Source organism: Oryzihumus sp. (genome assembly GCF_054325275.1).
Genome location: NZ_JBTCWL010000033.1, coordinates 1 through 40,446, shown reverse-complemented (window position 1 = coordinate 40,446; position 40,446 = coordinate 1). Strand labels below are relative to the sequence as shown.

Genomic DNA, 40,446 nt, shown 5'->3' with positions numbered 1-40,446 from the left:
CCGCCGCTCCACCAGCCGGTGCGCCGGCGCCCGCCGGCCGGGCCTGTGGCGCACGGGCCGAACCGCAGATGGCCGCCACCCCGGGGGGGGTGGCGGCCTTCTGCCCGGGTGGGGTCACCCGCGGTGGTGACTAGCCGGCATACGGCTTGGCCTCGAGGATCTTGACCTCGATCTTCTTGCCGTTGGGGGCCTCGTAGCTCACGGTGTCGCCGATCCTGGCGCCGTTGATGGCCGCCCCGACCGGGGACTTCTCGCTGAAGACCTCGAGCTCGTCGCCCTCGATCTCGCGGCTGCCGAGCAGGAAGGTCTCCCGGTCGCCGAACATCTCGACGGTGACGACCATGCCCGGCACGACGGTGCCGTCGTTCTTCGGGGCCTCGCCGACGGTGGCGGTCTCGAGCAGCTGTGTGAGCTGGCGGATGCGGGCCTCCATCTTGCCCTGCTCCTCCTTGGCGGCGTGGTAGCCGCCGTTCTCACGGAGGTCACCCTCCTCGCGGGCCGCCTCGATCTTCTTGGCGATCTCGGTGCGGCCCTCGCCGGAGAGCTGCTCGAGCTCTGCCTTGAGACGGTCGTACGCCTCCTGGGTGAGGAAGCTCCCCGTGGTGGTCGCAGTGTCGCTCACGTCTGACTCCTTGGTTGGACCCGACGGGCCGGGGCGGGGTGCGCCGGGGTGCCGGGTGACTAAGCAATCGGGCCCGGACCCGACCGGTGTGGTCGCAGGTCCAGACCCAAGTGTGAAGCGACCAGCCTAGCAAGCGAAGGGGTGGTCACGGCCAATCCGTGCTGGTGGGACGCGGCACGCGGGGCTACGGCGCCCCGTCCACGGAGCAGGTCTGGACGACGCCGGTCACCGCGCGCGAGGTGGTGCGGACCGTGGTCTCCCGGTGCACCGAGTCCGGACCCGGTGCGGGGATGTGCACGGCGACGCTGCCGACCGTGCCGAAGTGGGAGTCCAGCGCCTGGACCTGGCAGGTCACGGCCTTGCCGGTGGGGCGGTGCACGTCGTAGCTCACGTCCACCCGGCTGTCGTCGACCACGTGGTAGCCGATGTCGGTCCACGACACCTGGCCGACGGTGCTCGCCAGGCCCAGCCAGACAGCGATGGCGATGCCCACGGCGCACCCGATGGTGCCGATGACCCACCAGCGCGTGGTTCCGGGGGCGGGGCGGGGCAGCGGCACGGGGGACCCTTCCGACGCAGGCGCGGTCGGCGCCGGGTGACATGATGAGCCCGATCATTCTCCGACATGGCTCCACGAGGTGTGCACGGTGGTTGAAGGACTGCGACTCATGGCGGTGCACGCGCACCCCGACGACGAGTCGAGCAAGGGCGCGGCCACGATGGCCAAGTACGTCGCCGACGGCGTCGAGGTGCTGGTGGTCTCCTGCACGGGCGGGGAGCGCGGCGACGTGCTCAACCCTGCCCTCAAGGACGACCCCGAGATCCTGCGCGACCTGCCCGACGTGCGGCGCCGCGAGATGGCCAAGGCCCAGGAGATCCTGGGGGTGCAGCACACCTGGCTGGGCTTCGTCGACTCCGGCCTGCCCGAGGGCGACCCGCTGCCGCCGCTGCCGGAGGGGTGCTTCGCGCTCGAGCCGGTCGAGGTGACCACCGAGGCCCTGGTGCGGGTCGTGCGCGAGTTCCGCCCGCACGTCATGACGACGTACGACGAGAACGGCGGCTACCCCCACCCCGACCACGTCATGACCCACGTGGTCGGCATGTCGGCGTTCCGCGCGGCGGGTGACCCCACGGCATACCCGCACGCCGGCGAGGCCTGGCAGCCGCTCAAGATCTACTACAACCAGACCCTGTCCAAGGGCCGCATCCTGGCCTTCCACGACGCGATGGAGCAGGCCGGGTTGGAGTCCCCCTACGGCGAGTGGATCGCGCGCTGGGAGGACCGCGGCGAGCGCACCATCACCACGCGCATCCCCTGCGCGGAGCACTTCCCGACCCGTGACCGGGCGCTGCTGGCCCACGCCACGCAGATCGACCCCGAGGGGTCGTGGTTCATGGTGCCGCTGGAGATGCAGCAGGAGATCTGGCCGACCGAGGACTTCGAGGCGGCCCTGTCCTACGTGCCGGTCGAGCCCATCGAGGACTGCCTCTTCGCCGGGCTGGGCTCGCTGGCCGAGGCCGATGCGCTGGCCCGCAAGGGCGGCCTCGAGGTGCACTACGACGGCACCACCAAGGACGCATCGTGAACACCACCGTGAGCACCAACGTCACGGCCGGACTCGGAGGCTTCCTGGCCTTCTTCCTGCTCGCGGTCGCCCTGTGGCTGCTGATGCGCAACATGAATGCCCGGCTGCGGCGTATGAGCTTCCGTGAGGAGGCCGAGGCCCGGGCCGCGCAGGCTGGCCCGACCGGCGGCGCCCCGGCGCCGCGTGGTGACACCGACGAGGACGAGGGTCCCGGCAGCGGTCGGGACGACGACGCCGAGGGCGGCTCGGGCCGGGACCAAGAGCCCGGTGCCCCGGGAGGGCCGGGCGTAGCCTGAACCGGCCCCGCGACCGGCCGGCCGCGGGCTCCGCGGACCGTGGGAGGTGACCGCGATGAGCGGTCGGGTCGTGCACTTCGAGATCCCGTTCGATGACGCCGAGCGCGCCTATGCGTTCTACCGCGAGGCGTTCGGCTGGCAGGTCCAGCCGGTTCCGGACATGAACTACACGATGGTCAGCACCGGCCCCACGGGGGAGCAGGGGCCGACCGAGCCGGGCTACATCGACGGCGGGCTGATGGGCCGCGGCGGGAACTTCACGCACCCCGTGGTGGTCATCGACGTCGACGACATCGACAAGGCCCTGGAGACCATCGGCTCGCTCGGCGGCTCGACGCTCGTCACGCGGATGCAGGTCGGCGACATGGGCTGGACCGCCTACTTCCGCGACCCCGAGGGCAACACCGTCGGCCTGTGGCAGACCGCCCGGGCCTGAGTGCGCACCGGTCCGCGGACGCGCCTGCCGGCTCAGGCAGGCGGGCCGGCGGAGTAGACGGCCAGCGAGGCTGCGACGTAGTGCACCACGAAGGCCGCCACGGTGAACACGTGGAACACCTCGTGGAAGCCGAACCAGCGCGGGGAGGGGTTCGGCCGCTTCGTGCCGTAGACCACGGCGCCGAGGGTGTAGAGCAGGCCGCCCACGGCGATCAGCGTCATCACGGCCACCCCGCCGCGCTGGAGCAGCGGGCCGAAGTAGAACACCGCGACCCATCCCAGGGCGACGTAGACCGGGGTGTAGAGCCAGCGGGGCGCGCCCACCCACAGCACCCGGAAGAGCACGCCGGCGATGGCGCCGGTCCAGACGATGAGCAGCAGCGTGCGGGACTGCTCCGGCGGCAGCAGGAGCAGGGCGAAGGGCGTGTAGGTGCCGGCGATGATCAGGAAGATGTTGGAGTGGTCCAGGCGCTTGAGCACGCCCTGGACCCGCGGCGACCAGGTGCCGCGGTGGTAGACCGCGGAGGTCCCGAACAGCATCGCGGCGGTGAGGCCGAAGACCGCGGCACCCAGCCGGGCGGTGCCCGTCGGGGCCAGGCAGACCAGCACGATCCCCGCCGCGAGGGCCACGGGGAAGGTGCCGGCGTGGATCCACCCGCGCAGGTGCGGCTTGAGGGCAGCGACCGCGGACTCGACGGGTCCGGGGCTGGTCTCGCTGGAGGGGGATGGGCTGCTGCTGACCGGGCGGGAGCTCATGCCCGCCACCGTAACCTACGGTCACGTAAGTTACTAGCACGTAGGTTGTGATGCAGGTCGCCGAGCACTGTCGGCCCGGGTGCCCGGGCGGAGTACGGTGGTCGCGCACCAGACCGAGGAGGACGGACGTGGGTCTGCGGAACCTGTTGTACGGCGCGTACGAGCGCCGCCTCATTGCTCGCCTCCCCCAGGATCGGCTCCCGCGCCACGTGGGCGTCATGCTCGACGGCAACCGCCGCTGGGCCAAGGCCAACGGCGCCGACACCGCTCAGGGCCACCAGGCCGGTGCCGACAACATCTCCCCGCTGCTCGGCTGGTGCGAGGAGGTCGGGGTCGAGGTCGTCACCCTCTGGCTGCTGTCCACCGACAACCTCAACCGTCCCGCCGCCGAACTCACCCCGCTGCTGCGGATCATCGAGACCGCCGTCGCCGGGCTGGCCGCCTCCGGCCGCTGGCGGCTCAACCCCGTCGGCGCGCTCGACCTGCTGCCGGCCGAGACGGCACACCGGCTCAAGGAGGCCGCGGACGCCACCCGTGACGTCGACGGCCTGCTGGTCAACGTCGCGGTCGGCTACGGCGGCCGGCGCGAGATCGCCGACGCCGTCCGCTCGATGCTGCAGGAGCACGCGGCCCGGGGCACCTCGATCGAAGAGCTCGCCGAGGCCCTCGACGTCGAGCACATCGCCGAGCACCTCTACACCAAGGGTCAGCCCGACCCCGACCTGGTGATCCGCACCTCCGGCGAGCAGCGGCTGGGGGGCTTCCTGCTGTGGCAGAGCGCCCACAGCGAGTTCTACTTCTGCGAGGCCTACTGGCCCGACTTCCGCCACGTCGACTTCCTGCGGGCGCTGCGCGCCTACGCCGAGCGGGAGCGCCGCTTCGGATCCTGACCGGAGCCGACCCGGCACCCAGGCCGCCGTGTCCGCTATGTCCGGAACGCCCGGGCAACGGTCGATGACGGTCCGGTGACACCTCACGACGCGCCGTCGAAAAGACGTCACACGCGCCCCGGCCGTCGTACCGTCAGAACTGACGCAAGGCACCCGCCGCGCGTTCGGGAGGTCCACCCATGGAGCGAATCCGGCTCCGGACGGAGGGCCGGACCCGGCCCATCCGTCACCGGTGGGCCCGGTCCCGGTCTCAGGTCCGAGAGTGAGGCGCAGCGGCAACGCTGTGCCGAGGGAGTCGGAATTGGCCACGACCCGTCGTTCGTCGACCAGCCCCAGCGCCGCAGCGTCCGCGAGCCCCGCACCCGGGGCGCAGCGCTCGTCGCGCACCCGGCCCACCCAGGCCGTCCCGCACGACCCCGCCCACCGCACGTTCGTCCTGGACACCTCCGTCCTGCTGTCCGACCCCAGGGCCATGCTCCGGTTCGCCGAGCACGAGGTCGTCCTTCCCGTGGTCGTGGTCACCGAGCTCGAGGGCAAGCGCCACCACCCCGAGCTGGGCTACTTCGCCCGCCAGGCCCTGCGCCTGCTGGACGACCTGCGCGTCCGTGAGGGCCGTCTCGACGCACCGGTGGTCGTCGGGGAGCACGGCGGCACCCTGCGGGTGGAGCTCAACCACACCGACCCCGAGTCGCTGCCGGCCGGGTTCCGCCTCGGCGACAACGACACCAGGATCCTCGCGGTGGCCCGCAACCTGGCCAACGAGGGCTGCGCCGTCACCGTGGTGAGCAAGGACCTGCCGATGCGGGTCAAGGCCTCGGCGGTCGGTCTCGATGCCGAGGAGTACCGCGCCGAGCTCGCCGTCGACAGCGGCTGGACCGGCATGACCGAGCTCGACGTCACGGTCGAGCAGATGGACGCCCTCTACGACGCCGGGCGGGTCGAGCACGACGCGGCCCGCGACCTGCCCTGCCACACCGGTCTGGTGCTCCTGTCCCCGCGGGGCAGCGGGCTGGGCCGGGTGGGTGCCGACAAGTCGGTGCGGCTGGTGCGCGGCGACCGCGACGCGTTCGGCCTGCACGGCCGCAGCGCCGAGCAGCGGGTCGCCCTGGACCTGCTGCTCGACCCCGACGTGGGCATCGTCAGCCTCGGCGGCCGCGCCGGCACCGGCAAGAGCGCCCTGGCGCTGTGCGCCGGCCTGGAGGCGGTGATGGAGCGGCGCCAGCACCGCAAGGTCGTGGTCTTCCGCCCCCTGTATGCCGTGGGCGGCCAGGAGCTGGGCTACCTGCCGGGCAGCGAGTCGGAGAAGATGGGCCCCTGGGCCCAGGCCGTGTTCGACACCCTCGGTGCGCTGGTCTCCCACGAGGTGGTCGAGGAGGTCCTCGACCGCGGGATGCTCGAGGTGCTCCCGCTGACCCACATCCGCGGCCGCTCCCTGCACGACGCGTTCGTCATCGTCGACGAGGCGCAGAGCCTGGAGCGCAACGTCCTGCTCACCGTGCTGTCCCGCATCGGCCAGAACTCCAAGGTGGTGCTGACCCACGACGTGGCCCAGCGCGACAACCTCCGGGTCGGCCGGCACGACGGGGTCGCGGCCGTGATCGAGGCGCTCAAGGGTCACCCTCTGTTCGCACACGTCACGCTCACCCGCAGCGAGCGAAGCCCGATCGCGGCCCTGGTGACGGACCTGCTCGAGGGCCTGGAGGTCTGAACCGGCGTCCTGAACAGGGACTTCAGTCCCGAACCCCTGACGGCGGGCGTGTGTCGGCTCACATGCCCGCCGTCACTGTGTGTGACGGCCTCCCGCCCAGGGCTTGTCCACAGGCCTGACGGAATATCCCCATTGCCCGATTTGTGGGCTACGCTGCGTGCTCAACCGGGACCGGCCGCGGGCCGCCGAATTTGGTGGGCCATGGCCGGACTGTCACCGTTGACGGAGTCAGATCTCGGTCAGGTAACGCCGGCGTCCCAATGGCGGGACGCCTTCTGATGCCGTAGCCCCCTGCGGCATCACGTGCGTTACAGCCATCTGCGTGCGCGGGCCGCCCACGAGGCGCGCCCACTCTCTTCTGGAGGCGTCATGACCACGTCCTACGCGGGCCGGCACCGAGGTAACACTCCGTGCCGCCGCACCAGCACGCAGGGCACGGTCTTCGGAAGGCCACTTGTGTTCAACCAAGCTCTTCGGCGTCCGCTGGTCTCCTCCGGCGCCGCGCTTGCCACCATCGCCGCCACCGCGGCGGGCTACGCGTCGGCCAACGACCATGCGACCACCCGTACGTCGTTCACCGTCAGCCCCGAGGCGGTCGCCCAGGCGACCGAGCTCTCGGACACCCAGATCGACAACAACGCCTACCTCGCGTCGGCCAAGCAGGCTGCCAACACGCAGCGCGCGGCGATCGAGGGCAAGGCCGCTGCGGCCGCACGTGCCCGCGCCGAGGCCGCTGCCCAGGCCCGCGCCGAGGCCGCGGCCCGCGCGGCGCGTGAGAAGCAGCGCCAGGCGCTGCTCGCGCAGGCCAATGCCGACCCGCGCGCCCTGGCCAAGCTCATGCTCGGCCAGTTCGGCTGGGGCCAGGACCAGTTCGGCTGCCTGGACTCGCTGTGGACCAAGGAGTCCAACTGGAACGTCCACGCCGTCAACGCCGGCTCCGGCGCCTACGGCATCGCCCAGGCGCTGCCGGGCTCCAAGATGGCCTCGGTCGGCTCCGACTGGCAGACCAACGCGGCCACGCAGATCAAGTGGGGCCTGCAGTACATCCAGAGCCGCTACGGCTCCCCGTGCTCCGCGTGGGGCCACTCCCAGGCCATGAACTGGTACTGAGCCGCACCACGTCACCGGACCCCGGACGGCAGCGCCGTCCGGGGTCCGTCGTGTCCGCGGCCGGTATGCCGGGTGGCTGGGAGGCCACGCGGCGGCCCGGCGGTGCCTGTTCGCCTCAGGCGGGTGGGCGGGTCATCGCCAGCACGTCGAGGGCGGCGTCGAGCTGGTCCTCGGTGAGCTCGCCGTTGGCGACGTGGCCGCGGTCGAGGACGACGTCACGAATCGAGCGTCGCTCGGCAAGGGCCTGCTTGGCCACGGCCGCAGCCGCCTCGTAGCCGATGTAGCGGTTGAGCGGGGTGACGATCGCGGGCGAGCCCTGGGCCAGGTCCAGGCAGCGCTGCTCGTCGGCGGTGATGCCGTCGACGCAGCGGTCGGCCAGCAGCCGGGCGGCGTGGGCCAGGAAGGTGAGCGACTCCAGCAGGTTGCGCCCGATGACCGGGAGCATCACGTTGAGCTCGAAGGCGCCGCTGGCGCCGGCGGTGGTGATGGTCAGGTCGTTGCCGATGACCTGGGCGCAGACCATGAGGGTGGCCTCGGGGACGACCGGGTTGACCTTGCCGGGCATGATGCTCGACCCCGGCTGCAGGTCGGGCAGGTGGATCTCGCCCAGGCCGGCCCGCGGGCCGGAGCCCATCCAGCGCAGGTCGTTGCAGATCTTGGTCAGGCTCACCGCGACCACCTTCACGGCGCCGCTGAGGGCCACCACGGCGTCCTGGGTGGACTGGGCCTCGAAGTGGTTCTCCGCCTCGCGCAGCGGCACCCCGGTCTGGGCGGCGAGGCGCTCGATGACCGCGGCCGCGAAGCCCGGCGCGGCGTTGAGCCCGGTGCCGGCCGCGGTGCCGCCCAGTGGCAGCTCGGCCACGCCCTCGGCCGCAGCCTGCACCCGGGCGATGCCGAGCTCGACCTGGCGCCGGTAGCCGGAGAACTCCTGGCCCAGCGTGACCGGCACGGCATCCATGAGGTGGGTGCGGCCGGCCTTGACCACCGAGGCGAACTCGGCCTCCTTGCGCCCGAGCGATTCCGCCAGGTGCGTCAGGGCGGGCACCAGCTCGCGGGCCACCGCCACCGCGGCGGCGACCCGGATCGCGGTCGGGAAGGTGTCGTTGCTGGACTGCCCGGCGTTGACGTGGTCGTTGGGGTGCACGGCCAGGCCGCTGCTGAGGTGCGCCAGCCGGGCCACGACCTCGTTGACGTTCATGTTGGTCGAGGTGCCCGAGCCGGTCTGGAACACGTCGATGGGGAAGTGGTCGTCGTGGCGGCCGTCGGCGACCTCCGCCGCGGCGTCGGCGATGGCACCGGCCAGCTGCTGGTCGAGGGCGCCGAGCTCGGCGTTGACCTCGGCCGCCGCCGCCTTCACCCGGGCCAGGGCGTGCACGATCTCCGCCGGCATCCGCAGCCCCGAGATCGGGAAGTTCTCGACCGCCCGGGCGGTCTGGGCGCCCCACAGCGCCTCGGCCGGCACCCGGACCTCGCCCATCGAGTCGTGCTCCACGCGATCGGTCATGGGGCCATCATCACCCCGGCGGTTGCGGTCCGCAGCGCCGTCGTCAGAGCTTGCGCAGGCGGACCCGCCGGACGCTGTGGTCCTCGCCCTTGGCGAGGACCAGCGTGGCCCGACCCCGGGTGGGCCGGACGTTCTCGGCCAGGTTGGGGGCGTTGATGGTGTCCCAGATCCGCTCGGCGGTGGCGCGGGCCTGCCCGTCGGACAGCTCGGCATACCGGTGGAAGTAGGAGTCGGGGTCGGCGAAGGCGGTGCCGCGCAGGCGGAAGAACCGGTCGACGTACCACCGCTTGATGTCCTCGGGGCGGGCGTCGACGTAGACCGAGAAGTCGAAGAAGTCGCTGACCGCCAGGCCGGTGCGGCCGTCCGCCAGCACCCGCGGCGGCTGGAGCACGTTGAGGCCCTCGACGATGAGCACGTCGGGGCGGCGCACCACGGTCCGGGCGCCGGGGACGATGTCGTAGGTCAGGTGGGAGTAGACCGGGGCGGAGACCTCCTCCACGCCCGCCTTGACCTCGGCCACGAACCGGAGCAGCGCCCGGCGGTCGTAGGACTCGGGGAAGCCCTTGCGCTGCAGCAGTCCCCGGCGCTCGAGCTCGGCGTTGGGATAGAGGAAGCCGTCGGTGGTGATGAGCTCGACCCGCGGGGTGCCCGGCCAGCGGCCGAGGAGCTCGCGCAGGATCCGGGCGGTGGTGGACTTGCCCACCGCGACCGAACCGGCGACGCCGATCAGGAACGGCGTGCGCTCGGGCTGCTCGCCCAGGAAGTCGGTGGTGATCCGGTGCAGGCCGGAGGTGGCGCCGACGTAGAAGTTGAGCAGCCGCGAGATCGGCAGGTAGACCTGCTCGATCTCCTCGAGGTCGAGCCGGTCCCCGAGCCCGCGCAGCCGGGTGACGTCGGCCTCGGTCAGGCTCAGCGGGTGCTGGTTGCGCAGCCGGGCCCACGCCGCGCGGTCGAGCTCGACGTAGGGCGAGGGCAGGCCGTGGCCGTGGGGTTGGGGCACGGCGCTCATTCTGGCCGAGTGGTCCGGCGTGCGCTGCCGGGGTAGGGGTCCGGCTAGGCTGACCGCCATGTGCGGAATCGTTGGATACGTCGGCCCGAACGTCGACGGCAAGGCGCTGGACGTCGTCCTCGAGGGGCTGGCCCGGCTGGAGTACCGCGGCTACGACTCGGCGGGCGTGGCCCTGGTCACCGGTGACCACGTCTCGACCGAGAAGCGGGCAGGCAAGCTGGTCAACCTCACCGAGGCGCTGGCGAGCCACCCCCTGCCGGAGTCGTCGACCGGCATCGGGCACACCCGCTGGGCCACCCATGGCGGCCCCACCGACGAGAACGCCCACCCGCACCGCGGTGGCCAGGACGGCAAGCTCGCCCTGATCCACAACGGCATCATCGAGAACTTCCACGCCCTCAAGTCCGGCCTCCTCGCCGACGGCGTGCACTTCCTGTCCGAGACCGACACCGAGGTCGTCGCGCAGCTGCTGGCCAAGGCCTACGAGCAGACCCACGACCTGACCGCCGCGATGCAGCAGGTCGTCGGCGACCTCGAGGGCGCGTTCACCCTCCTGGCCGTGCACGCCGACCAGCCCGGCGTCGTCGTCGGCGCCCGCCGCAACTCCCCGCTGGTCGTCGGCCTCGGCCAGGGCGAGAACTTCCTCGGCTCCGACGTCGCCGCGTTCATCGGCTACACCCGCAGCGCGCTCGAGCTCGAGCAGGACCAGATCGTCACGATCACCCCGGACTCGGCCACCGTCATCAACTTCGACGGCACCCCGGCGCAGGGCAAGCAGTTCGAGGTCACCTGGGACGCCGCGGCCGCCGAGAAGGGTGGTTACCCCAACTTCATGGCCAAGGAGATCAACGAGCAGCCGCACGCGGTCGCCGACACCCTCCTGGGCCGCACCGACGAGACCGGCCGGCTGGTGCTCGACGAGCTGCGCATCTCCGAGGACGACCTGCGCGCCGTCGACAAGATCGTCATCATCGCCTGCGGCACCGCCGCCTACGCGGGCATGGTCGCCAAGTACGCCATCGAGCACTGGTGCCGCATCCCGTGCGAGGTCGAGCTGGCGCACGAGTTCCGCTACCGCGACCCGGTGGTCAACGAGCGCACCCTGGTCGTGGCGATCTCGCAGTCCGGCGAGACGATGGACACCCTCATGGCCGTCAAGCACGCCCGTGAGCTCGGCGCCAAGGTGGTCGCCGTCTGCAACACCCACGGATCGACCATCCCGCGCGAGTCGGACGCGGTGCTCTACACCCACGCCGGCCCGGAGATCGCCGTCGCCTCCACCAAGGCGTTCCTGGCCCAGATCACCGCCTGCTACATCCTCGGCCTCTACCTCGCCCAGCTGCGCGGTGGCACCTACGCCGACGAGGCGCAGGCGGTCATGAAGGACCTGCACGAGGTCCCCGCCAAGATCCAGCAGGTCCTCGACGGCCTCGACCGGGTCCGCGAGATCGCCCGCTTCATGGCCGACACCCGCTCGGTGCTCTTCCTGGGTCGCCACGTCGGCTACCCGGTGGCCCTCGAGGGCGCGCTCAAGCTCAAGGAGCTGGCCTACATCCACGCCGAGGGCTTCGCCGCCGGCGAGCTCAAGCACGGCCCGATCGCCCTGATCGAGCCCGGCCAGCCGGTGTTCGTCATCGTGCCCTCGCAGAGCAGCGAGCACGGCCTGCACGGCAAGGACGTCAGCAACATCCAGGAGATCCGCGCCCGCGGCGCCCGCACCCTCGTCATCGCCGAGGACGGCGACGAGGACGTCGTGCCGTTCGCCGACGTGGTGATCCGGGTCCCGCAGACCCCGCCGCTGCTCGCGCCGCTGGTCACCACGGTCCCGCTGCAGGTCTTCGCCTGCGAGCTGGCCACGGCCAAGGGCCTGGACGTCGACCAGCCGCGCAACCTGGCCAAGTCCGTCACGGTCGAATGATTATCGGGGTCGGCATCGACGTCGTCGACGTCGAGCGCTTCGGGCAGACCCTGGAGCGCACGCCCGGCCTGAGGGACCGGCTGTTCACCGAGTCCGAGCGTGGGCTCGGGCTGAACTCCCTCGCCGCGCGGTTCGCCGCCAAGGAGGCCCTCGCCAAGGCGCTCGGCGCGCCCGCGGGCATGCACTGGAGCGACGTCACGGTGATGCGCGGCGACGACGGCCGCCCGCACCTGCAGATCATCGGCAGCGTGCAGGCCCGGGCCGACGCCCTGGGCGTGCACAGCCTGCACGTGTCGCTGTCGCACGACGCCGGCATCGCCTCGGCCGTGGTCATCGCCGAGGGCTGACCCGTGATCGACGCCTACGCCGTGGAGGACGTCCGGGCCGCCGAGGAGGCGGCCATGGCCGCGCTGCCGGAGGGCGAGCTGATGCGGCGGGCCGCGGCCGGGCTGGCCGAGGTCGTGGCCGTCCGGGTCGCCCGCGACGGCCACGTCGTGGCGGTCGTCGGCGGCGGCAACAACGGTGGGGACGCCCTGTATGCCGCGGCGCGCCTGGCCGAGCGCGGGTTCGCCGTCGGGGCGGTCACCGTGAGCGGGCACCCGCACGAGCGCGGCCTGGAGGCGGCTCTGGCGGCCGGGGTCGAGGTCGTGGAGTCGACCGGCGAGTCCGCGACACCCGAGGCCGCTCGCCTGCTCGCCGCTGCCGACGTGGTCGTCGACGGCGTGCTCGGGATCGGCGGTCGCCCGGGCCTGCCCCCGGCTGCCCGCGCCGTGTTCGACCTCGTCCCCGACGAGGCGTGGCTGGTGGCTGTCGACCTGCCCAGCGGCGCCGACCCCTCCGGCCAGGACAGCAACGCCGACCGGGTGTTCGCTGACGAGACGGTGACCTTCGGCGTGGCCAAGCCGGTCCACCTGCTGCCGGCCACCGAGTCCGCCGTGGGACGCCTGACCGTGGTCGGCATCGGCCTGGAGGTCGACGCCGTCCCCGCGGTCCAGCGGCTCACCCACGACGACGCCGCCCGGATGTGGCCGGTGCCCGGGCCCGGCGACGACAAGTACTCCCGCGGGGTCCTCGGCGTGGTCGCGGGCGGGGAGCACTACACCGGGGCGGCACTGCTGTCGGTGACCTCGGCGGTCTGCGCCGGCGTCGGCATGGTGCGCTACGTCGGCCCGCCCACCCCCACCGCGCTGGTGCGGGCCCAGGTGCCCGAGGCGGTCATGGGCCCCGGCCGGGTGCAGGCGTGGGTGGTCGGTCCCGGCCTGGACGCCGAGGACGGGTCCGAGGCCGGGCGGGCGCAGGTCGCCGCGGCCCGGGACGCCCTGGCCTCCGGCGAGCCCTGCGTCGTCGACGCCGGGGCACTCGACCTCATCGACGGCGTGCGGTCGACACCCACCCTGCTCACCCCCCACGCCGGCGAGCTCGCCCGGGCAGTGAGCCGCCTCACCGGCCGCGAGGTCACCCGGGCCCAGGTGGCCGGGGCGCCCGTGTCCCACGCCCGCGAGCTGGCCGACCAGACCGGCTGCACCGTCCTGCTCAAGGGCTCGACCACCCTGGTCGTGCCGCCCGGGAGCAGCCGGTTGCCGATCCGGTCGCAGGCCGACGCGCCGGCGTGGCTGGCCACCGCCGGCTCCGGCGACGTGCTCGCCGGGCTGGCGGGCACTCTGCTCGCCGCCGGGCTCAGTCCCCTTGACGCCGGCAGCCTCGCGGCCCTCGTGCACGGCCTGGCCGGGCACGCGGCCAACCCCGGTGGTCCGGTGCGCGCGCTCGCGCTGGCACACGGCATACCGGGGGTCGTGGCGGGGTTGCTGGAGCGGCCCCCAGGCCGCGCCTGAGACACTGGGCGTGATGACAGCACCGGACGCCGCCCCCTCCACCACGCTGAGCGGTGGCGCTCCTGCGCGCGCCACCGTCGACCTCGACGCCATCGCCGGCAACGTCAGGACGCTGCGCGAGCACGCCGGGGATGCCGGCGTCATGGCCGTGGTCAAGGCCGACGGCTACGGCCACGGCCTGCTGCCCAGCGCCCGGGCCGCCCTCGCCGGCGGCGCCAGCTGGTTGGGCGTGGCCCAGCTGCCCGAGGCCATGGCCCTGCGCGAGGCCGGGATCGACGCCCGCGTGCTGTCGTGGCTGCACGTGCCCGGCACCGACTTCGCCGCCGCGATCGACGCCGACGTGGACCTGTCGGTCTCGGCCTCCTGGGCCCTGGAGGAGGTCGCCGCCGCCGCGCGCACGCTCGGACGGACCGCCCGGATCCACCTCAAGGTCGACACCGGCCTGGGGCGCAACGGCGCCTACGGGGCCGACTGGCCGGTGCTGCTGGACGCCGCCCGCGCGCTCGAGGCTGAGGGTGCGGTGCGCGTCGTCGGGGTGTGGTCGCACTTCGTCTACGCCGACGCCCCCGACCACCCCACCGTGCGGCTGCAGCAGGAGCGCTTCGCCGAGGCCGTGCGCGAGGCGGAGAAAGCCGGCTGCGATCTCGAGGTCCGCCACCTCGCCAACTCCGCGGCGACGCTGACCAACCCCTCGGCCGCCTTCGACCTGGTCCGGCCCGGCATCGCCGTCTACGGGCTCTCGCCGGTGCCACAGCTGGGCGACCCGGCCTCGTTCGGGCTGACCCCGGCGATGACGCTGACCGCCAATATCGCGGTGGTCAAGCGGGTCCCCGCAGGGCAGGGCGTCAGCTACGGGCACCAGTACGTCACCCAGCGGGACACCACCCTGGCGCTGGTGCCGGTGGGCTACGCCGACGGCATCCCGCGCAACGCCACCAACGTGGGGCCGGTGAGTGTCGCCGGGACACGGCACACCGTCTCTGGCAGGGTCTGCATGGACCAGTTCGTCGTGGACGTCGGCGCCGAGGCCGAGGTCCACCCGGGCGACGTGGCCGAGATCTTCGGCCGGGGCGACGCCGGCGGGCCGACCGCCGAGGACTGGGCACAGGCCACGGGCACGATCTCCTATGAGATCGTCACGAGAATCGGGTCGCGGGTGCCCCGCGTCCACGTCGGAGGTGCACGGTGAGTCCCGCACGGAACAAGACCCTGACCGGCCTGGGGGTCGGCCTCGTCGCGGCCGGTGCCGCGGCGGCCGTGGGGGTCGCCGCCGACCGGCTCGTGCGGGCGCGCAACACCGCGATCGCGCTGGACAGCTCCGAGACCTACGAGCGGGTCCCGGACGAGGAGCTGGTCGTCGTCGCCGACGACGGGGTGCCGCTGCACGTCGAGGTGGACCATCCGACGGCACCTGCGAGCGGCACGGGGCCGGTGCCCACGGTCGTGCTCTCGCACGGCTACACCCTGAGCCTGCGCTGCTGGGTCTTCCAGCGGCGCGCCCTCACCGCGGCCGGCTACCGGGTCGTGGTCTGGGACCAGCGCGGCCACGGTCGCTCCGGCACCGGCTCGCCCGAGCACTACGACGTCGACCAGCTCGGCCAGGACCTGGCCCGGGTGATCGCCGAGGCCGCCCCCGAGGGCCCGCTGGTCCTCGTGGGCCACTCCATGGGCGGCATGACGATCATGTCCCTGGCCGTGGAGCACCACGACCTGATCCGCGAGCGGGTCATCGGCGTCGCGTTCGTGGCCACCAGCCCCGGCGGCCTGTCCGACGTGGACTGGGGCATGGGCAACCTCATGGGCAACCTGGTGCGCCGGCTCGGGCCGCGCGCCGTCGGCCAGCTCGCCGACCGGCAGGGCGTGCTCGCCTCGGCCCGCAAGGCCGGCCGCGGCATCGAGGACTTCCTCGTCGACCGCTACTCCTTCGCCTCCCCGGTCCCGCTGGGCATCGTCCGGCTGACCGGCGACATGATCCTCGGCACCCGACTGGACGTCGTCTCGCACTTCATGCCCGGCTTCGACCGGCACGACAAGCGGGAGGCGCTGGCGCAGTTCATCGGCGTGGAGACGCTGGTGCTCAACGGTGCCGGGGACCTGCTGACCCCGCCGGACCACAGCGAGGAGATCGTCCGGCTGGTGCCGGGCGCCGAGCACGTCGTCGTCAACGACGCCGGCCACATCCTCATGCTCGAGCACCCCGACGTCGTCAGCGAGCAGCTGCTGGCGCTCATCGAGCGCGCCCGCCGGGCCGGTGCCGAGCAGACCGACGTCCGCCGCAAGCCCCGTGTCCGCCGCACCGTCACCGACCTGGCCCAGCAGCGCCGGGTCAGCCGGGTGCAGAGCCGCCGTCGCCGCCGTGCGGGCTGAGCTCACCCTCGACACGGTCGAGGACACGCAGGCGTGGGGCGCCCGGCTGGGCCGGTGCCTGCGCGCCGGCGACCTGCTGCTGCTCACCGGCGACCTCGGTGCCGGCAAGACCACGCTCACCCAGGGCATTGCCGAGGGCCTGGGCGTGCGCGGGCCGATCACCTCGCCGACCTTCGTCATCGCGCGGGTCCACCCCTCCCTGGTCGGCGGGCCGGCCCTGGTCCACGTCGACGCCTACCGCTTGGGCGGGTTCGCCGAGCTCGACGACCTCGACCTCGACGCCGACCTGGCCGACTCGGTCACCATCGTGGAGTGGGGCCACGGGCTGGCTGAGGGCCTGGCGGAGGACTACCTCGAGGTCACGCTCACCGGGGCCGACCGACGCCGCGTCACCGTCGAGGGCCACGGCCCGCGCTGGACCGGCCCGGCGGCCGGGGAGCTGGGCACCCTGCTGGCTGGTTAGCCTGACCCCGTGCTGCTGCTCGCGATCGACACCTCCACCACGGCCATCACCGTCGCCCTGCACGACGGCGAGCGGGTGCTGGCCGAGACGGCGACCCTGGACGCCCGCCGGCACGGCGAGCACCTCGCCCCCGGCATCGAGGCCGCCCTGCGCGAGGCCGGCGCCTCCGTCGCCGACGTCACTGCGGTCATCGCCGGCACCGGCCCGGGGCCGTTCACCGGGCTGCGCGTCGGGCTGGTGACGGCGCGCACCCTGGCCTTCGCCCGTGGCATACCGGTCCACGGGGTGTGCAGCCTGGACGCGATCGCCCACCAGGCCTGGGCCGAGCGCCCCGCCGAGGTGGGGCAGTCCTTCCTCGTGGCCACGGACGCGCGGCGCAAGGAGGTCTACTGGGCCGACTACGCCGTCACGGGCGACGGGCCGCGACGCGTGGAGGGGCCGGCGGTCGACAAGCCCTCGGACCTCGTCGACCGGGTCGCCGGTCGCGCCGTGGCCGGCCGCGGGCCGCTGCTCTACCCCGACCTGCTCGGGCCCGGTGTGCCCCCGCTGGACGTCAGTGCCGGGCACCTCGCGGCTGTGGCCGCCGCCCGGCTGACCGCGGGGGAGGGGCTCGGTCCGCCGGAGCCGCTCTACCTGCGCCGTCCCGACGCCGCGCCGTCGGTGACCCGCAAGTCGGTGCTGTGATGGAGGTGCCGTGACGCAGCTGCGCCCCCTGCGCTGGCAGGACATCCCCGAGCTGGTCACCCTCGAGCAGCAGCTGTTCGCCCACGACGCGTGGAGCGAGCCGACGTGGTGGGCCGAGCTGGCGCAGCGGCCGCGCCGCTCCTACGTCGTCGCCCAGTCCGGTGACAACCTTGCCGGGTATGCCGGGCTGGACCGTGGCGGCGACGTCGCCGACGTCATGACGATCGCCGTGGCCCCCGCCCACCAGGGCACCGGGCTGGGGCGGGTGCTGCTCGACCGGCTCCTCGCGGACGCCCGCGAGTCCGGCGCCGAGCACCTCATGCTGGAGGTCCGGGCCGACAACGAGGCGGCCCAGAGGCTGTATGCCCGCAGCGGGTTCGAGCTGCTGACCGTGCGTCGCAAGTACTACCAGCCCGGTGACGTGGACGCCCACGTCATGCGGCTGCACCTGAAGGGAGACACCCCGTGACCGACCAGCCGCTGGTGCTCGGCATCGAGACCTCCTGCGACGAGACCGGGGTCGGGATCGTCCGGGGCGAGACGCTGCTCGTCGACGCGGTCGCCAGCAGCGTCGACGAGCACGCCCGCTTCGGCGGCGTCGTGCCCGAGGTCGCCAGCCGGGCCCACCTCGAGGCGATGGTGCCCACGATCGAGCGCGCGACCCGCGAGGCGGGCATCCGGCTCGAGGACGTCGACGCCGTCGCGGTCACCTCCGGTCCAGGGCTGGCGGGGGCCCTCCTGGTCGGCGTCGCCTCCGCCAAGGCGCTCGCGGTCGCGCTGGGCAAGCCGCTCTACGGGGTCAACCACCTCGCCGCCCACGTCGCCGTCGACATCGTCGAGCACGGCCCGCTGCCCGAGCCGACCATGGCGATGCTCGTCTCCGGCGGCCACTCCAGCCTGCTGCTGGTCCCCGATGTCACCCACGACATCCGCTCCCTCGGCAGCACCATCGACGACGCCGCCGGTGAGGCGTTCGACAAGGTCGCCCGCGTCCTGGGACTGCCGTTCCCGGGCGGCCCCTACGTGGACCGGGCGGCGCGCGAGGGCGACGCGGCCTACATCGACTTCCCGCGCGGGCTGACCTCGCGGCGGGACATGGAGCGGCACCGGTTCGACTTCTCCTTCTCCGGGCTGAAGACCGCCGTGGCCCGCTGGGTCGAGGCGCGCGAGCGCGACGGGCAGCCGGTGCCGGTGGCCGACGTCGCGGCGAGCTTCCAGGAGGCGGTGACCGACGTGCTGACCCGCAAGGCGGTCCTGGCCTGCCGCGAGAACGGTGTCGAGGACCTGCTCATCGGTGGCGGCGTGGCGGCCAACAGCCGGCTGCGGGCCATGGCCCAGGAACGCTGCGACGCGGCGGGCATCCGGCTGCGCGTGCCCCGCCCCGGGCTGTGCACCGACAACGGCGCCATGGTCGCCTCGCTCGGTGCGCAGATGGTCGCCCGCGGTCGCACCCCCTCGCTGCTGGACCTACCCGCCGACTCCTCCATGCCGGTGGCGCTGGTCCAGGCCTGAGGCCATGACCCGTCTGCTGGTCGTCGCCGGGGTGGCGCTGGCCCTGTGGGCGCTCAGCTGCGCGGTGATGGTGCTGCTGGCGCACCGGCTGCCACCGGGGCTGCTGCGAAATGTCGCCGAGTTCCTGCCGGCCTGCGTGACCGCGGCCCACCGGCTGCGCGGCGACCCCGCGGTGCCCCGCCGGGCCCGGATTGCGCTGCTCGTCGCCGTCGTGTGGGTGGTCTCGCCGATCGATCTGCTCCCGGAGTTCCTGCCGGTGATCGGACCGCTGGACGACGTCGTGGCCGTCGTCCTGCTGCTGCGGTACGCCGCGCGCAGCGTCCCGCGCGAGACCCTCCTGGCCGCGTGGCCGGCCAGCCCGCGCCTGCTCGAGCGGGTGCTAGACGGCCGCCGACGGGCACCCGGGCCGGGTCCCGGCCTGCCCGGCTAGGGTCGCGGCATGCCCGCGTCCCATCGCCTGCCCGTGGTCCTCGACGTCGACACCGGGGTCGACGACGCCTGCGCCGTCCTGCTCGCGGCGATGCACCCGGACCTCGACCTGCGGGCCGTCAGCTGCGTAGGCGGCAACGCCGGGGTCGACGACGTGGTGAGCAACACGCTGACCGTGCTGGACGCGGCCGGCCGTCCCGACGTGCCGGTGGCGCGCGGCGCCGAGCGCCCGCTGCTGGAGCCGGCCCGGGACGCCCGGCACGTGCACGGCCAGGACGGGATGGGCGACCTCGACTGGCCGCGCTCGACCCGCGAGCCGGACGGGCGGCACGCGGTCGAGCTGCTCTGCGACGTGCTGCTGGAGGCCTCCACCAAGCCCGTGGAGCAGAAGATCACGCTGGTGCCCATGGCCCCGCTGACCAACATCGCGCTGCTGCTGCGCATGTGGCCGCAGGCTGCCGCCGGCCTGCGCGAGATCGTCTTCATGGGCGGGGCGGCCCAGGTGGGCAACGCGACCGCCTCGGCGGAGTTCAACGTCTGGCACGACCCGGAAGCGGCGGCCGTGGTCCTCGAGGCCGCGGCGGAGCTCGGGGTGCCGGTGACGATGTACGGCCTGGACGTCTTCTACGACGTGCGGGTCACCGCCGGGGAGGCGGCGACCCTGCGCAGTGCCGACCCGGGCGGCCCGGGTGACCTCGCCGGGCGCCTGATCGCCTTCCAGTGCGAGCGGTTCGGCACACCCGACGCGACGATCGGCGACGCCGGTGCGGTCTGTGCGGTCCTCGACCGGGCCGGCCTGCGCACCGAGCGGCTGCCGGTGCGGGTCGAGCTGGCCGGCACCTGGTCGCGCGGGCGCACCATCGTCGACCGGCGTGACTGGTCCGGCGACCTGGCCCACGACCCGCACGGTCAGGCCCCCACCAGCGTCGACGTCGCCCTGCACGTCGAGGCCGAGCGCTACGCCCGGCTGTGGCTGGACACCGTCGGCGGTCGCCGCTGATGGGGCGGGTCTTCGTCCTCGGCTCGCTCAACGTCGACCTGGTCACCCGGGTCGAGCGGCACCCGCGGCCGGGGGAGACCGTGCTGGGGGAAGGGCTGGCACGGTTCGCCGGTGGCAAGGGCGCCAACCAGGCGGTGGCTGCCCGCGCTGCCGGTGCCGAGGTGGTCATGCTCGGTGCGGTCGGCGCGGACGACGGGGGAGCGGCCTACCGGCGCCGGCTGGGCGCCCTGGGCATCGACGCCGGGCCGGTGTCGGTCGAGGCCGGCGCGGTGACCGGGCACGCGATCATCACCGTCGACGCGGCGGGGGAGAACGTCATCGTCGTCGTGCCGGGTGCCAACGCGGCGGTGTCGGCCACCCACCTGTCGGCCCTGGATCGGGCTGGCCCCGGTGACGTCCTGCTCGCCTCCCTGGAGGTGCCCGTGGCCGCCGTCGCCGCGGCGGTGCGCCGCGCCACCGGCGTCGGGGCGCGGGTGGTCCTCAACCTCGCCCCGTATGCCGCCCTCCCGCTCGACGTCGTCGCCCTCGCCGACCCGGTGGTGGTCAACGAGCACGAGGCGCTGGCGCTCGCCGACGCCGGGCAGGTCCCGGGGTCGCTGCTCGTGACGTTCGGGGCCAACGGCGCGGCCTGGGACGGCATACCGGCCCCCGCGGTGGGGGTCCCGGAGGGTGAGGTGCTCGACACGACCGGGGCGGGTGACGCGTTCTGCGGGGCGCTCGCGGCGGCGCTGGCGCGCGGGCTCGGCCGCGACGAGGCGCTCTCGGCGGCGATGAAGGCGGGAGCCGAGGCGGTCCGCCGCCACGGTGCCCAGCCCGACCCCGCTTTCTGACCCTCGGCGGAAGGAAGGGGGCTGGGCGTGGGTCAGGCGGGGCGGACGGCGAGGACGACCTGCTGGCCGGCGACCCGGGTCAGGACCACGGTCAGCTCGGCGGAACCGGTCAGTCGCAGCTGGCGGCGCAGCGCGTCGGCGTCGGTGCTGACCCCGCGCTTCTTGATCGTCAGGTTGCCCACGTCGCGCTCGCGCAGCCAGGCCCGCAGCGGCTTGACGTGGAACGGCATCGCCTCGGTCACCACGAACCGGCGGGCCCACGGCAGGTCGACCGCCCGGTCGGCGCTGACGTAGCCCAGCCCGGCGTCCACCTCCACGCCGTCGACGGCCGCTGTCAGGGCCGAGACCAGGCCGGCCCGGATCACCGCGCGGTCCGGCTCGTAGAGGAACTGGCCGAGCCCGGTGAGCCCCTCGGCGGTCGGCGTCGGCCCGGGGGCGTCGGCCTGGCTCACCGTCGACGCGCTCCCGTCGGGCCCGAGCAGCAAGGCGCTGCGTCCGGCCCGCTCGACCAGCGGACCCCACCACACGGCGCACTCGAGCACCTCGCCGCCGAAGGAGGTCCACTGCGCCTCGGCGCCGGGCGGCAGGGCGGCATGCGGGAACGCCGGGCTGAGCTTGGCTCCGGTCGCCGGCAGGGTCCGGGCCACCTCTTGCACGGTGTCCCACGAGGGGGAGATGGCCTGCAGGTTGAACACGCGCCGGGTGCGCCCGCGCGCGTCGGACACGCCGGGCAGGCGCCGGGCCGGGTCCAGCCAGGCCCCGGCGTGCCGGGCGGCGTCACCGGTGGGCAGCTCGGTGTCCTCGACCGTGCCCACGAGGGTGCGCGCGGACGGCCAGTGCCGCAGGTTGACCCCGGCGATGGCGGCGGCGACCTCGTCGGCATCGACGGCGGTCACGACCAGGTCCAGCCCGGCGAAGGCCATGGCGTCGGAGCCGATGCCGCAGCCGAGGTCCAGCACGTGCCCCACCCCGGCCTCGCGGAAGCGCGACGCGTGCCGGGCGGCCAGCTCCAGGCGGGTGGCCTGCTCCAGGCCGTCGGCGGTGAACATCATCCCGTTGGCGAACTCACCGAACTTGCTCCGCGCCCGGGCCCGCAGCCGTGACTGGGTGAGGGCGGCGGCGACCAGCTCGGGGTCGAAGCCGGCCAGGCGCAACTGGTGGCCGAGCTGCATCGCCGAGGACTCGTCATACGGTGGGAGCGACTGCAGCAGGCCCCAGCCCTCGCCCGAGACGAGCTTCTCCACCGCCGCGAGGTCCATGGCGCACATCCTCCCCCATGCCCGGCCGGGCGCGTGCCAGGATCCGGGCGCTGGCACTCGAGTTGACCGAGTGCTAAACGCGGACCTAGATTCTGATTGGCACTCGCCTCCGGCAAGTGCCAATCGCGACCCGCGAGCGCGTCGACCCCCGCGACGGCGACACGCCTGCACGGCCGCACCCCGAGCAGTTCCACCCAAACGTCCACATCGACATTCCCGAAGGGGAGGTCAGCACGTGTCGGTTTCCATCAAGCCGCTCGAAGACCGCATCGTCGTGAAGTCCGTCGAGGCCGAGCAGACGACGGCCTCCGGTCTGGTCATCCCGGACACCGCCAAGGAGAAGCCCCAGGAGGGCGAGGTCCTGGCGATCGGTCCCGGCCGCATCGACGACAAGGGCAACCGCGTCCCGCTCGACGTTGCCGTGGGTGACAAGGTCATCTACAGCAAGTACGGCGGCACCGAGGTCAAGTACGCCGGCGAGGAGTACCTCATCCTCTCCGCCCGCGACGTCCTCGCGGTTGTCACCAGCTGAGCTTCTGCTCCGTATGACGCGCCCCGGCGACGTGCCTGACACCAGGTGCTCGTCGGGGCACGTCCGTTGAACCACCCTTACGACTGAAGGACACACTTCATGGCCAAGACGCTGGAGTTCGACGACTCCGCACGCAAGGCGCTCGAGCGCGGTGTGGACGCCCTCGCGAACGCCGTCAAGGTGACGCTGGGCCCCAAGGGCCGCAACGTCGTCATCGACAAGAAGTGGGGCGCCCCGACCATCACCAACGACGGCGTGACCATCGCCCGAGAGGTGGAGCTCGAGGACCCCTACGAGAACCTCGGCGCCCAGCTCGCCAAGGAGGTCGCCACCAAGACCAACGACGTCGCCGGTGACGGCACGACCACCGCGACCGTGCTGGCCCAGGCCATGGTCAAGGAGGGCCTGCGCAACGTTGCGGCGGGCGCGGCCCCGGCCGGCCTCAAGCGCGGCATCGACAAGGCCGTCGAGGCGGTCAACACCCGCCTGCTCGACACGGCCCGCGAGGTCGAGGGCAAGGACGAGATCGCCCAGGTCGCCACGCTGTCCGCGCAGGACGCCACCATCGGCGGCCTCATCGCCGACGCGTTCGACAAGGTCGGCAAGGACGGCGTCATCACGGTCGAGGAGTCCTCCACGACCGCGATGGAGCTCGACTTCACCGAGGGCATGCAGTTCGACAAGGGCTACATCTCGCCCTACTTCGTCACCGACGCCGAGCGCATGGAGGCCGTCCTCGAGGACGCCTACGTGCTCATCAACCAGGGCAAGATCTCCGCGGTCTCCGACCTGCTCCCGGTGCTGGAGAAGGTCGTCAAGTCCGGCAAGCCGCTGCTGATCATCGCCGAGGACATCGACGGCGAGGCGCTCTCGACCCTGGTGGTCAACAAGATCCGCGGCACGTTCAACGCCGTCGCGGTCAAGGCCCCCGGCTTCGGCGACCGCCGTAAGGCGATGCTGCAGGACATGGCCATCCTCACCGGCGGCCAGGTCATCTCCGAGGAGGTCGGGCTCAAGCTCGACCAGGCCGACCTCGACGTCCTCGGCCAGGCCCGCCGCGTCGTGGTCACCAAGGACAACACCACGATCGTCGACGGCGCCGGCGACCACGACGACGTGGCCGGCCGCGTGCACCAGATCAAGGCCGAGATCGAGCGCACCGACTCCGACTGGGACCGCGAGAAGCTCCAGGAGCGCCTCGCCAAGCTCTCCGGCGGCGTCTGCGTGATCAAGGTCGGCGCGCACACCGAGGTCGAGCTCAAGGAGAAGAAGCACCGCATCGAGGACGCCATCTCGGCGACCCGTGCGGCGATCGAGGAGGGCATCGTCGCCGGTGGCGGCTCTGCCCTCGTCCACGCCTCCGCGGTGCTCGACACGCTCGCGCTCGAGGGCGACGAGGCCACCGGCGCCAACATCGTGCGCAAGGCCGCGGCCGAGCCGCTGCGCTGGATCGCCGAGAACGCCGGACTCGAGGGCTACGTCGCCGTCTCCAAGGTCCGCGAGCTCGAGGTCGGCAACGGCCTCAACGCCGCGACCGGCGAGTACACCGACCTGGTCAAGGCCGGCGTCATCGACCCGGTCAAGGTCACCCGCTCGGCGCTGCGCAACGCCGCGTCGATCGCCTCGATGGTCCTCACCACCGACACCCTGGTGGTCGAGAAGAAGGTCGAGGAGGAGGCCGAGGCCGGCGGCCACGGGCACGGCCACGGCCACGGTCACTGACCGACCCGCACCACACGGCGAAGGCCGCAACCCCTCGGGGTTGCGGCCTTCGCTGCGGTATGGCGGGACAAACCCGCGCGGTCGCCTTGGACGGCGCTGCCGCCATCACCCCACCGCCGGAGGTGGTCACCGCTCATGCCAGACCGACCACGCGGCATACCTGTGCGTCCGGGTGTCAGGGCATGCGGCCCTGGCACGATGCCCCCTCGTGACCAACCCCGACCAGCCACGCGCGGCCGGGTGAGTGGTTGGACGTGGGGTGTGGCGGCTGGCATCGCCATCGCATGGGTGCGTGAGGGGTGCGACCACACCCGGGTCCAGCAGTGCCCACTGCGACATGTCCGGATGTTGCGCGGCACCGCGCGCGCCTATGCTCCGAGACATGGTGCACCTCCGCGGCGCGACGAGTCTGGGGAGCGTGATCGCCGCGGCCGAAGCGGCCTCTCCGGTGCAGGCCGTCGAGTCGGTCACCCGCGAGTTGGGTCGCACTCTCGAGGCGTCCGAGGCGTCCTTCCTGATCGCCGATCTGTCCGGGCGCGCACTCGTTCGGCTCGCCCATGTCCCGCTGCGGCCAGAGGTGGGCAACAGGCCGCCGCGCTCGCAGGGCGAGCGGCGTGACGCGGGGGAGTCCGCGACCGTTCTGCCTTTCGACGGCGGGCCGGAGGAGAAGGCGATCCGCGTCCAGCAGGTGCAGGTCCTGGGACCCGAGCACCGGGACGGGGATGCGCAGCGGGCAGGCCACTGGCGCGTGCTCGCTCCGGTCACAGAGCGTGGCGAGGCCATCGGGCTCCTGGAGCTGTTCCTGCCGCGCGAGCCGGGTGTGGAGACGGTCGCCGAGATCGCGCAGCTCGCGCATCTGCTCGCATTCGTGGTGATCGCGAACCGCCGCCACACCGACCTCTACGAGTGGGGTCAGCGCACCCGGCCGCTGAGCCTGTCTGCGGAGATCCAGCACCGTCTCCTGGCCGGGCCCCAGACCTGCGAGGCCGGAGCCTTCACGCTCGCCGGCTGGCTCGAGCCGGCGGCGGAGATCGCCGGCGACACGTTCGACTTCAGCCTTGCCCGCGACGAGCTCCACCTGTCGATCACGGATGCCATGGGACACGGCGTCGCCGCCGCCCTGAACGCCACCCTGTGCGTCGGGAGCCTGCGCAACACCCGCAACGAAGGCGCGCTCCTGCTCGACCAGGTCACGACAGCCAACCAGGCGCTGGCCGCGCACGCCATCAGCCGCGGCCTCGAGGACTTCGTGACCGGGCTGGTCGGTCGCCTCGACCTGCGCGCCGGGTCGATCGAGCTGGTCAACGCCGGGCACGTGGCGCCCTACCTCGCCCGGGGCTCGACCGTGACACCGATCGAGTTGCCCGTGGACCTACCGCTCGGGCTCTTTCCCGACGCCGTCTACCGCAGCACCAAGGTGGTGCTGGAGAACGGGGACAGGCTCGTCCTGGTCACCGACGGCATGCTCGAGCGTCACGCCGCAGAACTCGACCTGGCGCAGGAGATCCGCGCGAGCCGGTCACTGCACCCGCGCGAGACGGTGCGGGCTCTGGCCGACTGCGTCCTCGAGGTGGTCGGCGGGGAGCTGAGTGACGACGCCACCGTGTTGTGCCTGGACTGGTACGGCGGCCATGGTCACGACCGCAGCAGCCGGCACGGGGCAGATCCCGCCTTGGCGAGCCCGCCCCACTCGTGAACGCAGGACAACGTCCCCGCGCTGGCACCACGTCGGCCAAGGAGGGTCGGCACCGGACCGACCTGCGTGTGTGTTCGGGAGTCCGCAAGGCCAGTCGCTGATCAGCTGCTCGACGGCGGGCGGGCGGCAGGGTCAGGCGCCGGTCACCTCGATGGTCAGGCCGCCGAGGGTGACGGTGGCGCCGACGGGGACCTGGCGACCGCGGCGCGTCTCGACCTCTCCGTCCACGCTGACGTCCCCGGCCTCGATCGCCTCGCGGGCCTGCGCGCCGTCCTCGACAGCGTTGGCCAGCTTCAGGAGCTGGCCCAGGCGGATGACCTCGTCACGGATGGGGACCTCGATGCGCTCGCTCACGGGACCCATCATCCCGGTTGCGCCCCCAACCACGTCGGCGGGCGGGGTGAGGCTGGAAGTCCGCGACGTACGCGCCTGGGAGTGGCGACGGACACGGCATCCGGAAGGGCCGCGACCCGGGTGGGTCGCGGCCCTTGCGTTCCGATGTCCTAGCTGGCGGCCGGGATCGCGGACGTCCCGGCGTAGATCGCCTCGCGCTCGTCCTCGGTCATGCCACCCCACACGCCGTAGGGCTCACGCACCTTCAGCGCGTGGGCCCGGCACTGGGTGAGCACCGGGCAGCCGAGGCAGACAGCCTTGGCGGCACTGTCGCGGTTGCGCCGGGCGGGTCCACGCTCACCCTCGGGGTGGAAGAACACATCGGGGTTTTCGCGCCGACAGGAGCCCTCGAGCTGCCAATCCCACAGATCGGCAACTGGCCCGGGCAAGCGAGAGATTTCGGCCAACGGTGCCTCCTCCATTGTCCCGGCCGGGCGGCCGGAGCAGCGTGCTGTCTTTCCTGGCCTTGCACTGTTCTGTTACCTGTCAAGCAGGTCGCGACGTGAGCCGAGCACGCCGTCACGTGCGACGGGCCACGAAGCCACCCCCGTCCTCGGGACGCTACCCGTGGGTCAGTGGCGTGAACAGGTGTCGAGTGTCAAGAAATCTTCAAGACATCCACCGCCCTCGTGTCTGGTTTCCGGCGACAAGGCTCATTCCGACCGCCTAAGGTGTGCCCACCATCGACGTGAGGGAAACCGGGGGGAAACGCGATGCCAACCGTTCTGGTGTGCGCGTCCGACGCCGGGACACGCGCGCGCCTGGCCCGGGAGGTCGGGGCGGTGCGGGGGGTGACCCGGGTCGTCACGGTGGGCTCCGCCGGGGAGGCCCTGTCCCGGGTGGTCATGGAACGCCCCACCCTGACCCTGCTCGAGGCCGGCGGTGACCCGGCCGAGGACGAGCAGGTCGACGGCGCGGCGGTCCTGGCCCGGCTGCTCGACGTGCAGCCCAGCGCGGCCGTCGTCATGATCGCGCCGGTGGGCCACACCGACCCGGTGGCGGAGTCCGTCGCCGCCGGCGCCCTGGGCTACGTGCACGAGGACGCCAGTCGCGAGCAGCTGGTGCGCGCGGTCTCCCAGGGCCTGGCCCACGCCAGCGTGCGCCCGCCGTCCGCCCCGATCCCGCTCACCCCCCGAGAGCTGGCCGTGCTGGAGGGGATGAGCCGTGGGCTGAGCAACCCCGAGATCGGCGCCGAGCTGTTCCTCGCCGCCGAGACGGTCAAGAGCCACGCCAAGCGGCTGCTGCACAAGCTCGGTGCGCTCGACCGGGCGCACGCGGTGGCGCTCGCGTTCCGCCAGGGGCTGCTGCGCTGACCTGCCGTGGCCTGCGCGACGTCGGCTGCGGCAAGGCGTCCGGAGGGCCCACGGGGCTGCCTTAGAATCGGTCAATGAGCATCGAGGCTGCCCCCGACGTCCCTGCTCCGTTCGCCACCCTCGGCCTGACCTTCGACGACGTGCTGCTCCTTCCGGGATACAGCGACCTCGCGCCGACCGACATCGACACCTCGACGCGGCTGACCCGCGAGCTGACGATCCGCACGCCCCTCGTCTCGGCGGCGATGGACACCGTCACCGAGGCCCGCATGGCCATCGCCATGGCCCGCCAGGGCGGCCTCGGCGTGCTCCACCGCAACCTGTCGATCCACGACCAGGCCTACCAGGTCGACCTCGTCAAGCGGACGCAGACCGGCATGATCGCCAACCCGGTCACCATCGGTCCCGACGCCACGCTCGAGGAGCTCGACCAGATCTGCGGCGAGTACCGCATCTCGGGCCTGCCGGTGCTCGACGGCGACAAGAAGCTCATCGGCATGGTCACCAACCGCGACCTGCGCTTCACCCCGGTCGCCGAGTGGGCGACCACGCGCGTGCGTGACGTCATGACGCCGATGCCGCTCATCACCGGCCACGAGGGCATCAGTCGCGAGGACGCGACCGCCCTGCTGCGCCAGCACAAGCGCGAGCGGCTGCCGATCGTCGACTCCGAGGGCCACCTTGCCGGGCTCATCACCGTCAAGGACTTCGTCAAGAGCGAGCAGTTCCCCGACGCGAGCACGGACGGGGCGGGGCGCCTCATGGTCGGTGCCGCGATCGGCTACTTCGGCGATGCGTGGGAGCGCGCGACCACGCTCATCGAGGCCGGCGTCGACGTCCTCGTCGCCGACACGGCCCACGGCCACGTCCGGATGCTCCTCGAGATGGTCCAGCGGCTGAAGTCCGACCCGGCCACGCGCCACGTCCAGGTCATCGGCGGCAACGTCGCCACGACCGAGGGTGCCCAGGCCTTCGTCGACGCGGGCGCCGATGCCGTCAAGGTCGGCGTCGGTCCCGGCTCGATCTGCACGACCCGCATCGTCACCGGCGTCGGCGCGCCGCAGATCACGGCCGTCCACGCCGCGGCTCAGGCGTGCAAGCCGGCCGGCGTGCCGGTCATCGCCGACGGCGGCCTGCAGTACTCCGGCGACATCGCCAAGGCCATCGTCGCCGGCGCCGACGCGGTCATGGTCGGTTCCCTGCTCGCCGGCTGCGAGGAGAGCCCGGGCGAGCTGATCTTCGTCAACGGCAAGCAGTTCAAGAGCTACCGCGGCATGGGCTCGCTCGGCGCCATGAGCAGCCGGGGCAAGAAGTCGTTCTCCAAGGACCGCTACTTCCAGGCCGAGGTCGACTCCGACGACAAGATCGTGCCCGAGGGCATCGAGGGCCGCGTCGCCTACCGTGGGCCGCTGTCGGCCGTCGCGCACCAGATGGTCGGCGGCCTGCGCCAGTCGATGTTCTACGTCGGCGCCCGCACCGTCGCCGAGCTGCAGCAGAAGGGCCGCTTCGTGCGCATCACGTCGGCCTCGCTCAAGGAGAGCCACCCGCACGACATCCAGGGCATCGTCGAGGCGCCCAACTACACGGTCGGTCGCTGAGCCACCGAACGACGCCCGTGCCCCGCACCCGCGGGGCACGGGCGTCGCCGCGTCGCCGGTAACCTTGCGGCGTGACTGAGATCGAGATCGGCCGAGGCAAGCGCGGCCGCCGCGCGTACTCCTTCGACGACATCGCGGTCGTGCCCTCGCGGCGCACCCGCGACCCCGAGGAGGTCTCGGTCGCCTGGCAGATCGACGCCTACCACTTCGACCTGCCGGTCATCGGTGCGCCGATGGACTCGGTGATGTCGCCCGAGACCGCGATCGCGTTCGGCCGGCTGGGCGGCCTGCCGGTGCTCGACCTCGAGGGCCTGTGGACCCGCTACGAGGACCCGGCCCCGCTGCTGGCCGAGATCGCCGCGCTCGGCCCGGAGTCGGCTACCTCGCGGATGCAGGAGATCTACGCCGAGGAGATCAAGCCCGAGCTGATCTCCGCGCGCCTCAAGCAGATCCGCGACGCGGGCATCACCGTGGCAGGCGCGCTGTCGCCGCAGCGCACCCAGGAGCACTGGAAGACCGTCGTCGACGCCGGCGTCGACCTGTTCGTCATCCGTGGCACCACCGTGTCGGCCGAGCACGTCTCCGGCCGGGCCGAGCCGCTCAACCTCAAACGCTTCATCTACGAGCTCGACGTGCCGGTGATCGTCGGCGGTGCGGCCTCCTACACCGCCGCCCTGCACCTCATGCGCACCGGCGCTGCGGGCGTCCTCGTCGGCTTTGGCGGCGGTGCCGCCCACACCACTCGCCTGACCCTGGGCATCCACGCCCCGATGGCCTCGGCGATCGCCGATGTGGCCGCCGCCCGGCGCGACTACATGGACGAGTCCGGCGGCCGCTACGTGCACGTGATCGCCGACGGCGGCATGGGCCGCAGCGGCGAGATCATCAAGGCTGTCGCCTGCGGCGCCGATGCGGTCATGCTCGGCGCGGCCCTGGCGCGCGCCACCGAGGCGCCCGGCCGCGGATACCACTGGGGGCCGGAGGCCCACCACCAGCAGCTGCCGCGCGGCGAGCGCGTCGCGGTCGGCGCGCTCGGCTCGTTGGAGGAGATCCTGCTCGGGCCGGGCCGGGTCGCGGACGGCACCACCAACCTGATCGGGGCGCTGAAGCGGGCGATGGCCACCACCGGCTACTCCGACCTGAAGGAGTTCCAGCGCGTCGAGGTCGTCGTCGCGCCCTACCAGCGCAGCTGACGCACCTCGAGGGGGTCGCGATGGAGTCCACCGCCCTGTCCCCGGCCGAGCGCACCCGCGCCCTGGCCGCGATGCAGGAGGAGGAGCTCGACGTCGTCATCGTCGGTGGTGGCGTCGTGGGGGCCGGGGCGGCCCTCGACGCCGCCACGCGCGGGCTCTCCGTCGCGATCCTCGAGGCGCGGGACTGGGCCTCGGGCACCTCGAGCCGGTCCAGCAAGCTGATCCACGGTGGCCTGCGCTACCTGGAGATGCTCGACTTCCGGCTGGTGCGCGAGGCCCTGCGCGAGCGGGCCCTGCTGCTGCGCACCCTCGCCCCGCACCTGGTCCGGCCGGTGCCGTTCGTCTACCCGCTGGCCCACCGGCTGTGGGAGCGGCCCTACGTCGCGGCCGGGCTGACCCTCTACGACTCGATGGGGGCGGTCTCGGCCGCCTCCCGCGGCGTGCCCCGTCACCGGCACCTCACCCGCCGGCAGGCGCTGTCCCTGGTGCCCAGCCTGCGCAAGGACTCCCTGGTCGGCGCGGTGCAGTACTACGACGCCCAGGTCGACGACGCCCGCCACACGATGACCCTGGTGCGCACCGCCGTCGCCTACGGCGCGCTGGCCGCGAACCGCTCCCGCGTCACCGGTTTCCTCCGCCAGGGGGAGCGGGTCACCGGGGTCCGGGTGCGTGACCTGGAAAGCGGGCGCGAGCTGGAGATCCGCGCCAAGCAGGTGCTCAACGCCACCGGCGTGTGGACCGACGAGACGCAGGCGATGGTGGGGGAGCGCGGCCAGTTCCGGGTGCGCGCCAGCAAGGGGATCCACCTGGTCGTGCCCCGGGACCGGATCCAGTCCCAGAGCGGGCTGATCCTGCGCACCGAGAAGTCGGTGCTCTTCGTCATCCCGTGGGGCCGGCACTGGATCATCGGCACCACCGACACCGACTGGAGCCTCGACAAGGCCCACCCTGCGGCCAGCAGCCGCGACATCGACTACCTGCTCGACCATGTCAACCGGGTCCTCACCACCCCGCTCAGCCGCGAGGACGTCGAGGGCGTGTATGCCGGGCTGCGTCCCCTGCTCGCGGGCGAGAGCGAGCAGACCTCCCAGCTCTCCCGCGAGCACGTGGTCGGCCACCCCACCCCCGGACTGGTCGTCGTCGCGGGCGGCAAGTACACGACGTACCGCGTGATGGCCGCCGACGCGGTCGACGAGGTCTCGCGCGCGCTGGACGGGCGGGTGCCACCGTCGTGCACGGCGCGGATCCCGCTGCTGGGGGCCGAGGGCTACGACGCGGCCTGGAACGCCCGGCACCGCACCGCCACCCGCTACGGCGTGCACGTCGCCCGGGTCGAGCACCTGCTGGGTCGCTACGGCTCGCTGGTCGAGGAGGTCCTCGACCTGTGCGCCGACGAGCCGGACCTGGCGCGGCCGCTGCCCGGCGCCGACGACTACCTCGCCGCCGAGGTCGTCTACGCCTGCACCCACGAGGGGGCCCGCCACCTCGACGACGTGCTGACCCGGCGCACCCGCATCTCCATCGAGGCCTGGGACCGGGGCGTCTCCTGCGCCGCGACGGTGGCCGCGCTTATGGCCCCGGTGCTCGGCTGGAGCGCCGAGCAGCAGCGCAAGGAGGTCGAGCACTACCTCGCCAGGGTCGAGGCCGAGCGCGCCAGCCAGGAGCAGCCCGACGACGAGACGGCTGACTCCGCCCGGCTCGGCGCCCCGGAGATCGTGCCGCTGAGCTGAGCCGTCCCGGCCCTCGGTTACTGACGGGTAGCCAAGCTGGGGTCGGCGAAATACGCTCTGGTCCATGGCCCCGGAGACCCTCGCCGACCCCGAGACCGACCCCACCGCGACGTATGCCGTGGACCCCGCCCTCGCGCGCCGGCTCACCTCGCTCGTGGTCTGCGCCCCGCGCCCGCAGACGGTCCTGACGCACACGCCGATGACCGGGGCGCCGCTGGCCGCGCTGCCGATGTCCACCGTCGAGGACGTGGACGTCGCCTTCGCCGGGGCCCGCGCCGCCCAGCGCTCGTGGGAGCGCACCGAGTTGGCCCACCGCTCCCGGGTGCTGCTGCGGTTCCACGACCTCGTGCTCTCCGGGCAGGTCGAGCTGCTGGACCTCATCCAGCTCGAGTCGGGCAAGGCCCGCGCCCACGCCTTCGAGGAGGTCGCCGACACCGCGATCGTGGCGCGGCACTACGCCCGCCGGGCGTACGGCTACCTGCGGCCGCGCCGCCGCCAGGGGCTGTTCCCGCTGCTCAGCCAGGCCGTCGAGGTGCGCCACCCCAAGGGGGTCGTGGGCATCGTGTCGCCGTGGAACTACCCGTTGTCGATGGCGATCACCGACGCCATCCCGGCGCTGCTGGCCGGCAACGCGGTGGTCCTGCGCCCCGACACCCAGACCGCGCTGACCGCGCTCAAGGCGGTCGCCCTGCTGCGCGAGGCCGGGCTGCCCGAGGGCGTCCTGCAGGTCGTGCTCGGCGACGGCCCCACCATCGGCCAGGCCGTGGTCGACCGCGGCGACTACGTCTGCTTCACCGGGTCGACCGCCACGGGGCGCTCCGTGGCCGAGTCCGCGGCCCGCCGCCTGGTCGGCGTCTCCCTCGAGCTCGGCGGCAAGAACACGATGTACGTCGCCGCCGACGCCGACCTCGACCGGGCCGTCGAGGGTGCGGTGCGAGCCTGCTTCTCCTCGGCCGGGCAGCTGTGCGTCTCGGTCGAGCGCCTTGCCGTGCACGAGGACGTCGCCGAGGCGTTCCTGCAGCGGTTCGTGCCGGCGGTCCAGCAGCTGCGCCTCGGCCCGGAGCTGGCCTACGGCACCGAGATGGGCACCCTTGTCTCGGCCGCCCAGCTCGAGCGGGTCGTCGCCCACGTCGAGGACGCCCGCAGCCGCGGCGCCCGGGTCCTGACCGGCGGTATCGCCCGGCCCGACCTCGGCCCGTACTTCTACGAGCCGACCGTGCTCACCGACGTCACCCCCGAGATGGCCTGCCGCCACGAGGAGACCTTCGGCCCGGTGGTCTCGGTCTACGTCGTCGACTCCGACGCCGAGGCGGTCGCGCTGGCCAACGACAGCGAGTACGGCCTCAACGCCTCGGTCTGGACCCGCGACGTCGCCCGCGGCCGGCGCATCGCCGCCGCGATCAAGGCCGGCACGGTCAACATCAACGAGGGCTACGCCGCGGCGTGGGGCAGCGTCGCCGCCCCGATGGGCGGCATGAAGGACTCGGGGCTGTCCCGACGCCACGGTGAGGAGGGCATCCGCAAGTACACCGAGGTCCAGAACATCACCGCCCAGCACGTGCTCGGCTTCGGGCCGCCGTTCGGGATGAGCGACGAGGCCTGGGCCACGACCCTGACGCTGGCCCTGTCCGTCATGAAGCGGCTCGGCCGCCGGTGAGCGGCAGCGGGTTCGACCACGACGTCGTCGTCGTGGGCTCCGGCTTCGGCGGCTCGGTCACCGCGCTGCGCCTGGCAGAGAAGGGCTACCGGGTCCACGTCTACGAGGCCGGGCGCCGGTTCGAGGACGACGACTTCGCCCGCACCTCCTGGGACCTGCGCCGCTACCTGTGGGCGCCGCGGCTGAAGTGCTTCGGCGTCCAGCGGATCCACCGGCTGCCCGACGTCATGATCCTGGCCGGCGCGGGCGTCGGCGGCGGGTCGCTGAACTACGCCAACACGCTCTACGTGCCGCCGGAGCCGTTCTTCCGCGACCCGCAGTGGGCCGCCATCACGGACTGGCAGGCCGAGCTCGCCCCGCACTACGCCACCGCCTCCCGGATGCTCGGCGTGGTCACCAACCCCTGCGACGGGCCGGTGGAGCAGCTGATGCGGCAGACCGCCGAGGACCTCGGGGTGGGGGACACGTTCCGCAAGACCCCGGTCGGGGTGTTCTTCGGCCCGCCCGGGCAGCGGGTCCCCGACCCCTACTTCGGCGGCGCCGGTCCGGAGCGCACCGGCTGCACCGAGTGCGGCAACTGCATGGTCGGCTGCCGCGTCGGGGCCAAGAACACCCTGGTCAAGAACTACCTCGCCCTCGCCGAGCGCCGGGGCGTGAGCGTGGAGCCGCTGCGCACCGTCGTCTCGGTCCGCCCCGTCGACGAGACGCGCCGGGAGGCTGGCTACTTCGTCACGACCGAGGCGACCGGGGCGTGGTTCCGCAAGGCACGGCATACCGTCACCGCCGGTCAGGTGGTCTTCGCCGCGGGTGCCTGGGGCACCCAGCGGCTGCTGCACCGCCTCCGGTATGCCGGTGAGCTGGCCGACCTCTCGCCGCGCCTGGGCGCGCTGACCCGCACGAACAGCGAGGCGCTCGGCGGCGCCATGACGGCGCGGGTGCCCCGCGACCTCGACCTGACCCGGGGCGTGGCGATCACGTCCTCGTTCCACCCCGACGCCGACACCCACATCGAGAACGTGCGCTACGGCAAGGGCTCCAACGCGATGGGGCTGCTGGCGACCATCCTCGTCGACGGGGGTGGGCGGGTGCCGCGCCCGGTGCGCTTCCTCGCCGAGGCCGTGCGCCACCCGGTGACCTTCGTGCGCTCGCTGTCGGTCCGGCGCTGGAGCGAGCGCACGGTCATCGGCCTGGTGATGCAGAGCCTGGACAACTCGCTGACCGTCTCGGCCCGGCGCCGGCTGCTCGGCGGCGTGGGCCTGACCTCCCGCCAGGGACACGGCGAGCCCAACCCGACGTGGATCCCCGTGGCCAACCTGGCGCTGCGCCGGCTCGCGGCCAGGCTGTCCGAGCGGACCGGGCTCAAGGCCTACGCGGGCAGCTCGCTGGGGGAGATCGCGGACATCCCGATGACCGCCCACTTCCTCGGGGGTGCCGTGATCGGCGACAGCGCCGGGACCGGCGTGGTCGACGCCTACCACCGGGTGTGGGGCTACCCGGGCCTGCACGTCGTGGACGGCTCGACGGTCTCGGCCAACCTCGGGGTCAACCCCTCCCTGACCATCACGGCGCAGGCGGAGCGGGCGATGTCGTTGTGGCCCAACGCCGGTGAGGCCGACCCGCGGCCGGCGCAGGGTGCCGGCTACGCGCGGTTGGCGCCGGTGCCCGCCCAGGACGCGGTGGTCCCGGCGGGCTGAGCCCGCAGCCGACCCCGGACACCACGGCGCCCCGGCCGGACGAGCCGACCGGGGCTGGGGACCCGTGCCACCCCTGTGCAGCACAGGGCCCCGGAGTGAGGTGCATCTGCACCCCCCTGCAAGTGCAGATGCACCCGCTCCTCCGGGGTGTTCGTGGTGCGGCTGCGACCGAGCCGGGGGTGGAGTTCGCAGCCGCACCGATGGCCGGGGCGTGAGCGCCCGACCGCCATGGAAACGACGCCCCCACGGCGGCGTTACGGGTGTTTTGACCGAATCTTCAGCGGATTCCGAGGTGGCCGTCCCCGGCGCGCGGCTCAGGAGCCGCCGGCCGGCTGGCTGGCCGGTTCGGGCTCGTCGCGCCAGGAGCGCCACAGTGCGGCGTAGGCCCCGGCGGCGGCGATCAGCTCGTGGTGCGTGCCGATCTCGCTGATGTCGCCGTCCTCGACCACCGCGACCCGGTCGGCGTCGTGCGCCGTGTGCAGCCGGTGCGCGATGGCGACGACCGTGCGGCCCTCGACCACCGCCGCGAGCGAGCGCTCGAGGTGGCGGGCGGCCCGCGGGTCCAGCAGCGAGGTCGCCTCGTCCAGGACCAGGGTGTGCGGGTCGGCCAGCACCAGCCGGGCCAGCGCGAGCTGCTGGGACTGGGCCTCGGTCAGCCGGTGACCTCCGCTGCCCACGACGGTCTCGAGGCCGTCCGGCAGGGCCAGCGCCCAGTCGGCGGCGTCGACGGCGGCCAGCGCATCGAGCAGGACGTCGCGGGTGGCGCCGGGGCGGGCCAGCAGCAGGTTGTCGGCCAGGGTCCCGACGAAGACATGGTGCTCCTGGGTGACCAGGGCGACCTCGCCACGCAGCCGGTTGAGCTCGAGGTCGACCAGGCGCACGCCGCCGACCTCGACGCGGCCGCTGCGCGGACCGTCGATCCCGGCCAGGAGCCGGCCGAGCGTGGACTTGCCCGCGCCGGACGGTCCGACGATGGCGAGGCGCTCACCCGGGGTCAGCGACAGCGAGACGCCCTTGAGCACGTCGCGGCCGGAGCGGTAGCTGTAGCGCACGTCCTTGACGTCGACGCGGCGGTCGGCCGGCTCCTCGCCGGTGGCCTCGCGGTCCGGCGGGACGTCGGCGATGCCGATGACGCGGGCCAGGGACGTGGCCCCGACCTGGATCTCGTCGAGCCAGCTGAGCAGCTCGTCGAGCGGGCCGGCCAGCTGCTGGACGTAGAGCACCACCGTGGTCACCGTGCCCACGGTCGTGTGCCCGGCGGCGACCAGCCAGCCGCCCCAGACGAGGGCGCCGGCGACCGGCAGCAGGTAGGCGAACTCGATCTGCGGGAACCAGACCAGCCGCAGCCGCAGCGTGTAGACCTCGGCGTTGAAGCAGGCCCGGATTGCTTCGTCGATGCGCCGCCGGCGCTGGGGACGCAGGTCGAGGGCGTCGATGGTGCGTGCACCGTCGACGGTCTCGGTGATGACGCCGTTGGCGACGGCGTAGGTGGCGCGCTCGCGCAGGTAGCCGTCCGGCGCCAGCCGCAGGTAGCGGCGGGTCGACAGCCACATGATCGGCACGCCGAGCACGATCGGCAGGGCGACCAGCGGGCCGGTGACGACGGCCGCGGCGACGGTCAGGGCCGTGGTGATGATGGCGACGAACAGCGACGGGATGCCGAAGCGCACGACCTGCGACAGCGCCTCGACGTCGTTGGTGGTGCGCGAGACGAGGTCGCCGGTGCCGGCCCGCTCGACGGTGGACAGCGGCAGCGAGGTCACCCGCGAGATGAACTGCTCGCGCAGCTGCGCGAACACCGTCTCGCCCATGACGAACGACTCACGCCGCGCGGCCCACATCAGGGCCGTCTGCACGACGACCGACGCCGCCAGCCAGAGGGCCAGGGTGTCGACGTGCTGCTGCGTCGTGCCGTGGGTGACGGCGTCGACCAGGTCGCCGACGAGTCGCGGCGCCACCAGCGCCGCGAGCGCGGCCAGGGCGTGCAGCCCCACGACGCGACCCATGGCGACGCGGTGCTCGCGCAGCAGCCCGCGGGCGTGGGCACGCACCGAGGCCGTGTCGGCCACCGGCAGGGTGCGCGTCGCCGGTTCGGTGGTCAGGGCCATGTCAGCCGTCCTCCCCTCGCACGACGGTGTCGCGGTATGCCGTGCAGCTCGCCATCAGCTCGTGGTGGGTGCCGGTGGCGACCGCCCGGCCGTCCTCGAGGAACACGACCCGGTCGGCCTGGTCGAGCACCAACGGACTGGCGGTCATGACGACGGTGGTGCGCCCGGCCCGGGCCCGGGCCAGCCGCCCGGCGATGCGCGCCGCGGTGTGGGCGTCGACCGCGCTGGTCGGCTCGACGAGGACGAGCGTGTCGGCCCCGGTGAGCAGCGCGCGGGTCAGGGCCAGCCGCTGGCGCTGGCCGCCGGAGAACGAGCGGCCGCGCTCCTCGACCTCGCTGTCCAGGCCGTCGGGCAGCGCCTCGAGCACGTCCTCGCCGCTGGCCACGGACAGCGCCGCGAGGATCGCGTCGTCGTCGTGGCGCCCGCGGGGGTCGAGCTCGTCTCGCAGGGTGCCGGTGAACAGCCTCGGGTCGGTCTCGCTGACCACGATCCGCCGGCGCACCGTCGCCAGGGGCAGGTCGGCCAGGGCCACTCCATCGAGGTGGGCGGGGGTGCGGGTGCGGCCGAAGCGGCCGAGGCGGTCGGCCAGGGCCGAGGACTCCTCCGGCCGGGCGGTGACCACCGCGGTCAGGGTGCCGGGCTCGATGGTGACCCCGCTGGCGGGGTCGACGAGCGCGGCGTCGGCGGGGGGCTCGGGCACGGATGCGGCACCCGGGGCGGGGTCGGCGTGGTCGGGCTCGACCGAGAGCACGCGGATGATCTTGCGGGCCCCGATGAAGGCGCGGGTGGCCCGGTCGGCGAACTCGGTCGCGGTGCGCAGCGGGATGACCAGGAAGGCGGAGTAGCCGTAGAAGGCGACCAGGTCACCGGGGCTGATCGTGCCCTCGAGCGCGAACCGCGCGCCCAGCCAGGTGACCAGCACGACGAAGACCCCCGGCAGCAGCACCTGGGCGGCGTCCAGCGCGGCCTGCACGCCGGCGACGTTGACGCCGACCCGGCGCACCTGCTGCGACTGCGCCTCGTAGCGGCGCAGGAACGTCTGCTCCCCGCCGATGCCGCGCAGCACCCGCAGGCCGGCGACGGTGTCGGCGCCGAGCGTGGTCAGACGACCGGACTCCTCGCGCTGGGCGGCCTGGCGCTTCTGGAGCGGCCGCAGGATGAACGACAGGGACGCCACGAGGACGGGCACCCCCAGCAGCACCAGCAGGCCGAGCGGCCGGCTCGTGCCGAGCAGCACGACGGCGACGACGACGTAGGACACGATCGCGCCCGCGAAGCGGGCGGTCACGTCGTACAGCCCACCGAGGCGCATCGAGTCGGAGGCGACCGTCGCGACCACCTCGCCGGTCGGCATGGTGCGCGGGAGGGCCTCGCCGGTGTCGGCGCCCTTGTAGCCGATGAGCTGCACGGACCGGAAGGAGGAGCGCAGCCAGTTCTCCACGGCGAAGCGGTGCCGGGCGGCGCCGGCGCCGGCCCCGATGGCGCCGAGCAGCAGGATCACCCCGCCCCACAGCAGCAGGCGGGAGGTGTCGTGGCTGATGATGCCCTCGTCGATGCCGCGGCTGACCGCCAGCGGCAGCAGGGCCTGGCTGACCATCCAGACCACGCCGAAGCAGATGCCGCACAGGAGGGTGCGCCACTGTCCCCGGGCGATCCACCACAGGAGTCGGGCCGGGCTGCGCAGGTCGGGAGTGCCGGGGTCGGCGTAGGGAAGCTGCTGCATCAGGGGATCCACGGTATGGGTCGGCACTGACGCCCGGACACCGATTTTCGGCGTGCGCGAGGGGGTGGTGGCATGGCCCGATGGGACGACATCAAGGACGGTTGAGGTCGAGCCCGCCATGCGGTCGCGGGGCGTCCAGCCGCGTCACCTAGCCTGAGGTCGTGCTGCGGACCGCCCTACGACCCCGCTGGCTGGGGCTGTTGGCCCTGGTCGTGGTCGTCATGGTCACCTTCACGATGCTCGGCCTGTGGCAGCTCAACGTCGCCCGCGACAGGGGCCGCGCCGAGGCGGTCAAGGCCGCTCCGAAGCGTCCGGTCGCTGAGCTCACCACGGTCGTGCAGCCGCAGGCGCAGTTCCCCGCCGACGGCTCCGGCCGCCGGGTCACCGCCACCGGCCGGTACAACGCGGCGGGGCAGGTCCTCGTGACCCCTCGCCTGCTCGACGGCAGGCGCGGCTACTGGGTCGTCACGCCCCTTGTGGTGGACCGCACCGGGGCGCGTCTGGCGGTCGTGCGCGGGTTCGTCACCGACCCTGCCGCGGCGACCCGGCCCCCGGCCACCGGCCCGGTGACGGTCACCGGGAGCCTGGCCCCGGCGGAGTCGCCCACCGCGGGCGCCGCGCTCCCGGCCGGCCAGCTCGGCTCGGTCGACCTCGCGGACCTGGTGAACCAGTGGGGCGGGCAGATCTACAACGCGTTCGTCTTCGCCACCGCCGAGCGGCCTGACGTCACGACCGGGACGACCGGCACGGCGGGGATCGTCCGGGTGCCGCCGCCCCCGCCGGCCGGCGGGGGGCTGGCACTGCGCAACGCGGGATACGCCGTGCAGTGGTGGGTCTTCGCGCTCTTCGCCCTCTACATGTGGTGGAGGATGGTGCG

Annotated in this window: 38 protein-coding genes; 28 read left to right on the top strand and 10 right to left on the bottom strand. The window is 73.2% G+C overall.

What is annotated here, in order from left to right:
* Positions 1-130 precede the first annotated feature (130 nt).
* On the bottom strand, positions 131-622 hold the full coding sequence (gene greA / locus ACXVGS_RS10430) for a transcription elongation factor GreA (protein ID WP_458532320.1): 492 nt from the start codon (positions 620-622) through the stop codon (positions 131-133).
* A 184-nt stretch (positions 623-806) separates the two neighbouring features.
* On the bottom strand, positions 807-1,181 hold the full coding sequence (locus ACXVGS_RS10425; protein WP_458533510.1) for a DUF4307 domain-containing protein: 375 nt from the start codon (positions 1,179-1,181) through the stop codon (positions 807-809).
* A 109-nt stretch (positions 1,182-1,290) separates the two neighbouring features.
* Here ACXVGS_RS10425 and mca point away from each other — a divergent pair, with 109 nt between their 5' ends.
* The 3 genes from mca to ACXVGS_RS10410 are packed head-to-tail and all read left to right on the top strand — an operon-like array spanning position 1,291 to position 2,940.
* Positions 1,291-2,208: a mycothiol conjugate amidase Mca gene (gene mca, locus ACXVGS_RS10420; protein ID WP_458529393.1), complete on the top strand. Its 918-nt coding sequence runs from the start codon at positions 1,291-1,293 to the stop codon at positions 2,206-2,208.
* Complete coding sequence (locus tag ACXVGS_RS10415; protein ID WP_458529392.1) at positions 2,205-2,504, top strand: hypothetical protein; 300 nt, start codon at positions 2,205-2,207, stop codon at positions 2,502-2,504. Before mca ends, ACXVGS_RS10415 begins: the two co-directional genes overlap by 4 nt.
* A gap of 55 nt (positions 2,505-2,559) precedes the next feature.
* Positions 2,560-2,940, top strand: coding sequence for a VOC family protein (locus ACXVGS_RS10410; RefSeq protein ID WP_458529391.1), 381 nt, complete (start codon positions 2,560-2,562; stop codon positions 2,938-2,940).
* Between the two features lie 32 nt (positions 2,941-2,972).
* Here ACXVGS_RS10410 and trhA read toward each other — a convergent pair whose 3' ends face one another.
* Positions 2,973-3,695 carry a PAQR family membrane homeostasis protein TrhA gene (gene trhA, locus ACXVGS_RS10405; RefSeq protein ID WP_458529390.1) on the bottom strand — a complete coding sequence of 241 codons (723 nt, stop codon included), beginning with the start codon at positions 3,693-3,695 and terminating at the stop codon, positions 2,973-2,975.
* A gap of 128 nt (positions 3,696-3,823) precedes the next feature.
* Here trhA and ACXVGS_RS10400 point away from each other — a divergent pair, with 128 nt between their 5' ends.
* From ACXVGS_RS10400 to ACXVGS_RS10390, 3 genes are all read left to right on the top strand, one after another.
* Positions 3,824-4,585, top strand: a complete 762-nt coding sequence (locus tag ACXVGS_RS10400) for an isoprenyl transferase (RefSeq protein WP_221632407.1) — start codon at positions 3,824-3,826, stop codon at positions 4,583-4,585.
* A 472-nt stretch (positions 4,586-5,057) separates the two neighbouring features.
* Entirely contained in the window at positions 5,058-6,293 is a 1,236-nt protein-coding gene (locus ACXVGS_RS10395; RefSeq protein ID WP_246092279.1) for a PhoH family protein, read from the top strand.
* Positions 6,294-6,749: 456 nt separating this feature from the next.
* Positions 6,750-7,403 carry an aggregation-promoting factor C-terminal-like domain-containing protein gene (locus ACXVGS_RS10390; RefSeq protein ID WP_458532322.1) on the top strand — a complete coding sequence of 218 codons (654 nt, stop codon included), beginning with the start codon at positions 6,750-6,752 and terminating at the stop codon, positions 7,401-7,403.
* A gap of 115 nt (positions 7,404-7,518) precedes the next feature.
* Here the strand turns inward: ACXVGS_RS10390 and ACXVGS_RS10385 are convergent, their stop codons facing one another.
* Both ACXVGS_RS10385 and coaA read right to left on the bottom strand, forming a co-directional pair.
* Positions 7,519-8,907, bottom strand: coding sequence for a class II fumarate hydratase (locus tag ACXVGS_RS10385; protein WP_458529388.1), 1,389 nt, complete (start codon positions 8,905-8,907; stop codon positions 7,519-7,521).
* 43 nt (positions 8,908-8,950) lie between these two features.
* Positions 8,951-9,916 (bottom strand): type I pantothenate kinase, encoded by a 966-nt coding sequence (gene coaA, locus ACXVGS_RS10380; protein ID WP_458529387.1) that lies wholly within the window; start codon positions 9,914-9,916, stop codon positions 8,951-8,953.
* Positions 9,917-9,974: 58 nt separating this feature from the next.
* Between coaA and glmS the strand changes: the two genes are divergently transcribed.
* Genes glmS through ACXVGS_RS10320 form a run of 12 tightly spaced genes read left to right on the top strand, consistent with a single transcriptional unit; the run spans position 9,975 to position 20,951 of the window.
* The gene (gene glmS, locus ACXVGS_RS10375) at positions 9,975-11,834 is read left to right on the top strand and encodes a glutamine--fructose-6-phosphate transaminase (isomerizing) (protein ID WP_458536924.1); all 1,860 of its coding nucleotides are present in this window, start codon (positions 9,975-9,977) and stop codon (positions 11,832-11,834) included.
* On the top strand, positions 11,831-12,181 hold the full coding sequence (locus ACXVGS_RS10370) for a holo-ACP synthase (RefSeq protein ID WP_458536923.1): 351 nt from the start codon (positions 11,831-11,833) through the stop codon (positions 12,179-12,181). Before glmS ends, ACXVGS_RS10370 begins: the two co-directional genes overlap by 4 nt.
* A gap of 3 nt (positions 12,182-12,184) precedes the next feature.
* Positions 12,185-13,666 carry a bifunctional ADP-dependent NAD(P)H-hydrate dehydratase/NAD(P)H-hydrate epimerase gene (locus ACXVGS_RS10365; RefSeq protein ID WP_458534889.1) on the top strand — a complete coding sequence of 494 codons (1,482 nt, stop codon included), beginning with the start codon at positions 12,185-12,187 and terminating at the stop codon, positions 13,664-13,666.
* Positions 13,667-13,679: 13 nt separating this feature from the next.
* Positions 13,680-14,855, top strand: coding sequence for an alanine racemase (gene alr / locus ACXVGS_RS10360; RefSeq protein WP_458529383.1), 1,176 nt, complete (start codon positions 13,680-13,682; stop codon positions 14,853-14,855).
* Positions 14,852-16,033 carry an alpha/beta fold hydrolase gene (locus tag ACXVGS_RS10355; RefSeq protein WP_458532325.1) on the top strand — a complete coding sequence of 394 codons (1,182 nt, stop codon included), beginning with the start codon at positions 14,852-14,854 and terminating at the stop codon, positions 16,031-16,033. Before alr ends, ACXVGS_RS10355 begins: the two co-directional genes overlap by 4 nt.
* Positions 16,023-16,496 (top strand): tRNA (adenosine(37)-N6)-threonylcarbamoyltransferase complex ATPase subunit type 1 TsaE, encoded by a 474-nt coding sequence (tsaE, locus tag ACXVGS_RS10350; RefSeq protein WP_458529381.1) that lies wholly within the window; start codon positions 16,023-16,025, stop codon positions 16,494-16,496. The genes ACXVGS_RS10355 and tsaE overlap by 11 nt, the downstream gene beginning before the upstream one ends.
* Before the next feature lie 9 nt (positions 16,497-16,505).
* Positions 16,506-17,180 (top strand): tRNA (adenosine(37)-N6)-threonylcarbamoyltransferase complex dimerization subunit type 1 TsaB, encoded by a 675-nt coding sequence (tsaB, locus tag ACXVGS_RS10345; RefSeq protein WP_458532326.1) that lies wholly within the window; start codon positions 16,506-16,508, stop codon positions 17,178-17,180.
* Positions 17,181-17,190: 10 nt separating this feature from the next.
* Positions 17,191-17,649, top strand: a complete 459-nt coding sequence (gene rimI, locus ACXVGS_RS10340) for a ribosomal protein S18-alanine N-acetyltransferase (protein ID WP_458536922.1) — start codon at positions 17,191-17,193, stop codon at positions 17,647-17,649.
* Positions 17,646-18,692, top strand: a complete 1,047-nt coding sequence (gene tsaD, locus ACXVGS_RS10335) for a tRNA (adenosine(37)-N6)-threonylcarbamoyltransferase complex transferase subunit TsaD (protein WP_458532327.1) — start codon at positions 17,646-17,648, stop codon at positions 18,690-18,692. Before rimI ends, tsaD begins: the two co-directional genes overlap by 4 nt.
* 4 nt (positions 18,693-18,696) lie before the next feature.
* Positions 18,697-19,122, top strand: a complete 426-nt coding sequence (locus ACXVGS_RS10330) for a YkvA family protein (RefSeq protein ID WP_458536921.1) — start codon at positions 18,697-18,699, stop codon at positions 19,120-19,122.
* A gap of 9 nt (positions 19,123-19,131) precedes the next feature.
* Positions 19,132-20,121, top strand: a complete 990-nt coding sequence (locus ACXVGS_RS10325; RefSeq protein WP_458534893.1) for a nucleoside hydrolase — start codon at positions 19,132-19,134, stop codon at positions 20,119-20,121.
* Positions 20,121-20,951 (top strand): PfkB family carbohydrate kinase, encoded by an 831-nt coding sequence (locus ACXVGS_RS10320; RefSeq protein ID WP_458535827.1) that lies wholly within the window; start codon positions 20,121-20,123, stop codon positions 20,949-20,951. The genes ACXVGS_RS10325 and ACXVGS_RS10320 overlap by 1 nt, the downstream gene beginning before the upstream one ends.
* Before the next feature lie 32 nt (positions 20,952-20,983).
* Here the strand turns inward: ACXVGS_RS10320 and ACXVGS_RS10315 are convergent, their stop codons facing one another.
* The gene (locus ACXVGS_RS10315; RefSeq protein WP_458529374.1) at positions 20,984-22,210 is read right to left on the bottom strand and encodes a THUMP-like domain-containing protein; all 1,227 of its coding nucleotides are present in this window, start codon (positions 22,208-22,210) and stop codon (positions 20,984-20,986) included.
* Between the two features lie 235 nt (positions 22,211-22,445).
* On the opposite strand from ACXVGS_RS10315, the gene groES reads away from it, so the two are divergent.
* The 3 genes from groES to ACXVGS_RS10300 all read left to right on the top strand — a co-directional run bounded on the left by groES (position 22,446) and on the right by ACXVGS_RS10300 (position 26,160).
* Positions 22,446-22,742, top strand: coding sequence for a co-chaperone GroES (groES, locus tag ACXVGS_RS10310; RefSeq protein WP_141787203.1), 297 nt, complete (start codon positions 22,446-22,448; stop codon positions 22,740-22,742).
* A 99-nt stretch (positions 22,743-22,841) separates the two neighbouring features.
* The gene (gene groL, locus ACXVGS_RS10305) at positions 22,842-24,464 is read left to right on the top strand and encodes a chaperonin GroEL (RefSeq protein WP_458529373.1); all 1,623 of its coding nucleotides are present in this window, start codon (positions 22,842-22,844) and stop codon (positions 24,462-24,464) included.
* Positions 24,465-24,846: 382 nt separating this feature from the next.
* Positions 24,847-26,160: a PP2C family protein-serine/threonine phosphatase gene (locus tag ACXVGS_RS10300; RefSeq protein ID WP_458536920.1), complete on the top strand. Its 1,314-nt coding sequence runs from the start codon at positions 24,847-24,849 to the stop codon at positions 26,158-26,160.
* A gap of 132 nt (positions 26,161-26,292) precedes the next feature.
* Here the strand turns inward: ACXVGS_RS10300 and ACXVGS_RS10295 are convergent, their stop codons facing one another.
* Both ACXVGS_RS10295 and ACXVGS_RS10290 read right to left on the bottom strand, forming a co-directional pair.
* Positions 26,293-26,514 (bottom strand): RNA-binding S4 domain-containing protein, encoded by a 222-nt coding sequence (locus ACXVGS_RS10295; protein WP_458536919.1) that lies wholly within the window; start codon positions 26,512-26,514, stop codon positions 26,293-26,295.
* 149 nt (positions 26,515-26,663) lie between these two features.
* Complete coding sequence (locus ACXVGS_RS10290) at positions 26,664-26,960, bottom strand: WhiB family transcriptional regulator (RefSeq protein WP_141787206.1); 297 nt, start codon at positions 26,958-26,960, stop codon at positions 26,664-26,666.
* Between the two features lie 306 nt (positions 26,961-27,266).
* Between ACXVGS_RS10290 and ACXVGS_RS10285 the strand changes: the two genes are divergently transcribed.
* The 6 genes from ACXVGS_RS10285 to ACXVGS_RS10260 all read left to right on the top strand — a co-directional run bounded on the left by ACXVGS_RS10285 (position 27,267) and on the right by ACXVGS_RS10260 (position 35,738).
* Positions 27,267-27,866: a LuxR C-terminal-related transcriptional regulator gene (locus tag ACXVGS_RS10285; protein ID WP_458532585.1), complete on the top strand. Its 600-nt coding sequence runs from the start codon at positions 27,267-27,269 to the stop codon at positions 27,864-27,866.
* A 74-nt stretch (positions 27,867-27,940) separates the two neighbouring features.
* Positions 27,941-29,464 carry an IMP dehydrogenase gene (guaB, locus tag ACXVGS_RS10280; protein ID WP_458529370.1) on the top strand — a complete coding sequence of 508 codons (1,524 nt, stop codon included), beginning with the start codon at positions 27,941-27,943 and terminating at the stop codon, positions 29,462-29,464.
* A gap of 71 nt (positions 29,465-29,535) precedes the next feature.
* Positions 29,536-30,657 carry a GuaB3 family IMP dehydrogenase-related protein gene (locus ACXVGS_RS10275; RefSeq protein ID WP_458529369.1) on the top strand — a complete coding sequence of 374 codons (1,122 nt, stop codon included), beginning with the start codon at positions 29,536-29,538 and terminating at the stop codon, positions 30,655-30,657.
* A 20-nt stretch (positions 30,658-30,677) separates the two neighbouring features.
* A complete protein-coding gene (locus ACXVGS_RS10270; RefSeq protein ID WP_458529368.1) occupies positions 30,678-32,387 on the top strand; it encodes a glycerol-3-phosphate dehydrogenase/oxidase in 1,710 nt (569 codons plus the stop codon).
* A 64-nt stretch (positions 32,388-32,451) separates the two neighbouring features.
* Positions 32,452-34,044 (top strand): succinic semialdehyde dehydrogenase, encoded by a 1,593-nt coding sequence (locus tag ACXVGS_RS10265; RefSeq protein WP_458529367.1) that lies wholly within the window; start codon positions 32,452-32,454, stop codon positions 34,042-34,044.
* Positions 34,041-35,738: a GMC oxidoreductase gene (locus ACXVGS_RS10260; protein ID WP_458535051.1), complete on the top strand. Its 1,698-nt coding sequence runs from the start codon at positions 34,041-34,043 to the stop codon at positions 35,736-35,738. Before ACXVGS_RS10265 ends, ACXVGS_RS10260 begins: the two co-directional genes overlap by 4 nt.
* Before the next feature lie 314 nt (positions 35,739-36,052).
* Here the strand turns inward: ACXVGS_RS10260 and ACXVGS_RS10255 are convergent, their stop codons facing one another.
* The gene (locus ACXVGS_RS10255; RefSeq protein WP_458535052.1) at positions 36,053-37,846 is read right to left on the bottom strand and encodes an ABC transporter ATP-binding protein; all 1,794 of its coding nucleotides are present in this window, start codon (positions 37,844-37,846) and stop codon (positions 36,053-36,055) included.
* A 1-nt stretch (position 37,847) separates the two neighbouring features.
* Positions 37,848-39,569, bottom strand: a complete 1,722-nt coding sequence (locus ACXVGS_RS10250; RefSeq protein WP_458536918.1) for an ABC transporter transmembrane domain-containing protein — start codon at positions 39,567-39,569, stop codon at positions 37,848-37,850.
* A 161-nt stretch (positions 39,570-39,730) separates the two neighbouring features.
* Between ACXVGS_RS10250 and ACXVGS_RS10245 the strand changes: the two genes are divergently transcribed.
* A partial coding sequence (locus ACXVGS_RS10245; RefSeq protein WP_458536917.1) for an SURF1 family protein occupies positions 39,731-40,446 on the top strand: 716 nt, incomplete at its 3' end.

What these genes read in the sequence shown, in the direction of transcription:
- ACXVGS_RS10270 (WP_458529368.1), top strand. Translation starts at nt 30,678, where the DNA reads ATGGAGTCCACCGCCCTGTCCCCGGCCGAGCGCACCCGCGCCCTGGCC.
- glmS (WP_458536924.1), top strand. Translation starts at nt 9,975, where the DNA reads ATGTGCGGAATCGTTGGATACGTCGGCCCGAACGTCGACGGCAAGGCG.
- ACXVGS_RS10385 (WP_458529388.1), bottom strand. Translation starts at nt 8,907, where the DNA reads ATGACCGATCGCGTGGAGCACGACTCGATGGGCGAGGTCCGGGTGCCG.
- ACXVGS_RS10320 (WP_458535827.1), top strand. Translation starts at nt 20,121, where the DNA reads ATGGGGCGGGTCTTCGTCCTCGGCTCGCTCAACGTCGACCTGGTCACC.
- ACXVGS_RS10395 (WP_246092279.1), top strand. Translation starts at nt 5,058, where the DNA reads ATGCTCCGGTTCGCCGAGCACGAGGTCGTCCTTCCCGTGGTCGTGGTC.
- guaB (WP_458529370.1), top strand. Translation starts at nt 27,941, where the DNA reads ATGAGCATCGAGGCTGCCCCCGACGTCCCTGCTCCGTTCGCCACCCTC.
- ACXVGS_RS10255 (WP_458535052.1), bottom strand. Translation starts at nt 37,846, where the DNA reads ATGGCCCTGACCACCGAACCGGCGACGCGCACCCTGCCGGTGGCCGAC.
- mca (WP_458529393.1), top strand. Translation starts at nt 1,291, where the DNA reads ATGGCGGTGCACGCGCACCCCGACGACGAGTCGAGCAAGGGCGCGGCC.
- ACXVGS_RS10410 (WP_458529391.1), top strand. Translation starts at nt 2,560, where the DNA reads ATGAGCGGTCGGGTCGTGCACTTCGAGATCCCGTTCGATGACGCCGAG.
- ACXVGS_RS10250 (WP_458536918.1), bottom strand. Translation starts at nt 39,569, where the DNA reads ATGCAGCAGCTTCCCTACGCCGACCCCGGCACTCCCGACCTGCGCAGC.
- ACXVGS_RS10300 (WP_458536920.1), top strand. Translation starts at nt 24,847, where the DNA reads ATGGTGCACCTCCGCGGCGCGACGAGTCTGGGGAGCGTGATCGCCGCG.
- ACXVGS_RS10330 (WP_458536921.1), top strand. Translation starts at nt 18,697, where the DNA reads ATGACCCGTCTGCTGGTCGTCGCCGGGGTGGCGCTGGCCCTGTGGGCG.
- groL (WP_458529373.1), top strand. Translation starts at nt 22,842, where the DNA reads ATGGCCAAGACGCTGGAGTTCGACGACTCCGCACGCAAGGCGCTCGAG.
- ACXVGS_RS10285 (WP_458532585.1), top strand. Translation starts at nt 27,267, where the DNA reads ATGCCAACCGTTCTGGTGTGCGCGTCCGACGCCGGGACACGCGCGCGC.
- ACXVGS_RS10265 (WP_458529367.1), top strand. Translation starts at nt 32,452, where the DNA reads ATGGCCCCGGAGACCCTCGCCGACCCCGAGACCGACCCCACCGCGACG.
- trhA (WP_458529390.1), bottom strand. Translation starts at nt 3,695, where the DNA reads ATGAGCTCCCGCCCGGTCAGCAGCAGCCCATCCCCCTCCAGCGAGACC.
- ACXVGS_RS10315 (WP_458529374.1), bottom strand. Translation starts at nt 22,210, where the DNA reads ATGGACCTCGCGGCGGTGGAGAAGCTCGTCTCGGGCGAGGGCTGGGGC.
- coaA (WP_458529387.1), bottom strand. Translation starts at nt 9,916, where the DNA reads ATGAGCGCCGTGCCCCAACCCCACGGCCACGGCCTGCCCTCGCCCTAC.
- ACXVGS_RS10370 (WP_458536923.1), top strand. Translation starts at nt 11,831, where the DNA reads ATGATTATCGGGGTCGGCATCGACGTCGTCGACGTCGAGCGCTTCGGG.
- ACXVGS_RS10325 (WP_458534893.1), top strand. Translation starts at nt 19,132, where the DNA reads ATGCCCGCGTCCCATCGCCTGCCCGTGGTCCTCGACGTCGACACCGGG.
- alr (WP_458529383.1), top strand. Translation starts at nt 13,680, where the DNA reads ATGACAGCACCGGACGCCGCCCCCTCCACCACGCTGAGCGGTGGCGCT.